The 40,741-nt window shown below is 62.3% G+C and carries 28 protein-coding genes, 1 tRNA gene and 2 pseudogenes; 16 read left to right on the top strand and 15 right to left on the bottom strand.

The window, feature by feature from the left end:
* Positions 1-136: 136 nt before the first annotated feature.
* The 6 genes from hutG to NKI19_RS30670 all read left to right on the top strand — a co-directional run bounded on the left by hutG (position 137) and on the right by NKI19_RS30670 (position 15,238).
* Positions 137-946 carry an N-formylglutamate deformylase gene (hutG, locus tag NKI19_RS30695; protein WP_352490128.1) on the top strand — a complete coding sequence of 270 codons (810 nt, stop codon included), beginning with the start codon at positions 137-139 and terminating at the stop codon, positions 944-946.
* Positions 947-978: 32 nt separating this feature from the next.
* Complete coding sequence (gene hutU / locus NKI19_RS30690; RefSeq protein ID WP_352566277.1) at positions 979-2,649, top strand: urocanate hydratase; 1,671 nt, start codon at positions 979-981, stop codon at positions 2,647-2,649.
* An 8-nt stretch (positions 2,650-2,657) separates the two neighbouring features.
* On the top strand, positions 2,658-3,245 hold the full coding sequence (locus NKI19_RS30685) for a HutD/Ves family protein (protein ID WP_352490125.1): 588 nt from the start codon (positions 2,658-2,660) through the stop codon (positions 3,243-3,245).
* Positions 3,246-3,512: 267 nt separating this feature from the next.
* On the top strand, positions 3,513-12,083 hold the full coding sequence (locus NKI19_RS30680; RefSeq protein ID WP_352490124.1) for a glycoside hydrolase family 94 protein: 8,571 nt from the start codon (positions 3,513-3,515) through the stop codon (positions 12,081-12,083).
* A gap of 364 nt (positions 12,084-12,447) precedes the next feature.
* Positions 12,448-14,217: a glucan ABC transporter ATP-binding protein/ permease gene (locus tag NKI19_RS30675; protein ID WP_352566279.1), complete on the top strand. Its 1,770-nt coding sequence runs from the start codon at positions 12,448-12,450 to the stop codon at positions 14,215-14,217.
* A 265-nt stretch (positions 14,218-14,482) separates the two neighbouring features.
* Positions 14,483-15,238, top strand: coding sequence for a heme ABC transporter permease (locus NKI19_RS30670; RefSeq protein WP_352566281.1), 756 nt, complete (start codon positions 14,483-14,485; stop codon positions 15,236-15,238).
* Positions 15,239-15,251: 13 nt separating this feature from the next.
* Here the strand turns inward: NKI19_RS30670 and NKI19_RS30665 are convergent, their stop codons facing one another.
* A complete protein-coding gene (locus NKI19_RS30665) occupies positions 15,252-16,310 on the bottom strand; it encodes a D-TA family PLP-dependent enzyme (RefSeq protein ID WP_352566283.1) in 1,059 nt (352 codons plus the stop codon).
* Between the two features lie 140 nt (positions 16,311-16,450).
* Between NKI19_RS30665 and NKI19_RS30660 the strand changes: the two genes are divergently transcribed.
* A complete protein-coding gene (locus tag NKI19_RS30660) occupies positions 16,451-17,152 on the top strand; it encodes a D-lyxose/D-mannose family sugar isomerase (RefSeq protein WP_352566285.1) in 702 nt (233 codons plus the stop codon).
* A 252-nt stretch (positions 17,153-17,404) separates the two neighbouring features.
* Here the strand turns inward: NKI19_RS30660 and NKI19_RS30655 are convergent, their stop codons facing one another.
* The 6 genes from NKI19_RS30655 to NKI19_RS30630 are packed head-to-tail and all read right to left on the bottom strand — an operon-like array spanning position 17,405 to position 23,355.
* Positions 17,405-18,271 carry an RDD family protein gene (locus NKI19_RS30655; RefSeq protein WP_352566287.1) on the bottom strand — a complete coding sequence of 289 codons (867 nt, stop codon included), beginning with the start codon at positions 18,269-18,271 and terminating at the stop codon, positions 17,405-17,407.
* Positions 18,258-19,289, bottom strand: a complete 1,032-nt coding sequence (locus tag NKI19_RS30650; RefSeq protein ID WP_352566289.1) for a stage II sporulation protein M — start codon at positions 19,287-19,289, stop codon at positions 18,258-18,260. Before NKI19_RS30650 ends, NKI19_RS30655 begins: the two co-directional genes overlap by 14 nt.
* Entirely contained in the window at positions 19,286-20,590 is a 1,305-nt protein-coding gene (locus NKI19_RS30645; protein ID WP_352566291.1) for a DUF58 domain-containing protein, read from the bottom strand. The genes NKI19_RS30650 and NKI19_RS30645 overlap by 4 nt, the downstream gene beginning before the upstream one ends.
* Positions 20,587-21,543, bottom strand: coding sequence for an AAA family ATPase (locus NKI19_RS30640; RefSeq protein WP_352566293.1), 957 nt, complete (start codon positions 21,541-21,543; stop codon positions 20,587-20,589). Before NKI19_RS30640 ends, NKI19_RS30645 begins: the two co-directional genes overlap by 4 nt.
* On the bottom strand, positions 21,530-22,726 hold the full coding sequence (locus tag NKI19_RS30635) for a DUF4350 domain-containing protein (protein ID WP_352566295.1): 1,197 nt from the start codon (positions 22,724-22,726) through the stop codon (positions 21,530-21,532). Before NKI19_RS30635 ends, NKI19_RS30640 begins: the two co-directional genes overlap by 14 nt.
* Positions 22,723-23,355, bottom strand: a complete 633-nt coding sequence (locus NKI19_RS30630) for a DUF4129 domain-containing protein (protein WP_352566297.1) — start codon at positions 23,353-23,355, stop codon at positions 22,723-22,725. The genes NKI19_RS30635 and NKI19_RS30630 overlap by 4 nt, the downstream gene beginning before the upstream one ends.
* A 144-nt stretch (positions 23,356-23,499) precedes the next feature.
* Here NKI19_RS30630 and NKI19_RS30625 point away from each other — a divergent pair, with 144 nt between their 5' ends.
* Entirely contained in the window at positions 23,500-24,264 is a 765-nt protein-coding gene (locus tag NKI19_RS30625; protein ID WP_352566299.1) for a hypothetical protein, read from the top strand.
* 62 nt (positions 24,265-24,326) lie between these two features.
* On the opposite strand, the gene NKI19_RS30620 is transcribed toward NKI19_RS30625, so the two are convergent.
* From NKI19_RS30620 to NKI19_RS30600, 5 genes and pseudogenes are all read right to left on the bottom strand, one after another.
* Positions 24,327-24,599: a hypothetical protein gene (locus NKI19_RS30620; RefSeq protein WP_352566305.1), complete on the bottom strand. Its 273-nt coding sequence runs from the start codon at positions 24,597-24,599 to the stop codon at positions 24,327-24,329.
* A 37-nt stretch (positions 24,600-24,636) separates the two neighbouring features.
* Positions 24,637-25,107 (bottom strand): annotated as a pseudogene (locus NKI19_RS30615) (N-formylglutamate amidohydrolase); the annotation flags it as partial.
* Positions 25,107-26,426, bottom strand: coding sequence for a type I glutamate--ammonia ligase (locus NKI19_RS30610; protein WP_352566301.1), 1,320 nt, complete (start codon positions 26,424-26,426; stop codon positions 25,107-25,109). The pseudogene NKI19_RS30615 and the gene NKI19_RS30610, both read right to left, overlap by 1 nt.
* Positions 26,423-27,070 carry a cysteine hydrolase family protein gene (locus NKI19_RS30605; protein WP_352492972.1) on the bottom strand — a complete coding sequence of 216 codons (648 nt, stop codon included), beginning with the start codon at positions 27,068-27,070 and terminating at the stop codon, positions 26,423-26,425. Before NKI19_RS30605 ends, NKI19_RS30610 begins: the two co-directional genes overlap by 4 nt.
* 200 nt (positions 27,071-27,270) lie before the next feature.
* Positions 27,271-27,900 (bottom strand): hypothetical protein, encoded by a 630-nt coding sequence (locus tag NKI19_RS30600; protein ID WP_352492971.1) that lies wholly within the window; start codon positions 27,898-27,900, stop codon positions 27,271-27,273.
* A 621-nt stretch (positions 27,901-28,521) separates the two neighbouring features.
* On the opposite strand from NKI19_RS30600, the gene NKI19_RS30595 reads away from it, so the two are divergent.
* The gene (locus tag NKI19_RS30595) at positions 28,522-29,163 is read left to right on the top strand and encodes a peroxiredoxin-like family protein (protein WP_352566303.1); all 642 of its coding nucleotides are present in this window, start codon (positions 28,522-28,524) and stop codon (positions 29,161-29,163) included.
* 264 nt (positions 29,164-29,427) lie between these two features.
* Here the strand turns inward: NKI19_RS30595 and NKI19_RS32945 are convergent.
* Positions 29,428-29,532: pseudogene (locus NKI19_RS32945) on the bottom strand (cysteine hydrolase); the annotation flags it as partial.
* Positions 29,533-29,687: 155 nt separating this feature from the next.
* Between NKI19_RS32945 and NKI19_RS30590 the strand changes: the two are divergent.
* The 5 genes from NKI19_RS30590 to NKI19_RS30570 all read left to right on the top strand — a co-directional run bounded on the left by NKI19_RS30590 (position 29,688) and on the right by NKI19_RS30570 (position 37,067).
* Positions 29,688-30,410 (top strand): LuxR family transcriptional regulator, encoded by a 723-nt coding sequence (locus NKI19_RS30590; RefSeq protein ID WP_352492970.1) that lies wholly within the window; start codon positions 29,688-29,690, stop codon positions 30,408-30,410.
* Positions 30,411-30,494: 84 nt separating this feature from the next.
* A complete protein-coding gene (locus NKI19_RS30585; RefSeq protein WP_352566304.1) occupies positions 30,495-31,154 on the top strand; it encodes an acyl-homoserine-lactone synthase in 660 nt (219 codons plus the stop codon).
* A 1,530-nt stretch (positions 31,155-32,684) separates the two neighbouring features.
* On the top strand, positions 32,685-34,052 hold the full coding sequence (locus NKI19_RS30580) for a hypothetical protein (RefSeq protein WP_352492968.1): 1,368 nt from the start codon (positions 32,685-32,687) through the stop codon (positions 34,050-34,052).
* A gap of 113 nt (positions 34,053-34,165) precedes the next feature.
* The gene (locus tag NKI19_RS30575) at positions 34,166-35,824 is read left to right on the top strand and encodes a vanadium-dependent haloperoxidase (protein ID WP_352492967.1); all 1,659 of its coding nucleotides are present in this window, start codon (positions 34,166-34,168) and stop codon (positions 35,822-35,824) included.
* Between the two features lie 307 nt (positions 35,825-36,131).
* Entirely contained in the window at positions 36,132-37,067 is a 936-nt protein-coding gene (locus tag NKI19_RS30570) for a ferritin-like domain-containing protein (RefSeq protein WP_352492966.1), read from the top strand.
* Positions 37,068-37,125: 58 nt separating this feature from the next.
* Here the strand turns inward: NKI19_RS30570 and NKI19_RS30565 are convergent.
* Positions 37,126-37,199 (bottom strand) — tRNA-Gln (locus NKI19_RS30565).
* Positions 37,200-37,316: 117 nt separating this feature from the next.
* Positions 37,317-38,249 carry a lysylphosphatidylglycerol synthase domain-containing protein gene (locus NKI19_RS30560; RefSeq protein ID WP_352493599.1) on the bottom strand — a complete coding sequence of 311 codons (933 nt, stop codon included), beginning with the start codon at positions 38,247-38,249 and terminating at the stop codon, positions 37,317-37,319.
* Positions 38,250-38,546: 297 nt separating this feature from the next.
* Between NKI19_RS30560 and NKI19_RS30555 the strand changes: the two genes are divergently transcribed.
* Positions 38,547-39,938, top strand: a complete 1,392-nt coding sequence (locus NKI19_RS30555) for a Ppx/GppA phosphatase family protein (protein ID WP_352493598.1) — start codon at positions 38,547-38,549, stop codon at positions 39,936-39,938.
* Positions 39,935-40,630, top strand: coding sequence for an RlmE family RNA methyltransferase (locus NKI19_RS30550; RefSeq protein ID WP_352493597.1), 696 nt, complete (start codon positions 39,935-39,937; stop codon positions 40,628-40,630). Before NKI19_RS30555 ends, NKI19_RS30550 begins: the two co-directional genes overlap by 4 nt.
* Positions 40,631-40,741: the final 111 nt, after the last annotated feature.

Raw genomic sequence — 40,741 nt, 5'->3', positions numbered from 1 at the left:
CCACACTGGCTTTCGCCAATCTCCAACGTTGCAGGATTGAACGAGGCGCCGCAGCTGCCGATCTCCCCCCTTGTGGGGGAGATGTCCGGCAGGACAGAGGGGGGCGCCGTAGAGCTCCAACGCGCGGAGACTTCCCATGACCTGGCTTACGGTAACGCGTGGCACAGCACCCCTGCTGGTTTCGATCCCGCATACCGGCATCGACCTCGCCGGACTCGACAGCCGGCTGGTCTCGCCCTGGCTCGGCCGCCGCGACTGTGACTGGTGGATCGACAAGCTCTATGACTTTGCCGAGAGCCTTGGCGCGACGGTCGTGCATACGGCGATTTCGCGCACCGTCATCGACGTCAACCGCGATCCGTCGGGCATTTCGCTCTATCCCGGCCAAACGACGACCGGTCTCTGCCCGACCGAGACCTTTGACGGCGATCCGCTCTACCGTGAGGGCGAAGAGCCGGGACCGTCGGAGATCGACGAACGCCGCGAAAAATTCTTCGTACCCTATCATGCCGCGCTGCAGGCCGAGATCGACAGGCTGCGCGCTTTGCATGGAAAGATCGTCGTCTATGACTGCCATTCGATCCGCTCGGTGCTGCCGCGCCTTTTCGAAGGCAAATTGCCGGTCTTCAATCTCGGCACCAATGACGGCAAAAGCGCCGATCCGGCGCTGCAAGCGATGGTTGGCCAGATTCTCGCCGAAACCGGCGAGAGCTTCGTCGTTAACGGCCGCTTCAAGGGCGGTTGGATCACGCGCCATTTCGGCCAGCCGCAAAACGGCGTTCACGCGCTGCAGATGGAGCTCTCCAACCGCGGCTATCTGCACGAGCCCGAAGGCAAGGGCATGCCCGGCAATTGGCCGGTGCCTTACGATGCCGAATTCGCGGCGCCGATCCGCGTCACGCTGAAGAAGATCCTGGAGACCGCGATCGCCTGGGCCGGACGCTGACGCGCGGTGCACCTCACTCGAAAGGGACAATCATGACCGATCCTCGCCACAACATTCGCGAAGTGCGCAGCCCGCGCGGCAGCGAGCTCAACGCCCGCACCTGGCTGACGGAAGCGCCGTTGCGCATGCTGATGAACAATCTCGACCCGGACGTCGCCGAAAATCCCAACGAGCTGGTCGTCTATGGCGGTATCGGCCGGGCGGCGCGCACCTGGAACGATTTCGACCGCATCGTTGCCTCGCTGAAGACGCTTGGCGACGACGAGACGCTGCTGGTGCAATCCGGCAAGCCGGTCGGCGTGTTCCGCACCCATTCCGATGCGCCGCGCGTGCTGATCGCCAATTCGAACCTGGTGCCGCACTGGGCGACATGGGAGAAGTTCAACGAGCTCGATAGAAAGGGCCTGATGATGTACGGCCAGATGACGGCCGGCTCGTGGATCTACATCGGCACGCAAGGCATTGTGCAGGGCACCTACGAGACCTTCGTCGAGGCCGGCCGCCAGCATTATGGTGGCAATCTCAGGGGCAAATGGATCCTGACCGGCGGTCTCGGCGGCATGGGCGGCGCCCAGCCACTCGCCGCGGTCATGGCCGGCGCCTGCTGCCTGGCCGTCGAATGCGATCCCGACCGCATCGATTTCCGGCTGCGCACCCGCTATGTCGACGAACGCGCCGACACGCTCGACGAGGCTCTGGAAAAGATTGAGCGCTGGACCAAAGCCGGTGAGGCGAAATCGGTCGGCCTGGTCGGCAACACCGCCGACATCGTGCCGGAACTGGTGCGGCGCGGCGTGCGCCCCGACATCGTCACCGACCAGACCTCGGCGCATGACCCGCTCAACGGCTATCTGCCCAAGGGCTGGTCGCTGGCCGAGTGGCGCGACAAGCGCACCAGCGACCCGAAGGCCGTTGAAAGAGCTGCCCGCGCGTCGATGCGCGAGCATGTCGAGGCGATGGTGGCGTTCTGGAACGCCGGCGTGCCGACGCTCGACTACGGCAACAACATTCGCCAGGTCGCCAAGGAGGAGGGGTTCGAGAATGCCTTTGCCTTCCCGGGTTTCGTGCCGGCATATATCCGTCCGCTGTTTTGCCGCGGCATCGGCCCGTTCCGCTGGGCAGCGCTTTCCGGCGATCCCGAGGATATCTACAAAACCGACGCCAAGGTGCGCGAACTGACCCCCGGCAACACCCATCTGCACAACTGGCTCGACATGGCGCGCGAGCGCATTGCCTTCCAGGGCCTGCCGGCGCGCATCTGCTGGGTCGGCCTTGGCGACCGCCACCGGCTCGGCCTCGCCTTCAACGAGATGGTCGCCAGGGGCGAACTGAAGGCGCCGGTGGTCATCGGCCGCGACCACCTCGATTCCGGCTCGGTCGCCTCGCCGAACCGCGAGACGGAAGCAATGAAGGACGGCTCGGATGCGGTATCCGACTGGCCGTTGCTCAATGCCTTGCTCAACACGGCTTCCGGCGCCACTTGGGTGTCGCTACACCATGGCGGCGGGGTCGGCATGGGCTTTTCGCAGCATGCCGGCATGGTCATCGTCGCCGACGGCACGCCCGAGGCGGCGAAGCGCCTGGAGCGGGTTTTGTGGAACGACCCGGCGACCGGCGTCATGCGCCATGCCGATGCCGGCTACGACATCGCCATCGAGTGCGCCAGGGAGAACCAGCTCAACCTGCCCGGCATTTTGGGCTGAGCCGCGCCTTGCGCATCCTTCGGGCCTCGGAATACCGCTCGATGCCATGGAAGAACGGTGGCGGGGTGACGACGGAGATTGCCGTCTCGCCGCCAGGTGCCGGGCTCGACGATTTCGACTGGCGCGTCTCGATGGCGCGCGTCGAGAGCAGCGGGCCGTTCTCCGGCTTCGCGGGCGTCGACCGGACCTTGGCCTTGCTGGAAGGCGAGGGCATCGTCCTCGATATCGCCGGCCGGCCGCCGGTCGAAATCACCAAGGCTTCCGTACCGATTGTCTTTCCGGCCGACGTGCCGACGCAAGCGACGCTGATCGCCGGTCCGATCACCGACCTCAACGTCATGACCCGCCGCGCCCGGGCGACCCACACGGTCGAGCGCCTGCTGATTTCGGCTCCGACGAAAATCCAGGCCGAAGCCGACGCAACGCTCATCCTGCCCCTCAACGGCGAACTCAGGGTGGCCGGCGCGGCGCCCATGCAACTTGGGCCGCTCGATGCGCTGTTGCTCGGGCGGCAAGCACCTGAACTGCACCTGGATCCCGTCCGGCCGGCGATGCTGTTCGTGATCCGCATCGACCTCTTTGCCGGCAACGATTAACGCCTGTTTCCAAACATGATCGCGATGCCGGCCAAATATCGCGTAAGCTGGTCGCTGCATCACGAAAAAGCCTGAATCTTCCGCCGATCAGAAGCCGAAACGATGCTCGGAGCGCTCGCCTGGAACTTGTCGAAAGACGACACCTTGTCGTGGTGCGGAAACAAACATTCGGCCAAGTGTTGCGATGCAACCAATTGCATTTGGACCGGTTTTAGGGACATTGCCGTGGCGGTGACGCCGCACTGCGTCCCCAACACGGAACCTTAGATGAATATCCAGACCAATCTCGCACAAATCGAAAAGACGAGCGCCAGCTTCCCGGCTGTCACCGACGAGCCGATACGCTCCAATTTCCTGCCGGAAGATCGGCTGCGCGCATTGGGCGCAGCTCTTGCCAATGGCGATGCCAAGAATTTGTTCGGTCTGACGCCTTTCGATTTTCAGGCGCGCATCCGCGACAGCGCCAGGAAGATTCTCGATGTCTACCGTTCCACCAACGCTGCCCAGGCGAGGGGCGAAACGATCACGCCTGCGGCGCAGTGGCTGCTCGACAACAACTATCTGGTCGAGGAGACCATTTTTCAGGTCAAGCGCGACCTGCCGCGCCGCTTCTACCGTCAGCTGCCGACGCTGAAACTGTCGGATGGATCCAGCGTGCCGCGCGCGCTGGCGGTCGCATGGACCTATGTCGCGCATTCCGACAGTTCCGTCTCGTCGGCTATGTTCAAGGCGATCGTCGAAGGCTTCCAGTCCGTCGAGCCGCTGAAGATCGGCGAATTATGGGCGCTGCCGTCGCTGCTGCGCTTCGTCCTGATCGAGAACCTTCGCCGCATCGCGGTCCGCGTCAATCGCACGCGGGAACTGCGCCAGATCGCCAACGAGGTCGCCGACCGTGTGCTAGCGACGGACGACAGCGCCGACCGGCAGGCGATACTTTCCCACTACAGCGCCCATGCGCAGGACACCACCTTCGCCACCCAGTTGCTCTACCGGCTGCGCGACGGCTCGCAAAATGCCGGCAGGGCGCTGGAATGGCTGGAGGGCGAGCTGGAAAGGACCGGCTCCGACGCCGAGGAGATCATCCTCAGCGAGCACCACACGCTGTCCAGCGGCAACGTGACCACCGGCAACATCATCCGCGGCCTGCGCCTCATCAACGACATCGACTGGACGGTGTGGTTCGAGGGCGTCAGCCGCATCGACACCTTGCTGCGCGAACGCACCGATTTCGCGGCGCTCGATTTCTTTTCGCGCGACCAATACCGGACTGCCATCGAGGAGCTGGCACGCCGTTCTGACCTTTCCGAATTTCGCGTTGCCGAAAGGGCGATCGAACTCGCCGGCCATGCTGCCGATGCACCGGGCTCCGAAACCGGTCCGATCGCTCACACCGACGTCGGCTTCTTTCTGGTCGGCCCGCGCCGGATGGAGCTCGAGCGGTCGATCGGCTACCGGCCGACCATCGGCAAGACGATCACCCGGACGTTCCGCAAGACCGGGTGGCTGGGCATCGTCGTGCCGGTGTTTGCGCTGACGGTCCTGCTTCTGGTCGTTTCCGGCAATGCGCTTGCCAATCTCGGCCTGTCGGTGCCGTCGATCGTCCTGATGCTGGCCCTGTTCGCAGTGCCGGCCAGCGAAGGCGCGCTCGCATTCTTCAACACCGTCGTCTCGCTGTTTTTGAAGCCGACGCGTCTCATCGGCTATGATTTCAGGCACGGTGTGCCGGCCGAGGCACGGACGCTGGTGGTGGTGCCGTCGCTGATCGGCTCGCGCGACGATGTCGAGGAGAACATCCGCAACATCGAGGTGCATCACCTCGCCAACACGGCCGGCGAGGTCTATTTCGCGCTGCTTTCCGACTGGCCGGACTCGAAGACCGAAATCGATACGGCGGATGTCGAAATCCTCGAATTCGCCCGCGCCGAAATCGCCAGGCTGAACGCCCGCTATCCCTCGGAAGGCGCGCCGCGCTTTTATCTGCTGCATCGGCGCCGGCTCTACAACGCGTCGCAAGGCGTCTGGATGGGCTGGGAGCGCAAGCGCGGCAAGCTGCACGAATTGAACCTTCTGCTGCGCGGCGACAGCGACACCACCTTCCTGCCGTTGGAAGTGCCATTGCCGGAGAGCGTCGTCCACGTCATGACGCTGGACGCCGACACCCGCACCACCCGCGACGCCGTCGCCGCGTTGGCCGGCAAGCTTTGCCACCCGCTCAACCGTCCGCATTTCGACGTGGCCCGGCGCGAGGTCATCGCAGGCTATTCCATCCTGCAGCCACGCATCACTGCGTCGCTGACCAGTGGCGACGAGGCGTCGTTCTTTCAGCGTGTCTTTTCCGCCAATCGCGGGCTCGATCCGTACGTCTTTGCCGTGTCGGATCTCTACCAGGACATCTTCGGCGACGGTTCCTTCACCGGCAAGGGTCTCTACCATGTCGACGCCTTCGAGGCGGCACTGAAGGGCCGCATCGAGGAAAACACCATCCTCAGCCATGATCTGCTCGAAGGCGCACTGGCGCGCTCGGCTTTGGTCACCGACGTCGAACTGGTCGAGGACTATCCCACCCGCTATTCGGTCGACGCGTCGCGCCACCATCGCTGGGCACGCGGCGACTGGCAGCTTCTGGGCTTCATCCTCGGCCCGCGCTCAAACGTGCCGGCGCTGTCGCGCTGGAAGATGGTGGACAATCTTCGCCGCTCGGTGACGCCGATCTTCTGGGTGATGGCCGCGATCGCCGGCTGGACGCTGCTGCCCTTCACGCAGGCCGCGCAATGGCAGGCGCTGCTGATCCTTACGCTGTTCATGGCGCCCACTTTCGACATCGTCAACGCCATCCTGCCGAAGAGCGGCGATCAGACGCCGCGCGGCCATTTCTCGGCGCTGGCACGCGACGTTGCCTTCGGCACCGCCCTGGTGGCGCTGAAGATCGTGCTGATGGCGCACCTGGCCTGGATGATGGGCGACGCGATCATCCGCACGCTCTACCGCCTGTTCGTCAGCCGCCAGAACCTGCTCGAATGGCGCACCGCCTCGCAGGCACACAAGGGCGGCGACAACGATCTCGGCTCCTATTACAGCATCATGTACGGTGCGGTGATCATCGGCGTCGTCGGCCTCGCTGTCCCGGTGCTGGCCGATTCCACCGGCGCCTTCGTGGCCTTCTTCTTTGCCTTGTTCTGGATCGGCTCGCCCGCCATCGCCTGCTGGATCAGCCGTTCGGCCGAAACCGAGGACCGCCTGCGCATATCGGCCGCCGACATCCACGCGCTGCGCACCGTAGCGCGGCGTACATGGCACTATTTCGAGACCTTCGTGACGGCCGAGCATCACCATCTGCCGCCGGATAATTTCCAGGAAAGCCCGGCACCCGTTGTGGCGCCCCGCACCTCGCCGACCAATATCGGCGTCTACCTGCTGTCGGTGATTTCGGCGCGCGATTTCGGCTGGATCAGCCTCTCCGACGCCGTCAACCGCATCGACGCGACCATGTCGACCATCGAGAGCATGCCGCGCGACCGCGGCCATCTCTTCAACTGGTATGACACGACGACCCTGAAGCCGCTCTATCCGCTTTACATTTCTGCCGTCGACAGCGGCAATCTCGCCGGCCATCTGGTGGCCGTGGCCGCTGCCTGCGCCGAATGGGCCGAAGCGCCGTCGGTGCATGTGCAGGGCGACTTCGAAGGCATCCTCGACACCGTCACCATCCTCGACGAAAGCCTTGAGGAACTGCCCGACGACCGGCGTCAATTGCGGCCCTTGCGCCAGCGGCTCGCCGACCGTCTCGACGGCATGCGGCGGGCGGTCGAATTGATCAAGGCGCAGCCGGAGATGGCGTCGATCCGCACCATCAACCTGGCCGTCCTGGCCGGCGAGATACGCAAGCTCGCAACAGCCATCCACACCGAGGCCGCATCGACCCAGAGCGACACCATCGCCGATTGGGCGGCCAGGCTCGAAGCCACCTGCGAGGCGCATGTGCACGACGCGCACAGCGACGAAAACGCCGTCGCTGCATTGCGGGCCAAGCTTCTGACCTTGCGCGAGCGCACACGCCGTTTCGCCTTCGAGATGGATTTCTCGTTCCTGATGCGGCCCGAGCGCAAGCTCCTGTCGATCGGTTACCGGGTCGAGGAGCATCAACTCGACGAAAGCTGCTACGACCTTTTGGCCTCCGAGGCGCGGCTGACCAGCCTGTTCGCCATCGCCAAGGGCGATTTGCCGACCGAGCACTGGTTCCGGCTCGGCCGGCCGATCGTCGAGATCGGCTTCCAGGGCGCACTGATGTCCTGGTCCGGCTCGATGTTCGAATATCTGATGCCGCCGCTGGTGATGAAGGAGCCGCAAGGCAGCATTCTCAACCAGACAAGCAAGCTCATCATCAAGCGCCAGATCCAGTATGGCCGTTCGAAGAACGTTCCCTGGGGGATTTCGGAAGCGGCCTACAACGCCCGCGACCGCGAACTGACCTATCAGTACACCAATTTCGGCGTGCCTGGGCTCGGCCTGAAGCGCGGCCTTGGCCAAAACACGGTGATCGCGCCTTACGCGACCGTGCTGGCAGCGCAGTTCACGCCGCATGAATCCGTGCAGAACCTGGCCAGGCTGAGGCGGCTGGGCGCACTGGGCCGGCACGGTTTCTACGACGCAGTGGACTTCACGCCGCAACGCGTCCCCGAGGGCACCGACCACGCCGTCGTGCTCAACTACATGGCCCACCACTCCGGCATGTCGATTGCCGCCGTTGCCGATGCGATCTTCGAAGGGCGCCTGCGCGACCGCTTCCACAGCGATCCGGTGATCGAGTCGGCCGAATTGCTGCTGCAGGAAAGGGCGCCGCGCGACATCCCGACCGCGACCGTCAGGACCGAGGCCGACGAGCGCTCGAAGGACGAGACCGAGCTGGAAAGCCCGGATACGCGCATCGTGCTCGATCCACTCAGGGCGCTGCGCTCGACCAGTGTCATGTCCAATGGCCGCTACTCGGTCATGGTCACCGCCACCGGCTCCGGCTACAGCCGCTTGGGCGAACTTGCCGTCACGCGCTGGCAGCCGGATCCGACCGAGGACCGCCTTGGTTCCTATATTTTCCTGCGCGACGCCAGCAACGGCGACTGGTGGTCGGCCACCGCCGAGCCGAAGCGCGCCGCCGGCGAGCGTGCGCAGACGCTGTTTTCCGACGACAAGGCGAGCTTCGTCAAATCGATCGGATCGCTGCGTTCGGAAGTCGAGTGTATCGTCATCTCGGAAGGCAATGGTGAGGGCCGACGGGTGACGCTCCACAATGATGGCCCCGCCGACCGGCATATCGAAGTAACCTCGTTTTCCGAACTGGTGCTGGGCTCCGAGCCCTCGGACAATGCCCATCCGGCCTTTTCGAAGATGTTCGTGGAAACCGAGATCGCGCCGAACAACGGCGCGATCTTCGCCACCAGGCGCAAGCGCGAGAAGGACGAACCCGACGTCACCATGGTGCATTTCGTCACCGACCCGTCTGGATCGGCGCGAGACGCCGAGGCGGAAACCGACAGGCGCGCTTTCATCGGCCGCGGCCGCACCATCACCGAGGCGGCTGCCTTTGATCCCGGCGCCAAGCTTGGCGGCCATTCCGGCTTCACCCTGGATCCGATCGCCTCGCTTCGCCGGCAGGTGCGCGTGCCGGCCAACAAGAAGATTTCGCTGACCTTCTGGACCGTCGTCGGTACCCATCGCGCCGAATTGGATGCCGCCATCGCCCGGCTCGACCATCCCGAAAGCTTCGCCCGCCAGGCGATGCTCGCCTGGACGCGCTCGCAGGTGCAGACCCGGCACCTTGGCCTCAGCCTGTCCGACGCCGCCAATGTGCAGAAGCTGGCGCGCTATCTGATCTATCCCGATCCGTTCCTGCGCCTTCCGGGCGAATCCATCGTCTCCGGGCTCGGCAGGCAGTCCAGCCTGTGGCCGACCAGCATATCCGGGGATTTTCCGATTTTCCTGGTCAGGATCGCCGATGTCGCCGATCTGGAGATCGTCGCCCAGGCGCTTCGCTTCCAGGAATACATGCGTGCCCGCGGCATGATGATCGATTTTGTCGTGGTCAACGAGCAGGCGTCATCCTACGTGCAGGACCTGCAGCGCGCGGTGGAGACGCTGTGCGAAAACAGCCGGCTGCGCGGCAAGGAGCTCGGACCCCGCCAGCACATCTTCGCGGTGCGCCGCGATCTGATGGAGGAAACGACCTACAGGACCTTGCTCGCCGTCGCTCGGGTGGTGCTGCATACGCGCAACGGCACCATCTTCGACCAGATCGAGCGCGCCGAGGCCGCGGCACTGCAGGCGCGGGACGCCGCCCTCCAGCCGGCAGACCTTGCAGCGCTTCGCGAGCCGTCCTTGCCGGTGCCGACGTCGCAAGCATCTGCCGCCCAGGCACTGATCGAGGGCCGCGTCGACGGCAGCGGGCTCGACCAATGGAACGGTTTCGGCGGCTTCGACGGCGACGGACGCCACTACGTCGTGCGTCTTGCCGGCCGGCGCACGACGCCGCAGCCGTGGATCAACGTCATCTCCAACCCATCGTTCGGGTTCCACATTTCGGCTGAAGGCGCTGCCTTCACCTGGAGCCGCAACAGCCGCGACTATCAATTGACGCCATGGTCGAACGATCCGGTCACCAACCGCCCGGGCGAGGGCATCTATATCTACGATCATGCCAGTGGCAGGGCGTTCTCGCCAATGGCTGCCGTGGTGCGTGACCCGACAATGACCTACGAGACCTGGCACGGGCAGGGTTTTTCGACGTTCCGCTCAAAGCGCGGGCCGCTGTCGATGGACCTGACCCATGTCGTCGATCCCGTCGATCCGGTGAAGATATCGCGGCTGCGCATCCAGAATTCGGGTTCGGTGCCGATGCGGCTGCGCGTCTACGCCTATGCGGAATGGGTTCTTGGCGGCCATCGCTCGCGCACCGCTGCAAGCATCGTTCCGTCGAGGGATGCCGCAACCGGCGCATTGCTGGCGCAAAATCCCTATGGGCTCGATTTCGGCGAGCGGATCGCCTTTCTGGCCGCCGACGATGCGGTGCATTCGGTCACGGCCGACCGCGGCGAGTTCATCGGCAGGCAAGGCACGAGCGAGTTTCCGCATGCCGTGCTGAGCGGCGCCGGCCTGTCGGGCCGTGTCGAGGCCGGCGACGACCCCTGCGCGGCCATCGCACGCGATATCGACATCGCTGCCGGTGGCGACGTCACGCTGCTCTGGCTGCTCGGCGACGCGGCCTCGCCCGCGGAGGCCAGCGCGCTGGTGCAGACCCATCGCTCCAGGGATTTCGATCAGCGGCTGGCCGACAACGAGCGCACATGGCGCGGCTTTCTCGACACCATCCAGGTCGAGACGCCGGACAAGGCTCTGGACGCCATGGTCAATCACTGGCTGCCCTATCAGAGCCTGGCCTGCCGCATCCGAGCCCGCTCTGCGTTCTATCAGGCGAGCGGTGCCTTCGGCTTCCGCGATCAGTTGCAGGATACCTTGGCCTTGCTGGCGCATGACCCCAAGCTGGCGCGCGATCAGATCCTCAACGCGGCGCGGCGGCAATTTCCCGAAGGCGACGTGCAGCATTGGTGGCTGCCGCGCACCGAGGCCGGCGTCCGCACCATGATCTCGGACGACGTGGTCTGGCTGGCCCACGCCACGGCCCGCTACCTGCTGGTGACCGGCGACACCGCGATCCTGAAGGAGCAACTGCCCTTCATCGAAGGGCAGGCGCTGGGCGAAGGCGAGCACGATGCTTTCTTCATCCCGGAAATTTCGAAGAAGACAGCCTCGCTCTATGACCATTGCGCGCGGGCGCTCGATCTTGCCGTCAAGCGCAGCAGCCCAGCCGGGCTGCCGCTGATCCTCGGCGGCGACTGGAACGACGGCATGAACCGCGTCGGCGAGCACGGCAAGGGCGAGAGCGTGTGGCTGGGCTGGTTCCTGCTGAAGACGCTCGGCGACTTTTCCGCTGTCGCCAAGGCGGAGCGCGATGCCAAGCGCGTGCAAGCCTGGACAAAGCACGCCGAGGTGCTGAAGCGGGCGCTGGAAAGCACCGCCTGGGATGGCGAGTGGTATCGGCGCGGCAGCTTCGACGACGGCACGCCGCTCGGCTCGCGCAAATCGGACGAGTGCAAGATCGACTCGATCGCCCAGTCCTGGAGCGTGCTTTCGGGCGAGGGCGACCCGGCGCGGTCGACGACTGCAATGGGGCAGGCGATGAAAGCGCTCGTCGACGACGACCTCAACATCGTCAAACTGTTCACCCCGCCCTTCTCGAAGACGGAAAAGGATCCGGGCTACATCAAGAGCTACCCGCCGGGGGTCCGTGAAAACGGCGGCCAATACACGCACGCGGCAACATGGTTCGTCATAGCGCTCGCCGAGATGGGTCGCACCGACGATGCCTACCGTTGCCTTTCGATGCTCAATCCGGTCAACCATGCGCTCGACGAAGACGCGGCAGAGCGCTACCGGGTGGAACCCTACGTCGTCGCGGCCGATGTTTATTCCGGGCAAGACAAGGGCGGCCGAGGCGGCTGGACCTGGTATACCGGGTCGGCGGGCTGGCTTTATCGCGCTGCGGTCGAGAGCATTCTCGGCATAGAGCGCCGCGGACAGCGCCTCCAATTCACGCCGCGACTTCCCAGCCATTGGGACGGCTATTCGGCAACCCTGAAGATGCTGGGCGCCGAGATCAAGGTACGCGTCGTCCGCGACAAAAAGGCCCGGGCCATCTCGCTTGAAGTGAATGGCACGAAAACCAAATCTTCGTCCTTCGAGCCAAAAGCCGGAGACAATGCCGAGGTGGTCGTTAGAATACCGGCCTAGATTCAAGGACTTGGAGCGTCGCTCAGGGTTCCCCAGGGCACGCACGGGCGCTCCAAGTGCCTCTACCGGTTATATTTGCGTTTGACCTTGCTGAATGCCTGCACACGACTTTAGACGTCGTGCCCGGGGTCTTGCTGATTAAAATTGTGGCAGTGCTTTCCAGCTGCCATGATTTTGCCGCAACGCTGACATTTCACCTTTTATCTCAAACTGTTAGACGATCACGGCAAATTTCGAAGCGTCGTCATCTTTTGTTCGCGGAATGGGAACGGAAGAGGTAGACGAGCATTGTTTTGCGACGCGTCAACCGATACGAGTCAAAAAATGACGCACTGCACCATAAATAATTGGCGGAGTAGCTGAAGTGTCACTTCTGCAAATCTACTGGCGAGCCCTTGGTTATCTCGCTGCCGACAGGAAACGCGTTGCGTTTATCTGCGGGGCGAATGTCGCGCTTGCCATTATCGCCATCCTCGAGCCGATCATGTTCGGCCGGGTGATCGATGCCATTTCGGACCGCGGCTCGGTATTCGCGACACTCGCAATGTGGGCCGGCCTCGGCGCGTTCAACATCATCGCCTTCGTGCTGGTGGCGCGCGGCGCCGACCGCTTTGCCCACCAGCGGCGCAGCGAGGTTCTTTGCCAGTCGTTCGAGCGCGTGATCACCATGCCGCTTGCCTGGCATCATCAGCGCGGCACCTCCAATTCCCTGCACACGCTCCTGCGCGCGGTCGAGACCCTGTTCAGTCTCTGGCTGGAATTCATGCGGCAGCATCTGTCGACCGCGGTGGCGCTGGTCCTGCTGGTGCCCACAGCGCTCAGCATGGATATCCGCATGTCGATGGTGCTGCTGGCGCTTGGCGCGCTCTATGTCGGCATCGGACGGCTGGTGATGCGGCGCACCAAGGAAGGCCAGGCGGCCGTGGAGCGGCATTACCACAAAGTGTTTGCGCATGTGACCGACTCGGTCAGCAACGTCGCCGTCCTGCAGAGCTACAACCGCATCGGCCATGAGACCGAGGCGCTGAAGCGTTACGTCAAGAACCTGCTCGACGCACAGAATCCCGTGCTCGACTGGTGGGCGATGGCCAACGCGCTGCACCGCCTGTCGTCGACGATTTCGATGATGGTGGTGCTCTTGATTGGCGCCTATCTGGTGACGCACGGCCAGTTGCGCATCGGCGACGTCATCGCCTTTACCGGCTTTGCCACGCTGCTGATTGCCCGGCTCGACCAGATGTCGGCTTTCGCCAACCAGATTTCCGAGGCACGCGCCAAGCTCGAGGAATTCTATCATCTCGAGGACTCCGCTTCCGATGCCGCTGAGCCCGACGGACTGCGCGAGCTCGTCAACGTCACGGGTCATGTGCGTTTCGAGAATGTCTGCTTCGAGTTCGGCAACTCCGGGCAGGGCGTCGACGACGCGTCGTTCGAGGTCCAGGCCGGCCAGACGGTCGCCATCGTCGGCCCGACGGGCGCCGGCAAGACGACGCTCATCAACCTTCTGCAGCGCGTCTTTACCCCGTCCAGCGGCCGTATCCTGATCGACGGCATCGACACCCGCACGGTGACCCGCAAGTCGCTGCGCCATTCGATCGCCACCGTGTTCCAGGATGCCGGCCTGCTCAACCGCTCGATCGAGGACAACATCCGCGTCGGGCGTGCGGAGGCGACCTATGACGAGGTCCATGCGGCGGCCAACGCCGCCGCCGCGCAGGATTTCATCCTGTCGAAGTGCGAGGGCTACGACACGGTCGTCGGCGAACGCGGCGGACAGCTGTCCGGTGGCGAGCGCCAGCGCATCGCGATCGCCCGCGCCGTGCTGAAGGACGCGCCCATCCTGGTTCTCGACGAGGCGACCAGCGCGCTCGATGTCGAGACGGAAGACCGCGTCAAGGACGCCATCGATGAGTTGCGGCGCGGCCGCACCACCTTCATCATCGCCCACCGCCTGACCACCGTTCGCGACGCCGATCTGGTAGTGTTCATGGACAAGGGTCGGGTGGTCGAGATGGGCGGGTTCACCGAACTGTCGCTGCGCAACGGCCGCTTCGCCAGCCTGCTGCGCGCCGGCGGCCTGCTCAACGACGAGGAGGTTCGTCGCCTCAGCCGTCCGGTGAACGAAGCCGCCTGAGCAGCGCGGCTTGCCTTCTCCCCTCGTGGGAGAAGGTGGCCTCGCGAAGCGAGGTCGGATGAGGGGTGCTCCAACTTGGCGCAAATCTTCATCCAAAATCCGGATTTCGGCGCACGGCAGATAGGATCATTGGCGCCTCACTCCGTCCAGCACCCCTCATCCGGCTCGGCGCTACGCGCCGATCCACCTTCTCCCGCAAGGGGGGAGAAGGGAAGGCGCGCCGCTGTGGTTGCCGCAACTCCGCCGGCGGTCTATGTAAAGCCGCATGAGCGACACGACTTCACGCCTCTCCGGCTGGATGGACCTTGCCAACCCAACGCGGTTCGTCGGGCTGGCCGACAAGGTCGTGCCGTGGTTGGCGAGCGTCGCCGCCATCGTCCTCGCTGTCGGTCTCTATATGAGCTTCACGGCGCCTGAGGACTTCCAGCAGGGCATCACCGTGCGCATCATGTATATCCACGTGCCTTTCGCCTGGCTTGCCATGATGTGCTACACGTTGATGGCGGTCTCCGCGCTTGGCACGCTGGTCTGGCGCCATCCGCTGGCCGACGTGGCGCTGAAATCGGCGGCACCGATCGGTGCCGTCTTCACCGCCCTTGCGCTGATCACCGGTTCGATCTGGGGTAAGCCGATGTGGGGCACCTGGTGGGTGTGGGACGCCCGGCTGACCTCGGTCTTCATCCTGTTCCTGATGTATCTCGGCATTATCGCCCTGACCCGCGCGCTCGACGATGCCGGGCGTGCCGCCTGGGCCGCCGCCATCATCACCCTGGTCGGCTTCATCAACATTCCGATCATCAAATTTTCGGTCGACTGGTGGAACACGCTGCATCAGCCGGCTTCGGTGTTCCGTCTCGGCGGCCCGACCATCGACCCGAGCCTGTTGTGGCCTCTTCTGGTCATGGCAGTCGGCTTCACAGTCCTGTTCTTTGCGCTGCACCTGATGGCAATGCGGACCGAGATCCGACGCCGCCGCGTCATTTCGATGCGCCGGGTTGCCGCGAGACAAGCCGAGCGTTAGCCAACCGACAGGATCAAGCCATCCGCCCGCGCGCCTTGACCGGCAGCGTCTCGATCACCTTGTCGCCTTCGATCAGATGCACCTCGTCGAACAGATTGGTGACGACGCAGCAATGGTCGGGCACGACGCGCACGCGCTCGCCGATGCCAAGCTCGGCGCCACCCGAAAGCGTGACGTTGCCGTGCTCTTCGCTGAGGCTGGTCACCCTTGCGCCTGAAATGCCCAGCAGCTCGCCGAAATCGGCGAGTCCCAGCGTGTCGCTGGACAGGGCCTTGCTGCCGGCGTCGAGGATGGCGCGCGTCGGCGTTGGACGGCTGACCACAGTCGACAGCACGGTCAGCGCGCAATCGTCGAGTCTGCCGACGCCTTTGGCGACCTGGTAGCGGTCGAGATAAATGTAGGTGCCGGGGCGGTATTCAGTGACGACGGAATGCTCACCCGAGCGCCACATATCGGGCGTGCCGCCGCTGGAGATGCGCTCGCAGGCAAGGCCGGCTGCGGCAAGTGCTTGCTGCGCATCGGCGAGCCACGCCTCGGTCTCGGCGGCGCGGCCCGCCCCCGGGTAGGTCATCAAGCCGCCGAAGACGAGCCCCCGGACCTTGCCGATCTCGCTCGCCAGCGCGACTGCTTCGCCGGCCGACTGCACACCGCAGCGGCCCATGCCGGTGTCGCATTCGACCAGCACCGGCAGGCGGTGGCCGGGATCGGTAAAGGTGGCGGCAAGTCCCATCAGCGTGTCCATGCTGTCGGTCGTCACCGACAGGGTTACGCGGCCGTGCAGCGCCTTGAGGCGCTCCAGCTTGGCCCGCCCGAGGATATTGTAGGGCAGAAAGATGTCGGTCAGTCCGGCATCGGCCATGATCTCGGCCTCGCCGATCTTCTGGCAGGTAATGCCGATGGCGCCGGCCGCGACTTGCTTCTTCGCCCAGTAGGGTAGCTTGTGGGTCTTGATGTGTGGCCGGAGCTTCAGCCCGTGCCGGTCGGCATGGGCCTGCGCCCGCGCGATATTGGCTTCGGCGCGGCCGGCGTCGATCAGGATCGCCGGCGTATCGAGGTCGTCTATGCTGCGCATGGAATGTCACCTTTGGGAATTTGTCGGGACTTATGGCCCTGATCGTCGCCGATGTCATGAGGCCAGAATGCGGTTTACGTCGACACCGGATCGGTGTTCGGTTATGCGCTGTAGGCGCCGCCTGAAGAAGGAACCACGACATGAAACGCTCCGCCATCAACGACATCATCCGCGGCGCCGACGCCTTCATCCGTTCGTTCGGCTACATCATGCCGCCCTTCGCCTACTGGACCCCGGAAGAGATGAAGGCGCACCGGCAGGATTCGGCGGCCATCTTCTCCTCCCGGCTCGGCTGGGACATCACCGATTACGGCCAGGAGAAATTCGACGAGCTCGGCCTGTTCCTGTTCACCGTTCGCAACGGCCGCTACGAGGACATGAAGAAGGGCATGGGCATGCTCTATGCCGAGAAGATCATGATCTCGCGCAAGGATCAGCTGTCGCCGATGCACCGCCACAACATCAAGGCCGAAGACATCATCAACCGAGGCGGCGGCAAACTGGTGCTGGAGCTGTTCATGCACGATCGCGATGGCGGCATCGATCCGAAGGCCGAAGTAACCGTGCCTGTCGACGGAACCATTCACAGGCTGCCTGCGGGTGGGTTCTTAAAACTCGACCCGGGCCAGAGCGTCACGTTGCTGCCGGGTGTCTGGCACGCCTTCTGGGCCGAAGGCAAGGACGTGCTGATCGGCGAGGTTTCGACCGTCAACGACGATCTCACCGACAACGTTTTCCGCGAGCCGATCGGCCGCTTCGCGGACATCGACGAGGACACAGCACCGCTGCACCTGTTGGTGTCCGATTATGAGAAGTGGGTGGGTAGGGCACGGGGTATTTGAACCGGCCTCATGAGAGGGGCTCATCAGGTTCGTCGGCGTCGCCCCTCATTGCCCTGCCGGGCATTTCTCCCCGTATAGTGACGGGGAGAAAGGCGCTATCGCAAACGGTTTCGCTAATTGGCAGCGTTGCGGAATAGCCGCTCGCGCCGCGGCATCTCCCCTTCTCCCCGTCACTATACGGGGAGAAGGTGCCGGCAGGCGGATGAGGGGCAGCACCGACGCTTCTCGCTAGGTGGGCCTGTTCGGCAACTGCTACCGCGCGTGCTTGTCGGCCCTGCGGTTGCCCAGCAGGAGCTTGCGTTCGAGATGCGCCCGCAACTCCCCGTAATATGCCGTCAGGAACGCGCGTGCGTCATGGGCTTGTGGTGCCGCGCCGATCTTGCGTCCGATCGTTTCGGCCACTGTCCGCAGGGCGAAATAGTCGTCGCGGCGCAGCACCTCCTCCAGCTTGTGGAGTTCGGCAATTCCGTAGGCGTCGAGCTGGGCATGGCTGAACCGGAAAGCGCCGGCCGCCGGATCCTGCCGGGCCGACAAATCTTCCAGCAAGGCGCGCTTCGGTACCTCGACCACCCAGGTCCCCGCCAACAGGTCGCCGATCCGCATGCGGTCTCGATTGAACAGCGGGAACAAGGCAAACAGCAGCGTCCACACCAGTCCGAACACCGTCGTCAGTGTGTCGGCGAGGTCAGTCCCGCTGCGTCCGGCGATGATCGACAGCGGCAGGAACACCTCGATCTCGCGCATCAGGTTGCGGGCGATCACCTGGTCGATCGTCAGGCCGTCGCCGCTGCGCGACGCGACCCGGATGCCAACGATCCGCTTGCCGGGCGTAGACGCGCGCCGGCCCGCTTCGAAGACGATGAAGTAGGCGTTGCGCAGAAAGAAGATCAGGATGATCCAGACGACGAAGAGCGGCTGAAATCCCTCGCTGCCAAGGCCTCCCACCCCGAATAGCGCGACGATAGAGATCACGATTGCAGCCACGGCGATGAACACGATGTCGAGTAGGAAGGCGGAGGCCCGCGTGCCGGCGTCGGCGAGCCTAATCCGGAGATCGACGCCTTCGGGCGTGATCAGCGGCCGTATAGCCGCGAAGGCGGCGCGTTTAACGATCGCCATGCCGCACCGCCCGGAACAGATAGAAGTAACCGATCCACAGCACCAGCATGCCACCGCCAATGGCGTAGCGCGTGACGTCGCTGGTGATGGTCTGCCTGCCAATGCCCTCGAGCAGCCCGGCAAACAGCAGCATGACCGAGACCCCGACCATGGCATTTGCGGCGATGCGTCCGGCGCGAGCCGCTGCCGCCATGCGTGTCAATTCGCCGGGAAAGGCGATGCTGGTGCCGATGCGCATGCCGGCTGCGCCGGCCAAAGAGATTGCGAACAATTCGGTGGTGCCGTGGATGGCCAGCCACCCGCCAAGCTCCATGCCAAGCCCTTTGGACCAATAGACCTGGAACAACGCCCCGATCATGCAGCCGTTGAACAGCATCAGCAGTACCGTCGGCACCGCGAAGGCGAAGCCAAGGGCGAAGGCCAGGATTGCGACCTGGACGTTGTGCGTGAACAGATAGGCGGCAAAGCCTGAGAGAAAGCCATTGTCGCCATCATAAAGCATGCCGCGCAGCAGTTCGGCCGAGGTGTCGGGGCCGCGGCCTCCTGCCAGGCCGGGCGGGATGATCGCGTCGAACCAGCTCTTGTCGGATGCCACCAGCCAGGCGCCCGCACCAATGCCGATCACCATCAGCGCGACCGACGCCAATGTTTCGCGCCACAGGTCGCGAATGGCTTCGGGCCAGTCGTGCAGGAAGAAATCGGCGAGGCGCTGCCGCAGCCCGCGACGCGCGCCGTAGAGATAGAAATAACCGCGCAGCGACAGCGCTTCGAGATAGCCGACCAGCGCGTTGTCGAGCGAGGTCGCCCGTGCCACGGAAAGAGAAGACAGCGCCGATCGGTAGAGCAGGGGCAGCGACAGCAGCTCCTCTTCGGAAAGCGTCCGCGGCGCACGCTTCTCGACACGCGCCAGCAATGCTTCGAATGCTTTCCAGTCGGCCTCGCGTTCGCGGCGGAAGCTGGCCAGCGACTGGCGTACCGCATCGCCACGCACCGCATTGCCGGCTACCGGCGCCGTCACAGCAAATCCTCCTGCTTGAACTGCAGATAGCGCTCGACCAGCGCAGGACCCAGCCGGTTGTGGTCGGCTTCGATCACATGGGCGCCGAGCAGGCGCAGCCGGCCGATGACGACCTGCCTTTCGCGCAAGAGCCCTCCGGCGACAACCGCGCGGGCAACGTCCTCGCCGGAGCGTGGCGGCATGTCGGCCAGGCCCTCCAGCTCGGTGTCCTTCATCATCATGAACAGCACGAGATGCCGTTCGGTGAGCCGGCCCACGGTGCGCAGCATCAATTCCGCGCTGATCGGATCGACGAAATCGGTGAAGATGATGACCAGCGAGCGGCGGTCAAGCCTCGCCGCCAGCGTAGTCAACGCCAGCGTGAAGTTGGTCTCTTCGCTGGAATAGTCGATCTCGGCGGCCCGTTTCTGGATCATCGCAAAGCTGGCGGGGCCGCGTACCGCCCCGTTTGAAACGCGCGGCCTTGCATCGAAGCCGAACAGGCTGACCATGTCGCCGCCCTTCAGCGCGATGAATGCCGACAGCAAGGCGGCCGTCACCGCCCGGTCCACCTTCGGCACACCGTCGACCGGCTCGCACATCAGGCGTCCGCTATCGATGGCCAGCACGATGTTGTTGTTCTCCTCGACGCGGAACTCGCGCGCCAAAAGCTTGCCGTGGCGGGCGCTGCGCTTCCAGTCGATCATGCGCCGGCCCATGCCCGGCTGGTAATCCTTGAGCGCGTCGAACTCGCGGCCTTGACCGGCGCGGCGCTGCGCATGGCCTTCGGCAAGCGCCGCATGTTGCAGCAGGGTGATCGCCTCGCCGCGGGCGCTGCTGACGTCGGGCAGCACCGCAACCTTGCTTTCCACCGGTAGCACCACCTGGTTCCAGACCAGCCCGAATGGCCCGCGCCAGCGCACCCAGAGACGGTCGAAGCTGGCGACGCCGCGCCGCAGCGCCTGGAAGCGGAGGTCGAGCGAACCTCCGGCGGTTGGAAGCAAGGCGCCGCCGCTGCCGCTCACCGGCGCCAGACGCGCATCGTACCCGACGCGAGCCTCCGCTGCGCGCGGTCCCGAGTGACGGGCGGCGATTTGCACGCCGAACTCGCCGCCGACACCGACCTGCTGCGGCGCATCGATGCTGGCATTCAGCGATGCCCGCCCGCGTCCGGCCGCGGCATCCACCGCCAGGAAGGCAAGCAGCAGGCAGCTCCACAGCAATCCCAGATACCAGAACGACGGCAGTGCCAGCGCGACCAGGAAGGCCGGCACGGCGCCGGCCGCCGCTGCCCATACCGCTCGGCCGCCGGGATAGATCAACGTGGTGCTTCCGTCTGGTCGACCAGGTCGGAGACGATCTGCTCGACCAGACGGCCATCGATCTGGGCGGCAGGCGAAAGGATGACGCGATGACGCAGCGCCGGCACTGCCAGCGCCTTGACGTCGTCGGGGATCACGTAGGCGCGTCCGTCCAGTGCCGCCCTGGCACGCGCCGCCCGCGCCAGCATGGCGCCCGCGCGGGGGCTGGCTCCGACTTCCAAATCGGCATTTTCGCGCGTAGCCCGAACCAGCGCCGCTATGTAGCCGACGACATCGTCGACGAGGGTGACGGAGCCGACGACTTCAAGGGCCTCCTGCAGCGTCTCGCGGTTAGTCTGTGCCTTGATGCCATATTGCGCGATGTCGTGCGAGGCGGAGCCGCCGCCGTGATGGACGATGATGGCCCGTTCTTCCTCGGGGCCGGGATAGCTGACGCGGTGCTTGAACAGGAAGCGGTCGAGCTGCGCCTCGGGCAGTGGGTAGACGCCCTGGTGCTCGATCGGATTCTGGGTCGCGACGACCATGAAATTGCGACCGAGCGAATGCGTGGTGCCGTCGAACGTGACCGCATGCTCCTGCATCGCCTCGAGCAGTGCGGCTTGCGTCTTCGGCGGCGTGCGGTTGATTTCGTCGGCAAGCAGGAGATCGCAGAAGATCGGACCGCGCGTCAGCGTGAACTGCCCGGTCTGGAAGTTGTAGATGTTCGAGCCGACGATATCGCCGGGCATCAGGTCCGGCGTGAACTGGATCCGCCCGTAGGCGATCCCAAGCGCCTGGGCGAAGCAGCGTGCGGTCATGGTCTTGGCCGTGCCGGGCGGACCTTCGAGCAGGATATGCCCGCCCGCAAACAAGGCGGTCAGCATCAGGTCGACCGTATCGCGCTGCCCGGTAATCGCCTTGGCCACTTCTTCCCTGATCCGTGTCGCCAGGGCCTTCACATCATCGACGTTCACCGAGCCTCCTTGCCGTCCAGTCGTGCAGCTGTTCTGCTGCCTGTTGCATCTGCGTCAGGTTCTTCGCCTCGCCGGCGGCTTGCGAGCGCATCGTGAAGCCGCCAGCTTGCTCCTTATCGCGAGAGTCGAGCCAGTGGTCGAGCGCTTTGCCTTGCAGTCCTTGCGGTGCCCCGAGCAGCGCGCCGGCGCGCACCCGCATCAAGGCCGCATAGCGGCCTCCCAGCTCGTCCAGCCGGCCGGCGCGCCGCATGAGCATCGCTGTCGTATCCACCAGCGCACGCTTGCCGAAGGCAATCGCACGCTGGTCGGCGCGCGGCGGGCCGAACCGGCCGAGGCCGTGCAGGAATGCCAGCACGGCGGCGGTCAGGATCGTCAGTGTCAGTGCCAGGAACGGCGGCTCGACCAGAAGCTTGGCAAGATCGTACTTTCGCCCTGCGCCGTGCAGCGTCAGATCGAACATCACCGGGCCGTCGTCGGGCTGGAGCAAGGCAATCAGCCCGAGCGCGGCTGCAGCCTTTTCGGGATCCTTGAGGGCGGCGTTGTTGATCAGGTCGGGGTCGGTCAGGATATAGAACGGCTTGTCGTCTAGTTCGGTAAGCACAGCCTTGTCATTGCCGGCCGCGATGAGAGGGTACTTGTCGGCCACCCACTGCAATTCTTCGGGTGCGGCAACCATGTTGCCTTCGATGTCCAGTTGCTTTGCCGTGCTCTGGCCGGCACCGATCTTTGCATCGGCTATCCGGCCAAGCCATTCGTTCACCACCGAACCGGGCAATCGCCCGAATTTCATGTTCCAGCCTTCATGCCCCTGGAGCGGCAGGATCTGCCATTTGGGCAGCACGAAGAGTGTGTTCTGGTCCTGGCGAAGGTTGAGGATGCGGTCGAGAGCCTCCGGATCGCCGTCGGGCGAGATGGTGACGATCAGCAGCATGTCGGTGCCGAGATCGTCCTCGGTCCGCGCCATCAAGGGCGCTTCGCCGGTGAGCCGCAGCCATTCCGCCAGGCCGTAGCCGACGCCGCTTTTCGACAGCGGCGTGGCGCCGCCATTGCCGGGTTGCCGGAAATCGGGGGCATAGGTGGACAGCAGGAAGAAACCGGCTGCCGCAAGCAGGCTGGCGAAAATCCCCCAAAACAGTGTCTTTCGATTGAACGGCTCCTGTGCCTCGACCGCCGGTGCACTCACGTCCAGGCATCCCGGAAGGCGAGCCGTTCATAGGCGCCGCGTGCTTGCCGCCAGCCTTCAGCGCCGACCGGCCGGCGCGCGAACAGCGCCGCCTCGACAATGCGGGCGATCTCGGTAAACGCATGGCGTGCCCTTCCCGGCAGGGAAGGGGCATTGGCGATGTCGCGCGCGGTGAGCGATGGGCGCAGGAAGTCCGGCAGCCGGCCGGCAATATCGGCGACGCTGCGCCGAAGCAAAAGGTGAACCGCCTCGTCATAGTCGCCGCGTGCGGCCAGCGCATCCGCTTGCGACAGCAGGATCTGCGCGGCGCCGGCGTCGGGGCGCCAGGTTTCTTCGTCTTCGACTTCGGGCCGAGCGCGCTGCCACGGCAGCCGCCAGGCGATGCCTTTCACCTCGAGGAAGACCAAAAGCAGGATGATTGCGACGCCCGATATCACTGCCCCCCAGAACAGATAGATCATGTAGGGGCCGAGCCACGACAAAAAATCCTGCAGCGGCTTCAGCCACTCGGGCGGCTTCGGCGGCACATAGGCCGGCAGGTCGAACTGGATCGACGCATCGGCGATCAGCTGCTTGTGCAGATTGGTCAGCCGTTCGGCTTCCGCTGTGCCTGGCTGTGCCAACGCCACCCGCTCCCCTGCAACCTGTGGTTCCCAGCCGACACTGACAATGCAGCGGAACAATTGCAAGTGGGCTGGACGGCGACCGCCAATCTTGGCAGATTTACCAGCGGGGCCGCCAGCCATGTGGCGGTGAGGCAGGGGGAAAGCATCATGACATCAGTGACACTGGAACGGCCGAACAAATTTCGCATCGGCAGGGTTTTCAACGACAGCTTCGCTGTCATCAGCCGCAATCCAGTGCTTTGCCTCGGATTGGCAATGCTGTTCTCAGGCTTGCCTACGCTCCTTTACCAGCTTTGGATTTGGAAGTGGGCGACCCACGTCGAGGCTGGCGTTCCGGAGTTCTCAGCCCAACGAATCACTGCCACGATCGTTGGCGTCTTGGTTTCCATGACACTGTCGGCAATCCTGCAGGCGGCGCTGGTGCGTGCCGCGATCGAGGATCTGAACGGCAAGCGACCATTGATTGGCGATTGCCTCAAGACGGCAATCTCCCTCCTGCTGCCGGTAATAGGCATCGCGCTGCTGGTGAGCCTCGGCGCCGCCGCCGGCGCGATGCTTCTGCTCGTTCCCGGCATCATATTGTGGCTTCGTTGGTCTGTCGCTGTGCCTGTTTTGGTTCAGGAAAGACTGGGGGTCTTCGGCAGCATGAAACGTAGCCGGGAACTTACCAAAGGAAGCCGCTGGGCTCTGTTCGGATTCTGGATTGTCCTGTTCATAGCTGTGGTGCTGATCCAGGCTGTGCTCAGCCGTGCGATCATGGTCTTTGGCCTAACCACCGGCATATTTCTTGGCGCCCTGGTGACAGCGATCGTATCCATTGTGACGTCGATCGCCCCGGCAGTCAGCTATGTCGAGCTGCGCCAGGTCAAGGAAGGCACCAGCGTCGAAGACTTGGCGGAAATCTTCTCCTGAGGACGGGTGGAGGCTTTTCGCCGACGGCTCGGCTCTCGCGTTGCTCGAGCAGCCGAGCTTGGTCACAACGCCTTTGTCTGCTGCGCCGGCAACGCTGCGGCCAGCCGCTTCGCCCATTCCTCGATGCCGGAGCGGCCCGCCAGCAAATCCTGCCTGATCTCGATGAGGATTGCGGGAATGCCGCGATCGTCGCCATGGACCGGTATGGCGTAGTCGCCGTCGCGGCTGATCACGTAGGGCTCGTTTGCCGCGGCGTTGAGCGCACTGTCGGCGCGCAGGCCGGCAAGCACTGCCTGGCCGAAAATCGACTGCCCGATCGTAAAGCACGCCGGCATGCCAGGGCCTGCCAACACCGAGGTAGACCGGCGTGAAGGAGTGGATCGTCGCGATCCGCGTCCGTCTGCTCTGCTTCGCCCGGTCGTCGAGATGAGCGGCGACGCGGTCATGAAACGGCGCGAACATGATTTCGGCACGCCGGCTTCGCTCCTCCGGATCGAGGCCGACATTGCCGGGGATGCCGGTGTCCTCCGATAGCGCCGGAATGCTGCCGCTGGAACCAAGCGGCCGGTTCAGATCGATCAAAAGCCGCGAATAGGAGCTGAGGAAAGCCGGAGCATCGAGCAGCTTCGACAGAGCGCGGGTCACCTCGGCGGCGCCGGTATCCCAGGCGATATGGCGCTGCAAATGGCTGCTGTCGAGACCGAGCCGCGCATACTCGGCCGGGATGTGATTGGATGCGTGCTCGCATATCAGAACGATATCGGAACGGCCCGTTTCGTTTATCGCTTCGACCGCTAGGGGCCAACCTTCAGGTTGGATGGCGTTGGCAACCGGCTCAGCCATCAGTACAGCGTCCGGTAGAGGTCGCAGACAGCCACTGGATCAAGCCCGGCGAGGCGCTCGGTCTCATGCCGCTTGAGGCCGACAAAAGTCTCGACGAACACCGACGCGAACCATCCGGTCACGGTATTGTCGGCGACCAGCGCGTCGAGTGCCGCAGGCAGCGTTTCCGGCAGCCGCACGAGCCCTAGCTTCTTGCGCTCGGCAACGCTCATCTGCGTCGGGTCGCCAGCGACCAGCGGCGGCGCCGGCAGCTTGGCCTTCAGCCCCTCCAGCCCGGCGCGCACGATTGCCGCCAGCGACAAATAGGGATTGCCGGTGGCGTCCGCCGCCCGGTATTCGATGTTGTACTGCCGCGCCGGATCGCGCCCGCCGATTGTCACCATCGGGCAGATGCGCAGGCTCGCCTCGCGGTCGCGGTCGGCAAGCCAGGTGTAGGACGAGCTCCAGCTATGCGGCTTCAGCCGGTAGTAGGACGACACGCTCGCCGCCGTCATGGCGGTGATGCCGGGCAGGTGGCGCAGCACGCCGGCACAGAACGAAGCGGCCCGACTGGAAAGGCCGCCCGGCTGGGCCGGGTCGTAGGTCACCGGCTTGCCGGCCTCGTCGACGAAACTGAAATGGATGTGGACGCCGTTGCCGACGGCATCGGGAGCGATCTTGGGCGCGAAGCTCGCCCGCCACCCGGCAGTCCGCGCGACTTCGCGTGTGATCTCGCGGATGGCGACTGCGCGATCGGCCGCGGCAAGCGCATCGGCTGGCTCGCATGTCACCTCGAATTGGTCGGTGCCGAATTCGGCGATCACCACTTCGGGCGCGACACCGGCTTCCGCCAGCGCCGCCATCAGGTTGGCGGCAAACGGGTCGGTGCGGCGCAGTGCTGCCAACGACATCGAATGAGCCGGGCCAAAGTCGCCCTCGATGTGGAATTCATGCTCGAAGGCGGCGATGACGGAAAGTCCGGTCGCCGCCTTCAACTGCGCCAGCGCATCGCTCAGCATAGTCCGCGTGCAGCCGAGCCACGGGCTGCCGTCGAGTTCGACGATGTTGCCGGCGACCATGTCGAACGGCGTCGGCGATCCGGTCAGCGCCGTGCGGAACCGTGCGTTGAGATCGGGAACGAGCCGCACATCGCCTGACGAGCCCCAGGGATTGGGGTCGACGATCGAATTGAACGGCGTCAGCGACAGGTTGGCCTGCAGCCAGCCGACACCGGTCGCAGCGATCTTCTGCAGCCTGCTTTCGACGACGGAGCGACCGCGCGTGATCGCCGAAAGGTCGGTGGTGACGACGGCAACGAGCGGTTCGACGGTCGACGTCATGCAGTTTTTCCCAAAGCTTCGAAACGGGTAGTAACGATGGCGGTATCGGCGACCCAGCAGTAGCCGCCGAACGCCTCGAGCGCGCCGTCATGGCGCTCCTGCGAGGCGGCAGCGCAAGCGTCGGACACGCAGGTGACGAGGTAACCGCGATCGGCGGCATCGCGCACCGCCATGTCGACGCACTGGTCGGTCATGATGCCGGCGACGATCAGGTAACGCACGCCGAGGTTTTTCAGGACATAGTCGATGTTGGTCGAGTTGAAGACGCCCGACGACGTCTTTGGCAGCATGATCTCGTCGCCGACCGGCGCCAGCGACGGCACCGGCAGACCCTCCGGCCGGCTCGGCGCGATATGGATCGGCGTCAGCTTGTGGTCGAGCGACCGGTCGCGGCCGTCCTCGGTCAGGCTCTGGATAATGGTATGAATCACCTCGACGCCGTTGGCCCGCGCCGCCGCCAGCAGGCGCTCCTGGTTGGGGATCGTCTGCGACGCCGTCTGCCGGTAGAAATAATGGTCGGGACCACGCTCCGGATGCGCCGGATCGGCGCCGGGCTCCAGCCAGACCCGTTGCATGTCGACCAAGAGCAACGCGGTTTCGCCGGCCCGGAACGGCTCGTTTCGTTTCGGCAGTGCTGGCGTCATGCTTGGTCCTGCTTTGCTGATCAAAGTCGTTCGGTCATCTTGCTGCGTCGTTTCCCGCAGTGTGACCTGTTCAGCATAAAGCGCGACAGTCGTAAACGCTGTTAGGCGTGTCGAGACCTGGACGCGGGCCTGCCTGAACTTTGTGTCCGGCGTCTGATTGGGGTAACTTGGGAGATCCAGACGAACGGATACATTTTGCGTCAAACGCCGTTACGAACCCGTTCCGAATTGGTCAGGGCTTCGCCGAGGCGACCTACTGCTTGTTTCAGTGCCTTTTCCGCGGACTCCGTTAGCGATTTTGCGCCGCCCTCGCAGAGAACACCGGCATCGCCTTGTGCATTCCCCTGACCCTCCACGGTTGAACCGAGCAATCGACCGTTTCGACCATCAACAATTATCGAAGCAACAAGGTCGACATCAGTTTCTATGCCGGCAGACCAAAAACCCGGTACGACCCGCAGTCGAGCGTTTAACTCTTCGCCTTTGACCACGATCATGCCACGGCTCTTGCGCTCCGCGAGGCCAGCGGCATCGACTGGTTGATCGACGATCTCAAGTTCTGCGACCAGAGTTTCCAGCGTCTTGCGGACAGATCCAGAGAAACCGCTTCGCATATCGATCGGGTAGCTGTGAGCAGCGCAATTTAGATCCGAAGGCTTGATCGATCTATTTAGCACGGTCGAGTCTATAAACAGCAGATATTTTCCAGGAAGCTTTTCGCCGTAGCTCGAATAAACGTTGTAAGCGGCCATTGGCATCGGCTCGGCTTTATATTGGCATCCGGCAAGCGCAAACGCGGCCGCAAGAACGGCCAGCTTTCTGTATTTCATCCCCAGCCCTCCCAAGGCAGAGGGACCATCGCGTAAGATCAGTGCAGACGCAAGTATCGATAAGGTCTTAGGAAAAATTTGACGAGGCATCGACTTTCTGGCTCGCGGGTGCCTCCCCGGTCGTGAACGTCAGCACGAAAGCCACCCTATAGTTCTACGTGCGAACGGCGGCTATGCGCCTCATGTCGGCCGTAGAGGTGATCTTCGCTGTTGCCTGATAGCGGACGTTGCCGGCGACCACCTTGGACATCGTTGTTGCGCCATTTCCAGACATTCCCGACGGTTTTCAGGAGCGGACCTTCGCCTATCGTCCGGAACCGACCCGTTGACGACGTTGGGCGTTGCGGACTTGAACCGCCAAATCGAGGTCGGGAATCTGACCTTCAGCGCAAGGGCATTCGGGGGTGCGCTCGCGTGAGGTCATTCACCACATTTGGCGGCGACCCGCAGATGCTTTTTCGTGTTATAATGGGCTTGCAACGTGCGTAATCTCGACCTCGGCAATATGGCAGAGGTCGAAAGCTATTGCCTTGGCACAGGAAGCTTTCGCCCCCGCACTTGATCGCCTCCGAAACGTGGGTGTGCTGCTTTCCCTGAGTGACCGGGGCGAGGAGGTTGTCCATGTCCACGAGTAGTGTTGACCGCCCGCTGCAGCCGGGCGACCGGGCACCGAATGTTGTGCTCAATGCGATCTCACGCGAAGGCAAGATCGCGCTTGATGATTTTCGAGGCCGTAGCCCGTTGTTGATCGGTTTGTTCCGAGGCCTGCACTGTCCGTTCTGCCGGCGCCATGTCGCGGCGATGGCGCAACTCAAGCCGGCCCTGCGTGATAAAGGCGTCGAATGCCTGGCGGTGGTCAATACGCCGGTCGAGCGGGCGCGGCTCTATTTCCGTTACCACCCGGCACCCGATCTTCTCGCCGCATCCGACCCGGAGCGCGCCTCGCACCGTGCTTTCGGCTTGCGCGAGGTCGGGATGGACACGGTCATGGCGATACCGTTCCATCTTCCGGGCGAGTTGCCCGAGCCTATGGACGTCATGGCAATGAATGAATTTCTTAACAAGAAGGAAGGATATGAGATTACGGAAGCCGACCAGCAGGCGATGGCTTCCAGCCAGGCGCAGCTTGTCGGTCAGTTCCTAATCGACCGGGCGGGCATCGTACGCTGGAACTTCACTGAAGTTCTGGAGGATGGCCTCAACACCTTCAGAGCGCTGAATCCCGAGGAATTGATGTCGGCAGCTTCCCAAGTTGCACATTAATAGCTTCGGAAATGGGCTGCTGAAAACTCGCTCGACGGCCACCGTCCTGTGGTGATTCTTTGGATTTAACAATCATCGAAATGCTCAGCACGGGAGGCTAAGGTCTGCCCGTGGGCTTCGTAGCGGACCGCTCCGACGCTAGAGTGAGCAAGCCGCATAGGCGCGGCGACGTCCGCTCCATGAACAGGCTATCCTGCGGTGTCAGACGCGGTACAAGCGACTCGAAGACCGCCTTCGTATCGACAATGCTTTCTATGATCGCATGTCGACGCACTGGTTGGTCATGATGCCGGCGACGATCAGGTAACGCACGCCGAGGTTTTTCAGGACATAGTCGATGTTGGTCGAGTTGAAGACGCCCGACGACGCGTCATGCTTGGGGTCCTGTGTTGCTGATCACAATCCGGCTGATTTAGCTGATTTTGGTCCGTGCGTCCTGCGTGGCGGACACACTTATTGGGAGTATTCGAAGTTGCTAATTTGAGTTAAACTTTGTTTTCGGGCGTGGTGACGGGGTCTCTGTCATGATCGATTCAGACGTGTTCGACTTTGTCGAACGCTGTAGGAAACATACAGCTACCGGGCCGCTGCTGAGCGACCTTCTTGATACCGTGAGGAATCTCGGCTTCGAGCACCTTATCCTGAGCGGTGTGCCGCTCAGTGGCCAGAAACTTGCGCCGATGGTTGAACTGAATGGCTGGCCGGCCGGCTGGTTCGAGCGCTATGTCGAGGCCGAACACGCCGCCGTCGATGGTGTTTGCATCTACTCGGCAAAGACCCTGAAGCCGTTCCTTTGGTCCGAAGTTCCGGCAAAGTGGTCGGATACGGAAGGTTCACGACGCGTCGCCGGCGAGGCAACGGAGTTCGGCATCTGTAGCGGCTTCGCTGTGCCGATGCTCAGCATTCACCATTGGCAATCCGTGCTGTCGTTTGCCTCGTCCGCGAAGTCCTGCACCCTTTCGCCGCGCCATCAAGTGCAACTGGTGACCATGGCGGTCTATGCAGGCATGTCGATCCAGGCCTTGGCGGATGACAATGATGACGATGAAGGCATGCTGACCGACCGGGAAAAAGAGGTGCTGCTCTGGGCCGCAGCCGGCAAGACCTCGTCGGAGACATCCCAAATCCTCGGCCTGACCGAGCGAACGGTCAAATGGCACTCCACACGAGCCAGGGAAGCGTTTGGGGTTGCAACGACCACGCAGGCGGTCGTCGAAGCGGTGCGCCGGCGCCTGATCCACCCCTAAACGCGTCAACTGTCCCATCGGACAGGTGACGTACATTAGCGAGGCTGCAAATATCCCCCGCGACAACGATCGGGGGATCGCGCCATGATAACGGCCCACGTAGTCAATGCGCATAACAAGCATCTCTACCAAAACGAATTCGACGAATTTCTGCGCCGCCGGCACGATTTCTTCGTGCATCAAAAACGCTGGCGCCCTCCGAGCCCGGATGGTCGCGAACTGGATCAATTCGATACAGACGCGGCGACATACCTGCTGGGCATTGAAGACGATCGCGTAGTGACTTCGGCTCGATTGATCCCAACGAGCGAGCCGCACATGGTCTCGGAGGTCTTTTCTCACATGTGCGAAAAATCGGGCGTCCCAAGGCGTCCCGATTGGGCCGAATGGACCCGCACATTCGTCGTTCCCGACAAGCGAACTGCCGGACTGAGGGGCACGCTGACGCAGCTGTGCTGCGCGGTGATGGAATACGCTCTCGACGAGGGCCTCAGCGCCGTCGGCGGCGTCCAGGAAACCTACTTCATGCCCCACCACGGCGCCCTCAAATGGCGCGCCGAGCCGATGGGCATGGCCAGGGAAGAAAACGGCGAATGGTACATCGTCGCGTATATCGAGGTGAACGAGGCGGCGCTCGCGAGTGTTCGGAGGATACTTGGGATTGAGCAGAGTCTGCTGGTGAGGCGGGGCGCGCAGGTGCCGTTCATCGAAAGCAACAAAGTCCTGTGGCGCGCACCAGCCTAGAGCGGTCGCCGTGTCGCGCGGTTGGGCCTTAGGAAAATACATCTCGACGTTTACTTTGGGAGGAAAGCAAGATGAAATCGATATCGATTTTTCTCATTGTAATATCCTCGCTCCTCATGTCCGGTCCCGGTCATGCTCAAACATCTCAACCTACGCCGGAGATGGTGGATCTTATGGGAAAGTTAGAAGTCGAGTGGGATAAGTTGAGAACGGGAGGGAAAAGTGGCGATTTCCAGCCGCAATGTTCGTCCGGAACTGGCTGTGAGAGAGCTTGTGAGTCTGGAAAGAGTTGCAGCTGTAGCTCCTCTGGAGGCAGTTGTTCATGCAGCGAGTGCAAATAGCCAGGCTCAAGCCGGGCGCCTGCGTCGATGACGCACCGACGCTCGGCCGGATTACGGCAACGGTGCACTTCCTTCGCCCGCCCTGCCTCGTTTTCCGGGTTTTGCGGCTTTGGCGATTTGCCCGGCGGATGCTCGGCCCACGGGTGAATCGAAAACCGCGACATCGGCGACGCGGCAATACTAGATGTGCAGTTCTTGAGGATAGTCTTCGGGGGTGAAAACATTTCCGGAGTACGGTGTTGGGGGATGCGGCAGACCGGGAACGCGGCAAAAGTAAACCATGCGCCGGGGTGACATGGTAAAAAGTGCACTGTCACCGTAATTCAGGGAAGAAAACGGCGAGTGGTACATCGTCGCGTATATCGAGGTGAACGAGGCGGGACTGGCGAGTGTGCGGAAGATACTGGGGATTGAGCATTCGTTGCTGGTGAGGAAGGGGGAGGCAATTGCATTTTGCTGAAAGAAATTCCGTGCCGGCCGCTACATGAAATATGAACAGAAAAGAAGTGTCGTGTCCGCAGAATAACTGAAGCAATTAAAAAAAATTACACTAGGAGGGAAAAATGGAAGTATTCAAACTTAGCGTGCAGGTCGACGGGCGTTCCATACAAAGTATTGTGAAAAAGGGCGTCTTAGCTACCATGGAGACTGGAAAGCGCACAGAAATAGCTCTCAGGCCTGAAAATCGCCTCTGTATCATGGTTCAGACTCGTGGTGAGACTCCGGTAGCATGGGTCCAAGTATCCAAGTTTAATGGCAGCGTCTTCGAGGTGAAAGCCGAGGGTTGGCTGGGCGATGATGATCAGAAAACTAGCACCCTAGGGGGACAAGGCGCGGCTCCCCAGGGCTTCATCTCGAAAGCGTCGCCTAAAGAGGCAGAAGCCAGGTTGAAAGATGGCTTTGGCACGCTTGCCTGCTGCACTTCTTACGGGAACGGTTGCTATGTCACATGCTGCAATAGCTGCTGCTCCGACTCCACCGCCTGTCCGGGTGCAAGTTGCTGCTCATAGGTGACTAGTTCAAAATACAAATCAGGCGATGAATTCGCGGAGTATCGCTAAAGCTGAAATTTGCCCACAGCGTCAGGTCGTTTGTATGCGCTATTTCTGAGCGATAGTTCCTTGCGATCTGGCCCTAGTATACACACATTGGCGTGCCGGATTACGTCGGCAAATGGGAGATCGGCAAAATGAGTCAGTATCTCTGTAGTTTTGGCGTATCCGTAACTCTACTTACAATCGTTATGACGACGCCAGTTCGCGCGGACGACGATACCTGCATGCTGGGAACCACGTGCTTGTCCGTAAATGACGACGGCACTTTGGCAACCGGCCCAGGCCCCAACATAGCTCAATGCTCCGGAGATTTTCCTGATTTTATTGCCCCTCTATCGATGCTGGAGAATAGCAAGGAACGGTTCAGGCTGTCACAAAGCTATCCCAAAACTATCCCGGCAATGGACGCGCCTTGGCTTGCAATTAAATTCGATAGTAACCAAGAAGAGGGAACGAAATATCTCTATGCACTTCGAAATTATGCATTTGACGGCATGATAGACGCTGACTTTGAACCCGCCAAGAACAAGGTGCGACAATGGTTTCACATGCCCCTGATGAATTTTGGTCCGGGTCGCAGGGAGCCGCTGCATGGTCTCACGTCAGAGCGGCCGGTTACGGGTCCCGAATTGGGACTTAAGCCCGGCATAACAATCCACAACTATGCTATCGGCTTTTACAACGCAGTTGGTGCCTATACGATAGGGCAAGTGTGGAAAAGCGGAACGTCACCTGATCTCAAGAAGTCGCAGTTTGAGGATGGTGCCATGGCGTTCAAAATCCTATTCACTGACGCCAAACCAGATGACTTTTCGGTCTCCGATATACTTGCTGGCGCACCGTCGTGGGAAATTGCCACCAAGTCAGGCCGAACCACCGTACGGTTACTTCAAATGGACGTTGCAGCGGCAGACTCGCACTCGCCAACAGGTTGGGTGTTCGGCACATTCGCCTACGATAAGGATGCTGCCGACAGTTCGGCATGGCGAAAGCTTAGAGCCGTTGGGCTATCCTGGGGGAACGACTTCGGCTTCACTCCTGGCGACTCCGTTGCAGGAAGATTGCTCAAAGAAACCTTCATTTCTGCCGAGATTCCTTCCTACTCGAAGATTCATTTGGGTTGGGCGGGTCGTGCAAATGGACCGGTCGACAACCCGGTATCCGGATGCCTAAGCTGTCACGGAACTGCGCAATTTCCGGTGGGGGCACAAATTACATTCTCAAGCGCTGCATTGGGCAATAAGTGCGACACCGATGAAAAGAAAATGCAGTGGTTTCGAAATTTCACAGGAGACGTCCCATTCGGTGAAATAGACACGTCAACCTGTATGTTGCAATCATCCAGTGCAGGGCTGATCGCTCTCGATTTCTCGCTTCAGATGCAGGTGGCGGTCCAGTCACTACTGCAGTATCACGACAGTAACCCTTGCAACTTAACGGCGAAGTTGGAGACAGTTCCGATGACGGCAGATGAGCAAAACGCGCCGCGGGTGCAAAGATAGTCTGTATACTGAAGGTGACGGGGTTTGCAGATTGACAACTCAATGCGCAATTTTATCCGATTTCCTGACGCATTTTGCCTGTAACTTAATGCATGCTGTGGGAGGGAAGGTCTATGACTGAGTTGAATCGGCGTAGTGCGATCTTGTTGGGTTTATCTGCCACTGCTGGCGCTGCCATGTCGTCCCAGGTCGCCGCGCAATCACAAAACGATGACGTTGAACCAAATGACTTGTTAGAGACGGAATCGAATGTGTTCGCTGCGGACAACCGAAATGCTGTGGAATACTGGAATGATGTAGCCCTTGAGCTGAACGCAAATGATCATACGATTGAGGTCGGTCAAGCCCGCGCGCCAGGACCAGTCGCTTCGGCCAGAGCTTTGGGATTGATCCATACGGTCCTCGCAGATGCTGTGGCTCACTCATATCCCGATCCACTTTACAAGCCGTTTCTATACACCGTCGGCCTTAAGGAGAAACCGTCATCACCAGCAGCGTTCGTGGGAGGCGCGTGCGCGGCGATTATGTCCCATATCTACCAGGGGCCCGAACACGAGACGTTCATAAGGATGAGGAGGGCCGAATTTCTTAGGCGAGTCGGTCTTAGAAACCGCAAGTCGTGGCAACTTGGCCAGGTTTTCGGGAGCGATCCTGTTTTCAAAGACAAGTGGGACTGGACTGACATATGGAAGCGCATAAACAACAAGGAATATAACTACAACCCTGGTCCTCAACAACACACATTCGACCCGTTCAATCCAAACCAAGGTTACTACGGTCACAGCTGGGGTGTCGAACCGAAACCGTTGGCTCTGACGTCAGATGAAGTAACGAAGAAGATTGCGCAGGGTGGCTGCGCTCCGGCCGATCCTCCAGCGATCGGAACTCCAGATTACGAAAGAGATGCAGACGATGTCCGGCTCGTCGGTGAACTGCGAGGCGGGATTGAGAACCCGCAGAGAACACGTGAGCAAATCGTCCCAGGCTTATTCTGGGCGTATGATGCCCCGCCGTTTATTGGCACGCCGCCCAGACTTTATAATCAGTTCGTTCGCCAAGTTGCAACGCAGGATAAATTTGGTCCGCGTCGCCTGGCTCGACTTCTTGCTCTGTGCAACTTGGCGATGTCAGATGCGGGCAATGTGGCATGGCACGCGAAATATTTGCACAAGGTGTGGCGTCCCGTCAGAGGGTTGAATCCTGATCTGCCGAGGCAGCCTAAGAAGGAGGATATCAAATGGGTGCCACATGGTTCGCCAAAAACCAATCGGTCCGACTTTGCCTTCAATACGCCTTTTACGGGCGATGCGGAGTTGCAAAGCTTCGTATCAGTGTCACTTGAGGGCCAGGAGACTGCTCAGAGCCTCTTAAGTGGATCTAGCAAGGCGGACGAGCCGGTTCCTGACGATCGTTATAGAGCTGCCGCGTTCACACCCAACTTCCCGGCCTATCCATCTGGACACGCAACGTTTGGAACAGCGTGTCTAGTGATGCTGCGCAAAGTCAGAGGGGAGAGCTTGAAGGATCCAGATTGGATTGGACTCGATCAGTTTCCGTCCGATGAACTCGATGGCATTGCTGTGGACAACTTTGACCCGGACCTTCGTGCACGTCGGACCGATGATTTTCGTGACATCGAGAAGGCGATTGATGACAACAACCACAGCAGAGTTTTGCTTGGTGTTCACTGGCAGTTCGACGCTGCGGGCGGTAAGGAGGCTGGCGAGAAAATTGCCGAAGCCGTCTATGGACGGGCCTATCGCAAGTCGTAGACCGAAGCTCGGATGCGACGGCGACTACGGCGACAGTGCACTATTTTCTTCGCCGCCTGCCTCGTTTTCCGGGTTTACGACGTTGCCGATTTGCCCGGCGATGCTCGGCCCATGGGGCATCGATAAACGCCACATCGGCGACGCGGCAATACGTCTTCGGACGTGAAAACACCTTGGCTCCCCGTACGGCGCCGGGGATGCGGCAGACCTGGAACGCGGGCAGGGTGCACCATGCTGCTGCGGCGGCGACATGATAAAAAATGCACTGTCACCATAATTCGGGGGGCATCGGGCATGGAGATAATTAATGAAAAATATTGAGCAATATGTAAGAACAGGAATTTCTACTCTAGAAGAGCTGCAGGCCGCATTGAAGGTTGCCATGCAGCTAGAGTTTTCTACAATCCCACCCTATCTTTGCGCTGAGTGGTCGATCAAAACTGATCATGACGGTGTTCGGGGCATGATTCACGATATTGTTATACAAGAAATGTACCACTTCGCGTTGGCGGGTAACATGCTCACAGCAATTGGCGGCGCAGTTGATGTCGCGAACGCCATGTTTATTCCGAGCTACCCTACAGATGAGTTGCCGGGCGGTATTCCACAGGTGCTGCCGGTCGACCTCCACCCGCTATCAATGGATCAGTTGGCGGTATTCATGCAGATCGAATATCCCGAATTTCCGCCTGTTGCGCTGGGAAAGTCGACCGGTCCGGCGACAATTGGTGAATTTTATGATGCAATAGCTAGTGGTTTTTCGTCCCTGAATCCTACCTTTGATCCGAATGCCTTTTTTGTCGACGTGCCTGATGCGAGCCCGATCAGAAGTGCCGCCGACGCGCAGCTTGCGATTGCGAGAATTAAGGGCGAGGGAGAAGGGACGCCAGGCTCGCCTGACCAGCCTCCCGATGATGCAATGCTATTGGCGCACTATTACGTGTTCAAACAGATATTCCTTGGGAAAGGTCTCATTCGGGACTCATCTGGGAAATGGACTTTCAGCGGCCCTAATATCATGCTTCCCGAAAGCTATAATTTCAGCCAATCTAAGGCCGATGCAGCAATGTCGGCCGCCTTCAATCAGGCCCTGACGGAACTGCTGATTGGGCTTCAGGAATGTTGGACCGCCGGTACGGAGCCCGACGTTGGCGCTATGGGCCAATTGGGGAGACTTGGCCGGACTCTGATAAAAGCGGGGATTCGCCCAGATTTTCTTTGGGACTCCTCTACGGCCACGTGAGCGGACGCGAGGCCCTAACGATTGCGCGGTCCGCAAGGCTCACCCATAAATAAAGAGATGGCTGGGGAACCTGGATTCGAACCAGGACTAACGGAGTCAGAGTCCGTGGGTCTACCGTTAACCTATTCCCCAGCAGGCGCGGCTGTTGAAACCGCGCGGCAGGGCGACGATGTCGCCGCGCGTGCCTTGTAGCCGCCGCCGGAAAATAGTCAACCCTGTGTCTGGGTTCAATTGCTGGCTTCCGGCGCTTCAACTCTCGCTCCGGCTGAATTGCGAGCGCTCGAAATACAGCACCACGCCGAGCGCGATCAGCAGCGGGATGATCAGGTAGAACAGCCGGAATACCAGCAGCGCCGCCAGCACGCCGACCTGGTCCATGTGCGACAGGCCGGCGAGGAACACCACCTCGAAGACGCCGAGCCCGCCCGGCGCATGCGAGATCTGCGCGATCGAGAACGACACCAGGAAGACGCCGAGCACGACGAAATAGCCGGGATTGCCGGTAGCGGGCAGGGCGAAGAAGATGATCGCCGCCGCCGCCAGCAGCTCGATCGGGCCGACCAGCAATTGCCGCGCCACGATCGGCAGCGCCGGGTAGTGCAGCTGAAAGCTGCCGATCCTCAGCGGCCTCAGATGCAGCCAGCTGCCGAAGATATAGGCCGCCACCACGAGCAGCATGGCGAGCCCTGCGGCTTGCGACAGCTTGTGATGCGGCGTGCCGGAAAACCGGTCGATCACCTCGGGCTCGAGCAGCAGGACGATGCTTGACACGAACAGCGTCGACAGCACGAAGGTGATCCAGCAGATCGCCACCAGAATGCCGACATCCTGTCCGGTCAGGCCCTTGGTGCCGTAGGCGCGGTAGCGGATCACTGCGCCGGAAAATACCGAGCCGCCGATATTGTGCGACAGCGCATAGGTCGTGAACGAGCAGAAGGTGACAAACAGCCACGAGACTCGTCTGCCGATATGCAGAAGTGCGATGTGGTCGTAGCCGGCGAGCGAGGCATAGGCGATGACCGAGCTCAGCGCCGCCAGCACCCAGCCGCGCGCCGGGATGGCGATTATGCCGGCCCAGACGTCGTCGAGCGAGATGCCGCGCAATTCGTGCAGCAACAGCCACAGCGAGAACACCACCGCGGCGATGCCGATGACGGGCCAGAAATAGCGCCTCCAGTTCATGGCCTGACGATCATGCGTTGCAGCCCGTACCCGTTTTTCCGGTTCGCAGCAGGAAAACCGCCCGCGGTCCCGAATGTTTCACCCCTCCATTTCAGAAATGCCTCATTGAAGCCGGCTATTCAACCGGGAAGGCGCGCCATCATCCGCCGAGGGTAGGGCGAGACAATGCCGCCGGCAAAATTCGCCGCGAGCACTCTTGGTGATCCGGCCCGGCGCTGATAGTCTGGCCGCAACTTGAACATGTAAAAGCGCCTGCTGCGTCCGGTCTCGGTTCGCGCGGCGCCGGAAGGAACGACAGTGGAAGACCACGAAGCCGGCGCTGGCGCGCCGGAAGTGGGCGTGTCCAGGGGTTCGCCGACGCCGTCCGGCCAGGCAAGCCCATCCGCCGGACGCTACGGCCGTCAGGTGCAGCCGCGGTCCGGCAATGGACAGGCTGGCGACACGTCCCACGATCATAAGGGTCAGAACGGCCCGCATCAGAACGGCAAACCCAAGAAGCGGCGCAAGCGCCGGCGCGGGCGCAAGGTTTTCGCACGCGACGAGGCTCGTCCGGCGACAACAGGCGCTTCGGTGCCTGCCGCCGACGAGACCCCGGCCGCGCGCCCGCCCCAGCCAGCGGCTTACGCGCCTCCGCCCTCAGCCCCGGCAATGGCGCCAAGGCCGGGGCAAGGTGCCCGCACGCCGCCACCGCTGCAGGAATTGCCGGTATTTGCCGCGCTCGATCTCGGCACCAACAATTGCCGCCTGCTGGTCGCGGTGCCGACGCGTCATGGCCAGTTCCGCGTCATCGATGCCTTCTCGCGCATCGTCAGGCTGGGCGAGGGCCTTACCGCCAATGGCCGGCTCGGCGACGCCGCAATGGACCGCGCGGTCGAGGCGCTGAAGATTTGCGGTGACAAATTGCGCAACCGCAAGGTCAGGAAGGCCAGGCTGATCGCCACCGAGGCCTGCCGGACCGCCGCCAACGGCGTCGAGTTCCTCGAGCGTGTCGAGCGCGAGGCCGGCCTGAAGCTCGAGATCATCGACCGCCAGACCGAGGCGCGGCTGGCGGTGTCGGGCTGCGGCTCGCTGGTCGAGCGCGACACGCAAGGCGTCGTGCTGTTCGACATCGGCGGCGGCTCTTCCGAAATCGCGCTGATCGACCTCACCGGCCAGCGCTCGCCAAGGCTTGCCAACCATATCGTCTCGTGGACCTCGCTGCCAGTCGGCGTCGTCTCGCTGGCCGAGCGTTTTGGCGGCCGCACGGTAACGCGCGAGATCTTTGGCGCCATGGTCGAGGATGTCGCAATGCGGCTGCGTGCCTTCGACGGGCGCGACCGGCTGAGCCATCTCCTGTCCAGCCCGAAATTCCATTTGCTCGGCACCTCGGGCACGGTGACGACGCTGGCCGGCGTCCACCTCGATCTCGAACGCTACGACCGCCGCCGCGTCGATGGGCTGTGGATGGATCGCGACAGCGTCGATCGCATGGTCGAAAAGCTGGTCGGCTGGAATTTCCAGCAGCGCGTCGCCAACCCTTGCATCGGCGCCGACCGGGCCGACCTGGTTCTGGCCGGCTGCGCCATATTGGAGGCGATCCGTGCCGTCTGGCCGTCGGAGCGGCTGCGTGTCGCCGACCGCGGCCTGCGCGAGGGCATATTGAGCGAATTGATGGCCGATGACGGCGTCTGGCGGCGAGGCCGGCAATGACCAAGAAACCGGAAAGACCGAGCTCCGCCGGCATTCGCGTGCTGAAGACGAAGATCAAGAAGAAAAGCGGCTTGAAGGAATCGTCGCGCCGCTGGCTGCAGCGCCACATCAACGATCCTTATGTCCAGCGTTCGAAGGCAGACGGCTATCGCTCGCGCGCCGCCTACAAGCTGATCGAGATCGACGACAAGCACCATTTGCTCAAGCCCGGCATGAAGGTGATCGACCTTGGTGCGGCACCCGGCGGCTGGTGCCAGGTCGCCGCCGCACGCACGAAATCTACCGCGCAACACCCGAACGTCGTCGGCATCGACTATCTCGAGATGGACGCGGTGCCGGGCGCGCCGGTGCTGCTGATGGATTTCCTCGATCCGCAGGCGCCGGAGAAGCTGGCCGAGACGCTGGGCGGGCCGCCGGATATCGTGCTTTCCGACATGGCCGCGCCCACCACCGGCCACAAGCGGACCGACCACATCCGCACCATGCATCTGTGCGAGGTGGCGGCCGATTTCGCGCTGTCGGTATTGAAGCCGGGCGGGCATTTCCTCGCCAAGACGTTTCAGGGCGGCGCCGAGAACGAATTGCTGGCGAGGCTGAAGCGGAATTTCCGCTCAGTCCATCACGTCAAGCCGCCGGCCTCGCGCGACGAATCGGTGGAGCTATATCTGCTGGCGAAAGATTTTAAGGGCTAGCGCGCTTTCCTTCTCCCCTTGTGAGGCCTTTGCACAGAATCTGATTGGTGATTCTGTAGTGTTGGTCGCTACGGGAGATTCGCGGATGGTTGATCGTGTGCTTGGTCAATT

The organism is Mesorhizobium sp. M0751, assembly GCF_040320265.1.
GTDB lineage: Bacteria > Pseudomonadota > Alphaproteobacteria > Rhizobiales > Rhizobiaceae > Mesorhizobium.
The sequence above is the reverse complement of the archived record's forward strand: the minus strand, read 5'-3'. Positions and strand labels throughout refer to the sequence as shown.

What these genes read in the sequence shown, in the direction of transcription:
- hutG (WP_352490128.1), top strand. Translation starts at nt 137, where the DNA reads ATGACCTGGCTTACGGTAACGCGTGGCACAGCACCCCTGCTGGTTTCG.
- hutU (WP_352566277.1), top strand. Translation starts at nt 979, where the DNA reads ATGACCGATCCTCGCCACAACATTCGCGAAGTGCGCAGCCCGCGCGGC.
- NKI19_RS30680 (WP_352490124.1), top strand. Translation starts at nt 3,513, where the DNA reads ATGAATATCCAGACCAATCTCGCACAAATCGAAAAGACGAGCGCCAGC.
- NKI19_RS30670 (WP_352566281.1), top strand. Translation starts at nt 14,483, where the DNA reads ATGAGCGACACGACTTCACGCCTCTCCGGCTGGATGGACCTTGCCAAC.
- NKI19_RS30665 (WP_352566283.1), bottom strand. Translation starts at nt 16,310, where the DNA reads ATGCGCAGCATAGACGACCTCGATACGCCGGCGATCCTGATCGACGCC.
- NKI19_RS30660 (WP_352566285.1), top strand. Translation starts at nt 16,451, where the DNA reads ATGAAACGCTCCGCCATCAACGACATCATCCGCGGCGCCGACGCCTTC.
- NKI19_RS30655 (WP_352566287.1), bottom strand. Translation starts at nt 18,271, where the DNA reads ATGGCGATCGTTAAACGCGCCGCCTTCGCGGCTATACGGCCGCTGATC.
- NKI19_RS30625 (WP_352566299.1), top strand. Translation starts at nt 23,500, where the DNA reads ATGACATCAGTGACACTGGAACGGCCGAACAAATTTCGCATCGGCAGG.
- NKI19_RS30620 (WP_352566305.1), bottom strand. Translation starts at nt 24,599, where the DNA reads ATGCCGGCGTGCTTTACGATCGGGCAGTCGATTTTCGGCCAGGCAGTG.
- NKI19_RS30610 (WP_352566301.1), bottom strand. Translation starts at nt 26,426, where the DNA reads ATGACGTCGACCGTCGAACCGCTCGTTGCCGTCGTCACCACCGACCTT.
- NKI19_RS30605 (WP_352492972.1), bottom strand. Translation starts at nt 27,070, where the DNA reads ATGACGCCAGCACTGCCGAAACGAAACGAGCCGTTCCGGGCCGGCGAA.
- NKI19_RS30600 (WP_352492971.1), bottom strand. Translation starts at nt 27,900, where the DNA reads ATGAAATACAGAAAGCTGGCCGTTCTTGCGGCCGCGTTTGCGCTTGCC.
- NKI19_RS30595 (WP_352566303.1), top strand. Translation starts at nt 28,522, where the DNA reads ATGTCCACGAGTAGTGTTGACCGCCCGCTGCAGCCGGGCGACCGGGCA.
- NKI19_RS30590 (WP_352492970.1), top strand. Translation starts at nt 29,688, where the DNA reads ATGATCGATTCAGACGTGTTCGACTTTGTCGAACGCTGTAGGAAACAT.
- NKI19_RS30585 (WP_352566304.1), top strand. Translation starts at nt 30,495, where the DNA reads ATGATAACGGCCCACGTAGTCAATGCGCATAACAAGCATCTCTACCAA.
- NKI19_RS30580 (WP_352492968.1), top strand. Translation starts at nt 32,685, where the DNA reads ATGAGTCAGTATCTCTGTAGTTTTGGCGTATCCGTAACTCTACTTACA.
- NKI19_RS30575 (WP_352492967.1), top strand. Translation starts at nt 34,166, where the DNA reads ATGACTGAGTTGAATCGGCGTAGTGCGATCTTGTTGGGTTTATCTGCC.
- NKI19_RS30570 (WP_352492966.1), top strand. Translation starts at nt 36,132, where the DNA reads ATGAAAAATATTGAGCAATATGTAAGAACAGGAATTTCTACTCTAGAA.
- NKI19_RS30560 (WP_352493599.1), bottom strand. Translation starts at nt 38,249, where the DNA reads ATGAACTGGAGGCGCTATTTCTGGCCCGTCATCGGCATCGCCGCGGTG.
- NKI19_RS30550 (WP_352493597.1), top strand. Translation starts at nt 39,935, where the DNA reads ATGACCAAGAAACCGGAAAGACCGAGCTCCGCCGGCATTCGCGTGCTG.